General features: G+C 70.2%; 58 protein-coding genes (1 of these 58 cut by a window edge). 30 read left to right on the forward strand and 28 right to left on the reverse strand.

From position 1 onward, the window contains the following. Positions 1–374: 374 nt before the first annotated feature. From P2F65_RS17890 to P2F65_RS17905, 4 genes are all read right to left on the reverse strand, one after another. Positions 375–749, reverse strand: coding sequence for a hypothetical protein (locus tag P2F65_RS17890; RefSeq protein ID WP_275811068.1), 375 nt, complete (start codon positions 747–749; stop codon positions 375–377). 371 nt (positions 750–1,120) lie between these two features. Further along, the gene (locus P2F65_RS17895) at positions 1,121–1,621 is read right to left on the reverse strand and encodes a hypothetical protein (RefSeq protein WP_275811071.1); all 501 of its coding nucleotides are present in this window, start codon (positions 1,619–1,621) and stop codon (positions 1,121–1,123) included. Between the two features lie 146 nt (positions 1,622–1,767). Then, positions 1,768–2,196 (reverse strand): hypothetical protein, encoded by a 429-nt coding sequence (locus P2F65_RS17900; protein ID WP_275811074.1) that lies wholly within the window; start codon positions 2,194–2,196, stop codon positions 1,768–1,770. Between the two features lie 118 nt (positions 2,197–2,314). Next, on the reverse strand, positions 2,315–2,716 hold the full coding sequence (locus P2F65_RS17905) for a hypothetical protein (protein WP_275811076.1): 402 nt from the start codon (positions 2,714–2,716) through the stop codon (positions 2,315–2,317). A gap of 174 nt (positions 2,717–2,890) precedes the next feature. On the opposite strand from P2F65_RS17905, the gene P2F65_RS17910 reads away from it, so the two are divergent. Next, positions 2,891–3,523, forward strand: coding sequence for a hypothetical protein (locus P2F65_RS17910; protein ID WP_275811078.1), 633 nt, complete (start codon positions 2,891–2,893; stop codon positions 3,521–3,523). Between the two features lie 47 nt (positions 3,524–3,570). Here P2F65_RS17910 and P2F65_RS17915 read toward each other — a convergent pair whose 3' ends face one another. The 5 genes from P2F65_RS17915 to P2F65_RS17935 form a co-directional block, all read right to left on the reverse strand. Further along, the gene (locus P2F65_RS17915; RefSeq protein ID WP_275811080.1) at positions 3,571–3,840 is read right to left on the reverse strand and encodes a hypothetical protein; all 270 of its coding nucleotides are present in this window, start codon (positions 3,838–3,840) and stop codon (positions 3,571–3,573) included. Between the two features lie 62 nt (positions 3,841–3,902). After that, positions 3,903–4,565, reverse strand: a complete 663-nt coding sequence (locus tag P2F65_RS17920; protein WP_275811083.1) for a tyrosine-type recombinase/integrase — start codon at positions 4,563–4,565, stop codon at positions 3,903–3,905. Positions 4,566–4,610: 45 nt separating this feature from the next. Continuing rightward, a complete protein-coding gene (locus P2F65_RS17925; RefSeq protein ID WP_275811086.1) occupies positions 4,611–4,826 on the reverse strand; it encodes a hypothetical protein in 216 nt (71 codons plus the stop codon). Between the two features lie 531 nt (positions 4,827–5,357). Next, a complete protein-coding gene (locus P2F65_RS17930; protein ID WP_275811088.1) occupies positions 5,358–5,564 on the reverse strand; it encodes a hypothetical protein in 207 nt (68 codons plus the stop codon). A gap of 60 nt (positions 5,565–5,624) precedes the next feature. Continuing rightward, positions 5,625–6,014, reverse strand: coding sequence for a DUF1990 domain-containing protein (locus P2F65_RS17935; protein ID WP_345803719.1), 390 nt, complete (start codon positions 6,012–6,014; stop codon positions 5,625–5,627). Between P2F65_RS17935 and P2F65_RS17940 the strand changes: the two genes are divergently transcribed. Beyond that, positions 5,978–6,532, forward strand: a complete 555-nt coding sequence (locus tag P2F65_RS17940) for a hypothetical protein (RefSeq protein ID WP_275811094.1) — start codon at positions 5,978–5,980, stop codon at positions 6,530–6,532. The genes P2F65_RS17935 and P2F65_RS17940 overlap by 37 nt on opposite strands. Positions 6,533–6,655: 123 nt before the next feature. Here the strand turns inward: P2F65_RS17940 and P2F65_RS17945 are convergent, their stop codons facing one another. The 3 genes from P2F65_RS17945 to P2F65_RS17955 all read right to left on the reverse strand — a co-directional run bounded on the left by P2F65_RS17945 (position 6,656) and on the right by P2F65_RS17955 (position 7,685). Beyond that, positions 6,656–6,925 (reverse strand): hypothetical protein, encoded by a 270-nt coding sequence (locus P2F65_RS17945; protein WP_275811097.1) that lies wholly within the window; start codon positions 6,923–6,925, stop codon positions 6,656–6,658. A gap of 76 nt (positions 6,926–7,001) precedes the next feature. Continuing rightward, a complete protein-coding gene (locus P2F65_RS17950; RefSeq protein ID WP_275811099.1) occupies positions 7,002–7,469 on the reverse strand; it encodes an MOSC domain-containing protein in 468 nt (155 codons plus the stop codon). 108 nt (positions 7,470–7,577) lie between these two features. Continuing rightward, complete coding sequence (locus tag P2F65_RS17955; RefSeq protein ID WP_275811102.1) at positions 7,578–7,685, reverse strand: MOSC N-terminal beta barrel domain-containing protein; 108 nt, start codon at positions 7,683–7,685, stop codon at positions 7,578–7,580. A gap of 660 nt (positions 7,686–8,345) precedes the next feature. Here P2F65_RS17955 and P2F65_RS17960 point away from each other — a divergent pair. The 3 genes from P2F65_RS17960 to P2F65_RS17970 all read left to right on the forward strand — a co-directional run bounded on the left by P2F65_RS17960 (position 8,346) and on the right by P2F65_RS17970 (position 10,430). Beyond that, positions 8,346–8,798: a hypothetical protein gene (locus P2F65_RS17960; protein ID WP_275811105.1), complete on the forward strand. Its 453-nt coding sequence runs from the start codon at positions 8,346–8,348 to the stop codon at positions 8,796–8,798. A gap of 161 nt (positions 8,799–8,959) precedes the next feature. Continuing rightward, positions 8,960–9,715, forward strand: a complete 756-nt coding sequence (locus P2F65_RS17965) for a class I SAM-dependent methyltransferase (protein ID WP_275811108.1) — start codon at positions 8,960–8,962, stop codon at positions 9,713–9,715. Positions 9,716–9,950: 235 nt separating this feature from the next. Then, positions 9,951–10,430 carry an SRPBCC family protein gene (locus P2F65_RS17970; protein WP_275811112.1) on the forward strand — a complete coding sequence of 160 codons (480 nt, stop codon included), beginning with the start codon at positions 9,951–9,953 and terminating at the stop codon, positions 10,428–10,430. A 418-nt stretch (positions 10,431–10,848) separates the two neighbouring features. On the opposite strand, the gene P2F65_RS17975 is transcribed toward P2F65_RS17970, so the two are convergent. The 4 genes from P2F65_RS17975 to P2F65_RS17990 form a co-directional block, all read right to left on the reverse strand. Beyond that, on the reverse strand, positions 10,849–11,172 hold the full coding sequence (locus P2F65_RS17975) for a hypothetical protein (protein ID WP_275811115.1): 324 nt from the start codon (positions 11,170–11,172) through the stop codon (positions 10,849–10,851). Positions 11,173–11,539: 367 nt separating this feature from the next. Next, the gene (locus P2F65_RS17980) at positions 11,540–12,271 is read right to left on the reverse strand and encodes a class I SAM-dependent methyltransferase (RefSeq protein WP_275811118.1); all 732 of its coding nucleotides are present in this window, start codon (positions 12,269–12,271) and stop codon (positions 11,540–11,542) included. Between the two features lie 90 nt (positions 12,272–12,361). Then, on the reverse strand, positions 12,362–12,847 hold the full coding sequence (locus P2F65_RS17985) for a DUF664 domain-containing protein (protein ID WP_275811121.1): 486 nt from the start codon (positions 12,845–12,847) through the stop codon (positions 12,362–12,364). A 75-nt stretch (positions 12,848–12,922) separates the two neighbouring features. Continuing rightward, positions 12,923–13,651, reverse strand: a complete 729-nt coding sequence (locus P2F65_RS17990; protein WP_275811124.1) for a hypothetical protein — start codon at positions 13,649–13,651, stop codon at positions 12,923–12,925. Positions 13,652–13,853: 202 nt separating this feature from the next. Here P2F65_RS17990 and P2F65_RS17995 point away from each other — a divergent pair, with 202 nt between their 5' ends. From P2F65_RS17995 to P2F65_RS18005, 3 genes are all read left to right on the forward strand, one after another. After that, positions 13,854–14,306 (forward strand): hypothetical protein, encoded by a 453-nt coding sequence (locus P2F65_RS17995; RefSeq protein ID WP_275811127.1) that lies wholly within the window; start codon positions 13,854–13,856, stop codon positions 14,304–14,306. Between the two features lie 312 nt (positions 14,307–14,618). Continuing rightward, the gene (locus P2F65_RS18000) at positions 14,619–15,296 is read left to right on the forward strand and encodes a M23 family metallopeptidase (protein ID WP_275811130.1); all 678 of its coding nucleotides are present in this window, start codon (positions 14,619–14,621) and stop codon (positions 15,294–15,296) included. Positions 15,297–15,387: 91 nt separating this feature from the next. Then, positions 15,388–16,251 (forward strand): hypothetical protein, encoded by an 864-nt coding sequence (locus P2F65_RS18005; protein ID WP_275811133.1) that lies wholly within the window; start codon positions 15,388–15,390, stop codon positions 16,249–16,251. Between the two features lie 163 nt (positions 16,252–16,414). Here P2F65_RS18005 and P2F65_RS18010 read toward each other — a convergent pair whose 3' ends face one another. Beyond that, positions 16,415–16,888: a hypothetical protein gene (locus P2F65_RS18010; protein WP_275811136.1), complete on the reverse strand. Its 474-nt coding sequence runs from the start codon at positions 16,886–16,888 to the stop codon at positions 16,415–16,417. Positions 16,889–17,177: 289 nt separating this feature from the next. On the opposite strand from P2F65_RS18010, the gene glmU reads away from it, so the two are divergent. Then, positions 17,178–18,650, forward strand: coding sequence for a bifunctional UDP-N-acetylglucosamine diphosphorylase/glucosamine-1-phosphate N-acetyltransferase GlmU (gene glmU, locus P2F65_RS18015; protein WP_275811139.1), 1,473 nt, complete (start codon positions 17,178–17,180; stop codon positions 18,648–18,650). Next, positions 18,647–19,627, forward strand: a complete 981-nt coding sequence (locus P2F65_RS18020; RefSeq protein ID WP_275811142.1) for a ribose-phosphate diphosphokinase — start codon at positions 18,647–18,649, stop codon at positions 19,625–19,627. The genes glmU and P2F65_RS18020 overlap by 4 nt, the downstream gene beginning before the upstream one ends. 80 nt (positions 19,628–19,707) lie before the next feature. On the opposite strand, the gene P2F65_RS18025 is transcribed toward P2F65_RS18020, so the two are convergent. Beyond that, positions 19,708–20,259 (reverse strand): CGNR zinc finger domain-containing protein, encoded by a 552-nt coding sequence (locus P2F65_RS18025; RefSeq protein ID WP_275811145.1) that lies wholly within the window; start codon positions 20,257–20,259, stop codon positions 19,708–19,710. Positions 20,260–20,336: 77 nt separating this feature from the next. On the opposite strand from P2F65_RS18025, the gene P2F65_RS18030 reads away from it, so the two are divergent. The 9 genes from P2F65_RS18030 (at position 20,337) to P2F65_RS18070 (ending at position 31,228) form a co-directional block, all read left to right on the forward strand. Continuing rightward, complete coding sequence (locus tag P2F65_RS18030; protein ID WP_275811148.1) at positions 20,337–21,317, forward strand: DMT family transporter; 981 nt, start codon at positions 20,337–20,339, stop codon at positions 21,315–21,317. Between the two features lie 141 nt (positions 21,318–21,458). Continuing rightward, positions 21,459–22,148, forward strand: coding sequence for a 50S ribosomal protein L25/general stress protein Ctc (locus P2F65_RS18035; protein ID WP_275811151.1), 690 nt, complete (start codon positions 21,459–21,461; stop codon positions 22,146–22,148). Between the two features lie 67 nt (positions 22,149–22,215). After that, positions 22,216–22,812 (forward strand): aminoacyl-tRNA hydrolase, encoded by a 597-nt coding sequence (gene pth, locus P2F65_RS18040; RefSeq protein WP_275811154.1) that lies wholly within the window; start codon positions 22,216–22,218, stop codon positions 22,810–22,812. 269 nt (positions 22,813–23,081) lie between these two features. Beyond that, positions 23,082–24,659, forward strand: a complete 1,578-nt coding sequence (locus tag P2F65_RS18045; RefSeq protein ID WP_275811157.1) for a sugar transferase — start codon at positions 23,082–23,084, stop codon at positions 24,657–24,659. An 11-nt stretch (positions 24,660–24,670) separates the two neighbouring features. Further along, positions 24,671–25,435, forward strand: a complete 765-nt coding sequence (locus P2F65_RS18050) for a 3'(2'),5'-bisphosphate nucleotidase CysQ (RefSeq protein ID WP_275811160.1) — start codon at positions 24,671–24,673, stop codon at positions 25,433–25,435. Beyond that, positions 25,435–26,352, forward strand: coding sequence for a sulfate adenylyltransferase subunit CysD (gene cysD / locus P2F65_RS18055; protein WP_275811163.1), 918 nt, complete (start codon positions 25,435–25,437; stop codon positions 26,350–26,352). The genes P2F65_RS18050 and cysD overlap by 1 nt, the downstream gene beginning before the upstream one ends. Further along, a complete protein-coding gene (locus P2F65_RS18060) occupies positions 26,353–27,606 on the forward strand; it encodes a GTP-binding protein (protein WP_275811166.1) in 1,254 nt (417 codons plus the stop codon). 8 nt (positions 27,607–27,614) lie between these two features. Continuing rightward, complete coding sequence (locus P2F65_RS18065; RefSeq protein WP_275811169.1) at positions 27,615–28,850, forward strand: glycosyltransferase family 4 protein; 1,236 nt, start codon at positions 27,615–27,617, stop codon at positions 28,848–28,850. A gap of 32 nt (positions 28,851–28,882) precedes the next feature. After that, on the forward strand, positions 28,883–31,228 hold the full coding sequence (locus tag P2F65_RS18070; RefSeq protein WP_275811172.1) for a hypothetical protein: 2,346 nt from the start codon (positions 28,883–28,885) through the stop codon (positions 31,226–31,228). A 74-nt stretch (positions 31,229–31,302) separates the two neighbouring features. Here P2F65_RS18070 and P2F65_RS18075 read toward each other — a convergent pair whose 3' ends face one another. Both P2F65_RS18075 and P2F65_RS18080 read right to left on the reverse strand, forming a co-directional pair. After that, complete coding sequence (locus P2F65_RS18075; protein WP_275811175.1) at positions 31,303–32,256, reverse strand: sulfotransferase; 954 nt, start codon at positions 32,254–32,256, stop codon at positions 31,303–31,305. After that, the gene (locus tag P2F65_RS18080; protein ID WP_275811178.1) at positions 32,253–33,518 is read right to left on the reverse strand and encodes a glycosyltransferase; all 1,266 of its coding nucleotides are present in this window, start codon (positions 33,516–33,518) and stop codon (positions 32,253–32,255) included. Before P2F65_RS18080 ends, P2F65_RS18075 begins: the two co-directional genes overlap by 4 nt. A gap of 283 nt (positions 33,519–33,801) precedes the next feature. Here P2F65_RS18080 and P2F65_RS18085 point away from each other — a divergent pair, with 283 nt between their 5' ends. Genes P2F65_RS18085 through P2F65_RS18100 form a run of 4 tightly spaced genes read left to right on the forward strand, consistent with a single transcriptional unit; the run spans position 33,802 to position 37,809 of the window. Continuing rightward, positions 33,802–34,494, forward strand: coding sequence for a hypothetical protein (locus P2F65_RS18085; RefSeq protein ID WP_275811181.1), 693 nt, complete (start codon positions 33,802–33,804; stop codon positions 34,492–34,494). After that, positions 34,494–35,447: a hypothetical protein gene (locus P2F65_RS18090; RefSeq protein WP_275811184.1), complete on the forward strand. Its 954-nt coding sequence runs from the start codon at positions 34,494–34,496 to the stop codon at positions 35,445–35,447. The genes P2F65_RS18085 and P2F65_RS18090 overlap by 1 nt, the downstream gene beginning before the upstream one ends. After that, positions 35,444–36,985: a hypothetical protein gene (locus P2F65_RS18095; RefSeq protein ID WP_275811186.1), complete on the forward strand. Its 1,542-nt coding sequence runs from the start codon at positions 35,444–35,446 to the stop codon at positions 36,983–36,985. The genes P2F65_RS18090 and P2F65_RS18095 overlap by 4 nt, the downstream gene beginning before the upstream one ends. Continuing rightward, entirely contained in the window at positions 36,985–37,809 is an 825-nt protein-coding gene (locus tag P2F65_RS18100; RefSeq protein ID WP_275811188.1) for a sulfotransferase, read from the forward strand. Before P2F65_RS18095 ends, P2F65_RS18100 begins: the two co-directional genes overlap by 1 nt. A 28-nt stretch (positions 37,810–37,837) precedes the next feature. Here P2F65_RS18100 and P2F65_RS18105 read toward each other — a convergent pair whose 3' ends face one another. The 3 genes from P2F65_RS18105 to P2F65_RS18115 are packed head-to-tail and all read right to left on the reverse strand — an operon-like array spanning position 37,838 to position 40,531. Then, positions 37,838–38,647 (reverse strand): sulfotransferase, encoded by an 810-nt coding sequence (locus P2F65_RS18105; RefSeq protein ID WP_275811191.1) that lies wholly within the window; start codon positions 38,645–38,647, stop codon positions 37,838–37,840. Between the two features lie 20 nt (positions 38,648–38,667). Then, the gene (locus P2F65_RS18110; protein WP_275811193.1) at positions 38,668–39,756 is read right to left on the reverse strand and encodes a Wzz/FepE/Etk N-terminal domain-containing protein; all 1,089 of its coding nucleotides are present in this window, start codon (positions 39,754–39,756) and stop codon (positions 38,668–38,670) included. Beyond that, positions 39,743–40,531: a sulfotransferase gene (locus P2F65_RS18115; RefSeq protein WP_275811195.1), complete on the reverse strand. Its 789-nt coding sequence runs from the start codon at positions 40,529–40,531 to the stop codon at positions 39,743–39,745. The genes P2F65_RS18110 and P2F65_RS18115 overlap by 14 nt, the downstream gene beginning before the upstream one ends. 430 nt (positions 40,532–40,961) lie before the next feature. On the opposite strand from P2F65_RS18115, the gene P2F65_RS18120 reads away from it, so the two are divergent. Continuing rightward, positions 40,962–41,561 carry a hypothetical protein gene (locus P2F65_RS18120; protein WP_275811197.1) on the forward strand — a complete coding sequence of 200 codons (600 nt, stop codon included), beginning with the start codon at positions 40,962–40,964 and terminating at the stop codon, positions 41,559–41,561. Positions 41,562–41,586: 25 nt separating this feature from the next. On the opposite strand, the gene P2F65_RS18125 is transcribed toward P2F65_RS18120, so the two are convergent. From P2F65_RS18125 to cysC, 4 genes are read right to left on the reverse strand one after another with little or no spacing between them, the layout of a single operon-like run. Continuing rightward, a complete protein-coding gene (locus P2F65_RS18125; protein WP_275811198.1) occupies positions 41,587–43,119 on the reverse strand; it encodes a flippase in 1,533 nt (510 codons plus the stop codon). After that, positions 43,116–44,582: an O-antigen ligase family protein gene (locus P2F65_RS18130; protein WP_275811201.1), complete on the reverse strand. Its 1,467-nt coding sequence runs from the start codon at positions 44,580–44,582 to the stop codon at positions 43,116–43,118. Before P2F65_RS18130 ends, P2F65_RS18125 begins: the two co-directional genes overlap by 4 nt. Beyond that, entirely contained in the window at positions 44,579–45,529 is a 951-nt protein-coding gene (locus P2F65_RS18135) for a sulfite exporter TauE/SafE family protein (RefSeq protein ID WP_275811204.1), read from the reverse strand. The genes P2F65_RS18130 and P2F65_RS18135 overlap by 4 nt, the downstream gene beginning before the upstream one ends. Beyond that, entirely contained in the window at positions 45,526–46,935 is a 1,410-nt protein-coding gene (gene cysC / locus P2F65_RS18140) for an adenylyl-sulfate kinase (RefSeq protein ID WP_275811207.1), read from the reverse strand. The genes P2F65_RS18135 and cysC overlap by 4 nt, the downstream gene beginning before the upstream one ends. 293 nt (positions 46,936–47,228) lie before the next feature. Between cysC and mfd the strand changes: the two genes are divergently transcribed. From mfd to P2F65_RS18155, 3 genes are read left to right on the forward strand one after another with little or no spacing between them, the layout of a single operon-like run. Further along, complete coding sequence (mfd, locus tag P2F65_RS18145) at positions 47,229–50,849, forward strand: transcription-repair coupling factor (RefSeq protein ID WP_275811211.1); 3,621 nt, start codon at positions 47,229–47,231, stop codon at positions 50,847–50,849. 18 nt (positions 50,850–50,867) lie between these two features. Beyond that, positions 50,868–51,368, forward strand: a complete 501-nt coding sequence (locus P2F65_RS18150; protein WP_275811213.1) for a hypothetical protein — start codon at positions 50,868–50,870, stop codon at positions 51,366–51,368. Between the two features lie 29 nt (positions 51,369–51,397). Continuing rightward, positions 51,398–52,414: a MazG family protein gene (locus tag P2F65_RS18155; RefSeq protein ID WP_275811216.1), complete on the forward strand. Its 1,017-nt coding sequence runs from the start codon at positions 51,398–51,400 to the stop codon at positions 52,412–52,414. Positions 52,415–52,423: 9 nt separating this feature from the next. On the opposite strand, the gene P2F65_RS18160 is transcribed toward P2F65_RS18155, so the two are convergent. Then, complete coding sequence (locus tag P2F65_RS18160) at positions 52,424–52,948, reverse strand: 2'-5' RNA ligase family protein (protein WP_275811219.1); 525 nt, start codon at positions 52,946–52,948, stop codon at positions 52,424–52,426. Between the two features lie 9 nt (positions 52,949–52,957). Between P2F65_RS18160 and P2F65_RS18165 the strand changes: the two genes are divergently transcribed. From P2F65_RS18165 to eno, 3 genes are all read left to right on the forward strand, one after another. After that, positions 52,958–54,166, forward strand: a complete 1,209-nt coding sequence (locus tag P2F65_RS18165; protein WP_275811222.1) for a carbohydrate kinase family protein — start codon at positions 52,958–52,960, stop codon at positions 54,164–54,166. Next, positions 54,163–55,101: a pseudouridine-5'-phosphate glycosidase gene (locus P2F65_RS18170; RefSeq protein WP_275811225.1), complete on the forward strand. Its 939-nt coding sequence runs from the start codon at positions 54,163–54,165 to the stop codon at positions 55,099–55,101. Before P2F65_RS18165 ends, P2F65_RS18170 begins: the two co-directional genes overlap by 4 nt. Before the next feature lie 94 nt (positions 55,102–55,195). After that, positions 55,196–56,248 carry the 5' portion of a phosphopyruvate hydratase gene (gene eno / locus P2F65_RS18175; protein ID WP_275811228.1) on the forward strand. Its footprint extends 240 nt past the window's final position, so 1,053 of the gene's 1,293 nt are visible here — the first part of the coding sequence; the start codon lies at positions 55,196–55,198; its stop codon lies off the right edge, out of view.

The following is a 56,248-nucleotide window of genomic DNA, read 5'->3' on the forward strand; positions in this document are numbered from 1 at the left end:
TCTGACTCCAGCGCGACCGGCTCACAGCCCAACACCGGCTCTTCGGACAAGCCACTTCCCGGACCCGCCACCAGCAAGCCTAGAACCCTCGTCCCCGCGGTGTCTTGACCTAAAGGGGTGCCATGAGAGTGCGTTTCGCGCCAACGGATACGGCACAGGGCTACGTGCGACGGCCGCCGCTTGTCACGGGAATGAATCCTTGGCGTGTCCTACTTGCTCAGACCGACAGGGTCAGAAGGGGGGTTCGGCGGATCCCAGGGGTCGCGGTCCTCGGGCAACGCGGGCAAGGGTCTGACAGCTTCCTCGCTGCCGTCGTCCCACCCCTCTAGGTGAAGCTCGAAGGGGGTGACGGCGACGGAGGTCACGCCCGGAGCCTAGGACTCGGGACCCGAGTCGAAGAACATCGTGAGCCGCTGGATGCGTCCGTCGCCAGCGAACTCCACGAAGTCGGCTCCCGAGAGCGTCAGAACGCCGCTCTCATACTGGGCCCACCTTCCCCGCAGACGATCCCCGAGCAGCTCCGGCTCGGCGGTCTCACTGACCACCATGCCAGGTGAAGCCTCGTGCTGCTCTTGGATGTACGCACCGAGCGCGACGCGCCCGATGAGCCCGTCGGGAGTGTCTGGGTCAAAGAGCTCTCCGTCCTCGGCCCACGCTTGGGAGAGAAGTTCTGCTCGCGCAGCCGCGTCGAGTTTGCCATCCCATGCCTGGGAATAGAGGCTGAATGCGGTCTTCGGATCGATGCTCATCCATCACCCTCCTCGATCGCGCTCGACTCATGAACCCGAGCAGTCTTACGTGCAGCCTAAGTCCTTGAGCCGAGGACCCCGACGCAGACAGTCGGCCAAACGCAGCAGCGATGCGTTACTGGTCGCGGAACAACCCCGCCACGGGCTCATCCCGCCTCGTGTCCTCGGACCGTCGAGCTCCTTGGCAGCCGGACGTTCTCAAGATCCATGTCCCATAGCAGCAACTGCGCCGAAAAAGGCTGAAACATCCCAAGCCGGAAAAACTTCCCGACACCCAACCCAGAGTTTACGAGTTCCGATCTCAACCAGCGACACGACGCCCGCTCATCGACAGTTTGGCGCTTGCACCCTCTGCGGCAGATGCGAGTGTTCTAGGCGCCCCAGGGATCCGCGTATGCAAGGAGACGTTGTGCGATGTCCTGCAGGTCTCTATGGATTGAATCAGTAGTAGCGGCGATGTACTCGAGTTCATCAAGCATGTCATCGGTGACCACAAGGTCTTGAAGGATGGATGGGCCGTCATGACCGATCACACCGTGTGCCCACGCAGCCAATTGGCGGTCGGTCAGCTCCCCGGCTAGCCACCGCCGGAGTTGTGATTGAGAAGCTCTAATCGCGGTTTGGTCCTGGTCGAGCTGGCTCATGCCCAGCTCCTCGCGCGCTTCGAGAACCAGAGCGTCCATCTCGAACGGACTCGTCACGGGTGTGACCACCGCGCTGGCCAGAGCGACGACCGCCGGGCCCTCCACGCCACTCACGAGCAGATCCGTGGCGGCGTGCACCAGGGATTTGGAGTCCAGGGCTCGAAGGTCGTAGAGGGCTAGATCGTCGCCGAAGCGCCGTCTGGCAGCCTCATCAGCCCGCATGATCACTCCGAGATCGTAGGGGCCCGACCCACCACTACGCCGCTCCCTCGAAATTCGCTACGAGCTTGACTCCCCGGTGAAGCTGGCACCACGCTGCCCGCGACACGGTTGGGCGGGCGCACCCGCTCTCAAAGCGGCAGTTCCGGATGGGGTCAGCGGCGTCGGGTGCCGTCGTTGTACGGGTCCGGAGCACCCGCAGGGATGCGGTCAGCCAAGGGCACACCCACCGCCTCACGACGACGTGCAAGCATGCGGTCGAGCGTCTCTGCTTCTTCAGCATGGATTGGATTGGTGTTGCCGTCCATGCCAACCAGCCAGACTAAGCCTCGGCCGGATCCTGGACTGATCTGCTCTCCTGCCCGGTCGTCGACCAGGGCCACCGCGTATGTGAGCGAATCGCCGGCCTGCCGCTGTGCCCAGTCGATGACCTGGAGAACGTCAGCCCCGGTCACGTCGTAGGTGTCAGTCCATCCATGCGTGGACGTTTGGCCACTGCCGTGCAGATAGACCCTGAATCGGGGACGAGAGTTCTCCCACCCGGAATCGCGTTCATCGACCTGCACGATCTGAAGCTCGCCCATACCCGGCAGTCTTACAGGCGGCGACAGCAATCATCCGCTCATCGGCACTCCCGGACTGCGGCATGACCGGACGTTCGGGTGCCACCCCCGAAAGCCCCGCTCTCTGCTCGGCTGATGCCTACCTCGACGGTTGCACGACGCCCTGGCTGCTACCCGCCTTGGGGGACACGATCAGGAACTCCGCCACGACGTCGTCCAACTGGCAGCGGAACACAGAGCCGTCACCGTCCGCATCTCCAGGCGTGCAACCGGAGTGATCGGTGAATTCGGTGAGGGCACTGTCGACGGACCGGATGCGGAACGTGACGTACTGCTGGCCACCGCTGTCGCAGTCATCGAGGACTTCCGGCTGACTCACGCTGTGGAAGTCCGTGCTGAGGATTGTGGCAAGCCGCTCTGCGTCGCGGGACCCCTTGGTGCTGCAGCTGTACGGCTGCGCCGAGCAGGCACCCGTAAGCCCTGCCGCCGCCAATATTGCTACGGCGGCCAACGCGGCAGCTCGCATGGCACCGAAACGCATGCGCGCACCGTACATGGGGGTCAGCCGTCAGCCGGTGATCCTCCTTCGACACCCGCACGAGGCATTTCGAGCGGTCCGCGTCGTGCCCTCGCCTGCGTGTCCGCTCACGGGCACGCCCGCACGGACGGCGGCAGATCCGGTCGTTCGGTAGGCGCATGCGAAAGACTCTGAGGCGTGTCTGCGCTGGAGGAGTACCTCATCGAGGGGGATGACCTACCCCCAGAACAGCGGGATCAGATGGGGCAGGCGGTGCTGCGTGCGATGCAAGCGGACGCCATCCGGTTCCCGACAGACATCCCCCAGCTGAAGCCGACCGACCCCCCGACTGTTCACGCTGCCCCCGACGTGCTGCGGTCGGCAGCGGGCAAGACGTCCGGGGAGGACCTGAAGTACGCCACCACGGGCTGGCTGGACGCGAACGACGCAGAGCTGTGGGACGCCTACGTCACGTTCATGCCCTGGTCGATCGCCGGCGATGTGTGGGACCAAGAAGCACGTCAGATCGTGTCGGTGGATGACGGGGTCGTCAGCGTGGTCGCTATCGCTCACAACCGCGTGCCGGAGATCGGCCGCATCGTGGGAACGGAACGACTGACACCCTTGCTAGAGGTGCAGGCGGAACGACGAGCCGAGCGTCGCCGGTGGATGATCCGGCACCCCGACAGCTTGATCGGGGCCATTGCGGTGGTCCTCGGACTGCTGCTCATTCCGCTCCCGGGACCAGGCTGGCCCGTACTGGCAGCCGGTGCCTTGGTGCTGGTCGCCGGTGCGGCGGTACGAGGCATCCTGCGCGGACACCAGACGTAGGAGCGGGATGTTCGGTCGGCCCGATCTGAATGCGGCAGTAGCGTGCGTCAGCCTCGGACGGAGTCAGCCCCCAGGCGCAGGTCCCTGTAGTCGTCGATGGCCAGACATGCCGCTCGAACGAACTCAGTCACGCTTCCGTTTACCACAACGAAGAGGTCGTCAAGGACGCCGTCGGGTGGGGAGACCTCGCTGTGGCAGTCGTGCCACGCGAACTCGGTGAGTGCGAGCACGTCGAGAACCGCGTCAGCGTCAGGACCGAACTCGGCTTGAGCCCTGGGTCTCCGTGCTTCACGCCTGTCTGCCCTGCTGATAGCCATGGACGGCACTCTGTCACCACCCCGTCGGCAACAACCGCACATCGGCACGACCGGGTCACCAGTCAGGTCCCAGAGGCCATGTAGGCGGCAAGAATGTAGTTCGGGTGTCGGTCCAGGTTCTTGCGGGCTCGGTCGTAGCGCATGGTGGTGCGCGGGTCGGCATGGCGGGCGGCGATCTGGACGTCGCGTAGGTCGACACCAGCGTCGAGCATCGTGGTGACGAAGGTGTGCCGGAGCATGTGGGGATGCATGCGCGGCAGTTTGACGCCGGCTTGCTCGGCGAGTCTCCTCAAGCGTCGGGTGGCGCAGTGACGGTCCATGCGGGTGCCGCGAGAGGTCAGCAGGATGGGGCCGGTGGTCCGGTCGTCGACGGCGCGCTCGATGGCACGACCCACCGCGGGTGGCAGTGGGACGAGGACGACCTTGTCGCCCTTGCCGGTCACTCGCAGCACGCGGTGGCCGTGCTCCTCGCCGCGGTCCTCAATGTCGCTGTCGGTGGCTTCGAAGATGCGTAGGCCGAGCAGGCCGAGCATGGTCACGAGCGCGAAGTCGCAGCGGTTCGTCGAGTGCCTGGCGGCACTCAGGAGCGCCTCGAACTGGAGGTGGGTCAGTCCCAGCGTCGGGGACTCAGCGGGCACGTTCGGCCGCCGGACATATTCGGCCGGGGAGTGCTCGAGGACGCCGTCGATGACGCAGGTCCGGTAGAAGCCGGCGACCACGGACATGCGGCGCGACACCGTGGAGGCTCGGTACCGGCGCGCTTCTTGCAGTCAGCGGATGTAGAGCTCGATGTGTGGTCGGGTGGCGGCGAGCGGATCCAGGTCTCGGAACTGACACCAGTTCAGGTAGCTGCGCAGGTCAGACTCGGTGTGGAGCCGTGACTGACCCTTGAAGCGCGCTAGGTAGGCGGCCGCGGCCAGCCGCTCGACATGGGAGGTGGTGACGATGACAACGGAGGCGGCCGGGCCCGGTTGGGAGTTCTGCATCGCCTCAGTGCCCCGCCGCCGCAACCGCCAGTCAACTTGGTCTTGGCCTCACCATGTGCGGCGTGAGCAGACGTCTTGCGCTTCTCGCTCCGCACTACCAACGGATGAAGTCAGAGGTGGCGGCTCGGCCATCGAGCACCACCGGTAGTTCATGCAATCCCGGGCGACCTACCACTGGGAAGTTCGGACACGGGTGCATCTCCCCTGCGGAGACTGGTTCCGAGCAGATGTGCGGTTCGACGGACGCGTGCAAGAACACGTCGTCGGACTCCGAGCAGTGAGCGCGCGCTAGAACGTCAGCCCAAGCCGCTGCCCTGCTCGCGGATTCGGCGAGCACGATGAACACGGAGCACCACTCGTGATCTTCGTCGTCGGCCGGTAGTCGAGGATCCTCCAACCAGGCGACGTAGTCGAAGGCTTCTGTCACGCGCTGACCCTTGCGAACGCCTCGCCTGCCGGGGGGTGCGCCAACAGTTCCATCGGCACCGTCGCCCGGATCGCGGCATGTGCGGTCGTGGAAGGACGCCGAAGTCACTGGCGGTCGAGGCGGTGAACAATTTGTTCGCTGATGGTCGTCACCTTTGCTGCCGCATAGACGCACCCGCCTATGAGGGCAAGCAGGAGGGCCCTTTCCAGTAGCCCCGTACTGGATGTTCCGATGCCGATAACGAACGAGATGGCCATGAGGGCCAGCACGACGATGAGTAGCACCCGCGCAACTCGGACGACATTAACCACTCCACAACGGTACGCCGGGGAGCAGCGACTTGGGAACGCTCCTTCGCCCGCTCTTCGGCACTACCGGACTGCGGCAGTTCCGGACGTTTCCTGCAGCCGATCCAAGGCGCGCAGGTAGCGCTGGGTCATGAAGGTTTGAGTGGCTCGGGTGACGGGGCCGCCGAGTTTGGCCAGTGTTGACGCGGGCCGAGAGAACGCCGTGATGGTGAACAGAATGCGGCCATCGTTGAGGTGTTCAAGGAGGAAGCCTTCTTCGCCGGCCTCTGGGTGACCGGGGAGGGTGCCATAGGTGAAGCCCCGGCGCTGCGGTTCCTCGACGACCCGAGCACGCGACAAGGGATCCTCAGCGACAAGGCACCCAGTCCCCACCGCATCAGCACAACGGTCCCCCTGCGTAGCGGAATCTCCGAGGCTTGCACCTGAAGCCCTGCCTTGGAGTGGACCCGCCATTCGAAGAGATCGCCCGCGGCGGCGTCGAAGTCGCGACGAGCCAGCGTGGCGGAGTGATTCAGTTGGCCGAAACCGGAGGGTGCCTCGCCTGGTCCGCCCTGCGGCGTATACGACAGAGGCGACGCGCGCAGTCCGGACGCCTGCTGCTCGTCAAGAAGGCGCACCTGCATGGTCACATCATCACCGATCTGGTTCACTGCGTGCGGCATGTGCGGGTCGATTCTGGCCGTGTCCGTGCGACCATCGCTCCCGTGCCTCGACTGCTCAGCGATCGCGAACGCGACATCCTCGACCTGCTCTTGTCGGTCGACTTCCCAGGTGCCGTGGAACTGCGGCAGCAGGGGGCGTCCGTGTACGCCGAGCGCGAGGGCATGATCATCGATCTGGTCGTAAGCGCGGAGAGTCCACGCGCCACCGTAGTCAACCGGACGCCGGTGCAGGCGGTGGTCGATGGCGATGGCTACGACGGCGGCGTGCTCCTGTTCGTGGACGATGGTCGGTTATCCGCCCTGGAGTAGTGGTGGGTGACCGAGGAGCGGCCGGACGTCATGCCACCACTCACGGCGATCGGCGCGCCCATCACATCCAAGTGACCGCTCCTCGGCACGACCGGACGGCGGCATGTCCGTGCGTTAGCGGCTCTAGAAGAAGTCGAGCACGAATCGCCAGGCGGGTTTGAGAGAGGGACCGAGCGATGCGAGGACTCCTCTACCCGTTGCGCGCGATCGCTGCCAGGCGGAGGCCACGACCGTCGTCATGCCTTCCAGCGCGATCAGCAACGCGATGTAGACGAGTACGCCCGGGTAGTCGACCAAGAAGGAGGTAGCGAGTACGAGGCCGGCGGCAAGCAGAGCCAACCAGGCGACCAGCACAACAGGGCCAGTTCCTTGCCGGAGCTTCTCGAGACTCATTCAGGGGATCGTCCCATGCGGAGTGCGGCCAATCGCGGGGGAGGGACGGATGGCGGCATGTCCGGATAACCACGGCCTAGAGCCTGACCTCGTCCCCCAGCGCAATGCGTGCCGGTTCCACGACGCCGGCGTACTTCGCCGGAAACCTGTCGCGTTCCGCGGCCAGCGGCTTCAGCCATCGCCCGTCCGCCTTCGCGCCGTCCTGGTCCGAGTCGATCATTCGGCACCTTGGAGCACGTTCGACTACATCGAGCTCGGCTTCCCCAATCGCGATCCGTGGTCCCTGCCACTCCTCCTCGGCAAACGGTTCCGTGGTCCCGACCACGACATTCACTCGCAATCGTCTTGGGTCCGCATTCAGGCCCCACCGGGAGGCACACCAGTCCAGCGTGGCAGTGCCGATCAGGGACACTGCACCCATGTCCTGATGTGGAACTTCTCGCTCTGGCAACACCTTGACCGGCGTCTTCATGTGCGCGGTCAATGTGGCGTCCAGATGCGGGTCACTCACCTGCCATTGGCCCTCTGGGCCGGCGACGACCACAGCGCCGTCGAGAGTGCGAGCGGAGTAATCGAAGACCGCGTCATACCGCCGGAATCGCCTGGTGTTCTTGCCGGATGCGAAGTGACCCTCGCCATCTTGAACGGCGTATCACCGGTCACCCGTGATGCCACGCGCATCGAGCGCGACACTGTCGAGCGCCTCGCCGCCCATCGACTTCACCGGGTATCGACGAATGCCGATGACGAGATTCCGCATGGCCCGGAGGCTAACAATGACTTCGCCCTCAAATCGGCCGGACCGCGCGCAGCGCGGCATGTCCGGACGATCTGGGCTACAGGTGCAGCTCGGGGCCTACCTGGGGGCGGCGTGCCGCTTTCAGCTGCTTGACTGCTCCCACGCAGAAGAGCGCAACGCCAACCGGCGGTAGGAAGAACACCAGCAGGAACCAGGTCGCGGGTCGGTGCCCCGCGAACGGTGACTTGAAGCTTCCAGACCACATCCGGGCGACCAACGCGATGGCCAAGGCAGTCGGAATGACCACGACAACGCCCCACCAGTTCACGTTAATGTCTACGTCGCAGATCAGCGTCGCGCACTGGCCATCCACCTAGCGGTCCACCTCCGCGTCGTCCTGCCTCGGTTGCGCAAGTACACCACGCCGAAGATCGACAGAGCGGCATGTGCGTACGACTTGAGTGGACCCTGGGTCAAGCATCTCGTCGGGTAGCCTTCCCCCGTGGGGGAGGGGAGGAAGTGGCGACCCGCGTCGGGACCTAGCCCGATGGAGCTCGCCCAAGCAGCGCGGACGGACGGTCGCGGCCGCATGTGTCTCCGAAACGACTCCAACCGGTTCTGGGGATATGTCAGTGCCTGGGACTGCTCGGCTTGGCGGCGGTTGCCAACAACAAGTGGGGGATGACGGGCATCGATGCCCTGACGCCGCGGGAAGCCCTCGGGGTTGCGGCAGCACTGTTCGCAACTTCGGTGCTGGCCCTGGTTGTGCTCGGCCGCGCTCACGTCACGGTTCGGTACGGGACATTGAGCGTTCGCAACCCGTTGCGAAAGTACGAACTAGCCCTGGCCGCAGTGCGATCGCTGGAGCGCGGCTTCTTGGGCTTCCCGTCGTTGCAGGTGCGGAATGGCCGGGCGATCCGGGTGATGGGATTGGGCGAGAGCACCAAGGACGCGATGGAGGGCGGCGCGGAGCACGTGCTGATTCTCAGGGCCGTGATTTGTGAAAGCCACGACGACAGTCGCACGGATTGCGACCCGCAGGTGAGGAAGACGTGGGCTGTTATGGACGGCAGCCTGGCGCTCCTCCTGATGGGCTGGCTTGCCTACGCACTGCCTACCTTCTTCTTTTCCTGAGCCACTGGGGAGCGGGCGGGGACTGCCTTCGCCGATATCGGCACGAGCGGATCGCGGCCTGAGCGGGCGGTTACTCCACGGGAAACCTGTGGTGACCGACCTGCCCCACTGATGTACTGGTGCGCTACCTGGGGTCTGCCGAGTTGACGGAGGTAGTCGTCGTGACGGGCTATGACGTGCTTGCCGAGGTGTATGAGTGGCTTATCTCGGACGCGAAGTTGACGCCCGCCGAGTTCGCCGCGGCGTTCGCTGACGTCACCTGTCTCCTTCCGTCGGAGGCTCAAGTGCTCGATTGCTCATGCGGTACCGGGCAACTGGCGGTTGGCCTCGCCGGTCTCGGCATGCAGGTTGTTGCGACCGACGCCAGTGCAGCGATGGTTCGTCGGACTGAGATCTTGGCTGAGGAAGCCGGTGCATCGTTCTTGACGGTGCGAGCCGACTGGGAGGAGTTGACCGACCATTTCGGGGACGCCACTTTCGACATGGTGTTCTGCGTTGGCAACTCGCTGCACCACGCCGAGGGGGCGAGAGGCAGGGTTGCTGCGCTGGAGTCGATGTCACGACTTCTGCGCCGTGGAGGGCGGTTGGTACTCACCTCCCGCAATTGGGAACTCGTGAGGGCCAGAGGCTCCCGGCTGGACATCAGTGACCGAATGGTCCGCCGGAATGGCCGCGATGGCCTCGTCATCTATCGCTGGGAGATCGCGCCGCAGTGGGAGCAGGAGCACCGCATTGAGATCGCTGTCGTGCAAGTCGAGGGGGATGGGTCGGTCTTGGTCCGCTCGGAACCGTTGTCGTGCTGGCCGTATCAATACGGCGAACTCGAATCCGAGTTGCACAGCGTGGGACTACGAGTCGAGAAGAGCACGTTCGACCCGGAGGCTGAGGGGTACGTGGTGGTGACGACGAAGGAGTAGGCACCGGATGCGTTCCTGACGCGGGGGGCGGTGTCACCACCACCGTTGCGCGCGCGCTTCGGCACGACCGCTCGGATCGCGGCAGGTGAGTGCGTCCGTCGGGGCTACGGCGGGTTCATGCCGCTAGGTCGAGGACCTCGACCCGCGGAGTACCCAGTCCATGCGCGAGAGCTCTCCTCAGCCTGGATGCTGCTGGAGCCTTGTTGCGCAACCGCCGCGCGAGGATGCTGGTCGCATGAAGCCCATCGAGTTCGAGCTCGAGCGCACGATCCGGGCACCGATCGACCAGGTATTTGCGCGGCTCGCCGACATCGAGGGGCACAACGACTGGATGGCCAACACGGGAAGCATGCTCAAGCACACCCAGCAGACGTCTCCCGGAGAACCCGCCGTTGGTACGACGTTCGTCGACGAGACGACTCAGGGCTCAATGCCCGGAGAGATCGCCGCGATGGAGGCCCCGCACACGATCGTCTACCACTGGTGGGAGAGGTCGAAGTCGGGCGAGCTCAAGTTCGAGGGTTGGCCGAGCTACCACCTGCAGCCCTCCGGTGACGGCGAGACGCTGGTGCGCCATCGCGGCAAGTTGGTGTCGTACGGCGTGTGGCGCCTGGGTACACCGATCTGGCGACGTTTCGCCGTCAAGGAGCGCACCATCACCGTCGACGCGCTCAAGGCGTCCTTCGAGCAGACGCCGAGTCCTGCCGCTGAGTGAGCGTCTCGGTCCGGTCAGATCGGGGTCGAACCATCGTGCGTGCCAGATTTCGGCCTCCCCCCGAGATCCGCCGTGGGCTGCCTCGACTGGAAGCCGGCGCGTGGTCTGATCATGGGCTGCCCACCCACACCCCAGACCTCCAACTGTGGCCAGGTGGCCACCTGCTTGGTCGTCAACCCGCCACGGGAGCGGCCGATCGCGTGGTCAGCGGGTTCATCTGCGAACTTCTTGTTGTTCGACCGTGCCCCCTGTGTCCCTGGGCAGGGTCGCGCCCTGGTGGGCCATCGCCTGGACCTGCTCGAGAACGCCCGCCCAGACCCCGGCCTTCGACCAGCGGTCGAAGCTCTTGGAGATCGTGTTCCGGTTCCCGAACGGTTCGGGCAGTCGTTGCCCGCGCGCACCACGAAGCGTCTACTGGTCAGACGGGATCGGTGAACGAGATCGGCTTGCCGGTGGCTTGGGCGTATGCGATCTCCCTGCTCGTGGACTCGCCGATATACCCGCCTGGGTTGACGACCAGAACCCGGTCAGCCAGGTCGATCTTGCGCAGGTGGAGGGCGTCCAGCGCGGTCTTCTGCTCGTTGGTGATCAACTTGTCTGCTTCATGATCCTCGGCTCGTAGGAAGATGCCTGGCGCGACGACGATGACGCCTGCGAAGGTCAGATCACGGTTCGCCGCGCTCATCTCGTCGACGAACCGGGTAGAGCCGCAGATGCAGACAATCTCAGGTCGGTCGGCCACAGCTCAGTCCTTCGGGTCGAACGGGAAACCGTCAGTGTGCCCGTAGACACCACAGACGGGCATACGAGCCAACAGATTACGCAGCTAAGTGGACGCCACGCGGCTGCACGACCCCGGAGGAAGTGGCTCTCGTACTGGCCGGATGGCCGGGGTTCGTCGCTGTCGCGGTGCTCATCGTTCCACGATCAGACCCGATGTTCTGGGTCACCGCGACCTTCTTCGGCTTCGGTTGCTTGCTCAGTCTGGTGAGGCTTGTCATCCCGTGGGATCTCCTCCGCCTGATGCCCCATGGCTACGAGGAGCACGTGCTCTCTCGCAGCTCACATGTCGCTTGGAAGGACATCGACCACTTCATGCGCGGCTCGGGTCAGGCCGGCTTGCGCCAGACCGAGACGTGGCTCTCGCTGTCGCTTGTGAAGGGACTGCCCTTCCAGTCGGCGACCCGCCCCTCGAGCCCCATCCCGGCGAGCTGGGCCATGAGGTCGCACTCGGCCGGCCAGATGTAGCGGAAGTTGCTGGCGCCGTATGTCACGGTGCCGTCTTCGTGCCGTCGGTAGTGGTGGGATGTGCCCTGCTGGGTGGTCATGTCGTACGTGTCGAAGCCAACGTGGTGCTGCCCGACGTGGAACGGCACAGCGGCCTGACCCGGCGGGAAACGCCGAATGCCGGGAACCCACAGCTCGATGACGAATCTCCCGCCTGGCGAGAGGTGGCGGGCTGCGTTGCGAAAGCAGGCGACCTGTTCGGCTTGAGTGCGAAGGTTTCCGATGCTGTTCCAGACGAGGTACACCAGTGAGAACTGCCCCGGCATCGTGCTGGTCGCCATGTCGCCCACCACAACTGGGATGTCAGCGCGCTTCTTGTGAAGCTGATCGACCATCGGTTGTGAAAGCTCGATACCGCTCACCGAGATCCCGCGCTCGACCAGGGGAATGGCCACCCGTCCGGTACCGATCGCGAGTTCGAGCGCGGGGCCATCCTGGGCCAGCCCGGCCAGGAACCGCACGGCAGGCTCCAGGACATCCGGTGCGAACATGAAGGCCGAAGTCTCGTCGTACCGCTCGGCTGTCTCTGCGTCCCAGAGGTCGCTGCTGGTCATGGAGCCAGCCTCGCCCATGTGCTGCGCTGCAGCCAGCCATTTGTCAATGCGGTGGGTTGCCTCGCCGAATGGCGGCACCCGGCCGGGCCCCTACCCGACCACGAGGTGTTGGCGCCCGTCGATCCGTTCCCGAGCGATGTCGAGATGGCCGGCATGGGTGGCCGTCTCCACCAGAAGCCTGTACACGCAGCCGCGTGCGTCAGCGAACGGTGGGAAGGGAAAGACCTCTTCCGGCGGCCACCAGCGGGGGGACTCGTCGAGATCCACCTCGGCGAGTACAGCGTCGCTGTGCCGCCCCCAGCGGCGGTACTCCGCCACCGCCTCCGCGCCGGAGGTGACGGGAACCTTCCAACCGTCTTGGATCAGACCAATGCTTTCCTCGTCGCCGCCGAGAACCGCGCCGCCCCAGAAGATCTCGTCGTCGTACGTGAGGTGGTTGAGCAGTTGCGCGATTGACCAGCCGGAAGGGGCGGCCGCGCGGGTCAGGTCCACCTCACTCAGCCCCTCGACTGCGGCCAGCACGTGCCGTCGTTCGGAGTCGAGGTGGGCGAGGAGCTCGGCACGTTCGCGCGTCATGTCGGCACCCTAGGTCCCCGCCGCCGGCTCCACTCGCCGTCTGACCTGCACTGCTTCACCGCGAGGGGCAGCCAGTCACTGCGGCAGTCTCTGCGTGCCGGTGGCGTCGAGTTCGATGACGGTATGTGGGCCGCGCGCCTTGGCCTTCAATGCCTCGACGCTGCGCGACTCGCGCAAGAGCTTCTCGGCCTCCGACGGCGCGAGTGCGGGCAGCGACAACCCTCCCATGACGTCGATCGGGGCAATGAGGCCACCATCGAGCACCACTGAGTAGAGGGTGGCGTCGTAACCGAAGACGGGGGAGCGGTCAAGGAACAATGCGACAGGGCCAAGGTCCAGAAGGTCCTTCCTGATCGGGTCGAGGTCCGACTGTGCCGGGAAGGCCAGGCCAACCGTGACCTCCTGGCCCGACACGCGGCCAGAGATGATCTGGTCGACGGCGAACTTGGCGTGCATGGTTCGCCACAGGGCGTCGGGACCATCGAAGCCGATCTCGGTTCCGTCGGGCGCGTCATCGCCCTCGACGGTGAAGGCACGGCCTGGGGCGAGGCCGAGGAATCGGCCCGTGACAACAGCGACTGTGGCCGGGTGAGGGGGCCGGCCTCCGACGGTGTACTGCGTGTTGTCCAGCAGTTCGGAGAGGTTCTCGTAGGGGTGAACGCGGGCCGCCGCGGCCCGGTGGCTCTGCGCAGCGGGGACGAAGCCTTGGGCGCCGTCCGACCCGGTCGAGCAGGACGACGTCAAGGCCGCCGCGAGAAGGACCGCCACCGCACCGATTCCGCTGATCCGCCCTAGTGCAGTCATGCAGACACACCCCTGTCACTCGACGGGGGTGTGACGCCTTGGACATGTCGGCGGTTCCCCCCGTGGCACCCGCGAGCCACTGACTCGAGGTGGCCCCGATTCCGATCAGGAATCGAGAAGCGTCACGGTGTCGCGCGGGCCTAGCCTTCGACCAGGGGCAGGCAGGAAGCCGAGCCCGATCGTCGAGGAAGGAAGCCCGGGAATGCCCACGAAGGATGCCAAGACCGAGTCGGACGGCTTCAGCGCCGAGGAGCGTGCGGCGATGAAGGAGCGCGCCGCCGAGCTGCGCGCCGAGGGCAAGAGGGGCGCCAAGAAGGCCGACGGGCTGCAGGCGGTCCTGGACCGGATCGCGGAGATGGCGCCGGAGGATCGCGCGCTGGCCGAGCGCGTGCACGTGGTGGTCACCGCGACCGCCCCCGAGCTGTTGCCGAAGACCTGGTACGGGATGCCCGCCTACACCAACGCGGACGGCAAGGTCGTCGTCTTCTTCCAGGACGCCGGGAAGTTCAACTACCGGTACTCCACCCTGGGGTTCCAGGACGCCGCCAATCTCGACGACGGCGACATGTGGCCGGTGTCCTACGCACTCCTCCAGTGGAGCCCGGTGGTGGAGGAGAAGGTCGTCGAACTGGTGAAGGCCGCTGTCCGTCAGTAGGTCTCAGCAGGGCGACGTCCTCGCGTTCGGTCGCTGTGCCAGGTCGGGGACCGGGGGAGGGGACCCCCGGTTCAGTGCCGTGGTCTCGCAGGCCCTCTCCAACGCCGAGCAGGGCGTGACCAGACCGACCTCGCTGGGGCGGCAACGGACCGGGCAGCCCCTACACGGTTGACCGCCCGCTCCTCCTCAGCGAGGACGAGGTGCGCACGGTGCACATTTGCGTACGATCCGCAGGGCTGACGCCGGAGCCGCCACGAGCAGGTCGGCGCTCCCGGGAGTCGTTGCCAGGTCTGTGGAGACGAGGGGGTGGTGGTGGACCCAGGACCGGTCGTGCTCGACCTACCGTTCCGCGGCCTCTGGCTGGCACGCCGGAGCCCGGCTCGGCGGGTGCCCAGCCACGGGACCCACGCGTTCGGCGTCACCTACGCCATCGACTTCGTCGCGGTCGACCGTGACGGCCTGCCGGCCCCACGAACCTGGCGGTCCGCCTTCGCCGTCGAGCCACCGGAGGCGTTCCGCGGCTTCGGTGCACCGATCCTGGCGCCGGCCGGCGGGACGGTGGTGGCCGCCCATGACGGCGCGCCAGACCACTCGGCCCGCCGGTCCCAGCTGACGCTCGTGCCGTACATGCTGGGCCAGGCGCGGCGGGCGAGGGCGGGCGCGACCGAGATCGCCGGCAACCACGTAATGATCGCGCTGGCGGACCCCGGTCCATTCGTCCTCCTGGCGCACCTGCGCCGCGGGACGGTGCGAGTCGCCCCGGGTGACGTTGTCGCGATCGGTGACCAGGTCGGCGAGTGTGGGAACTCGGGGAACAGCACCCAGCCGCACGTGCACGTCCAGGTGACCGACTCGACCGACTGGCCGACCGCACGCGGCATACCGATGCTCTTCCGTCCGAGGCGGGCCGGTGACGGCGCGCCCGTCCCCCCATGGATGCCGGGGGAGGACGAGATCGTCGATGCCGGGGCGCCTCGGGCCGGCAGGTGAGGCGCAGGGCTGGCTAGCATGACGTCGTCGCGACCTCGGCAGATGGGCTGTTCGGGCTGCAACGTCGACCGCACCCGACGAGGAGACCCGCATGCACCCGACGTTGAGACGACTGGACGAACTGGCGGCCGGCCTCGCGGCTGACCCCGCGGTGCTGGCCGTCCTCGGGCTGGGGTCCGCCGGCGCGGAACACGGCCGCTTCGACAGCCACTCCGACATCGACTTCTGGCTCGTCGTGTCCGACGGCGCGTCCAAGCGGCGCTACCTCGAGCAGATCGAGTGGCTGAGCGGGTTCGGCGGTCGGCTCGCCTACAGCTTCGCCAACGACCCGAACGGCCGGAAGGCACTCCTCGACGACGGCCTCTTCCTCGAGTACGCGGTCTTCACCCCACCGGAAGTGCGCCGTCTGCCGTTCAGCGGGGCGCGTGTGGTGTGGCAGCGTCCCGGTGCACCGTTCGACCCGGACGACCACCCCGGCCCGCCTGCGCCGACAGCCTTGGACAGCGTCGAGTTCCACGTCAACGAGGCGCTGACCAACCTGTTCGTTGGGCTCCACCGCGAGCTGCGCGGCGAGCGTCTCACCGCCTTCCGCTTCATCCAGGTCTACGCGGTCGACCGTGTGCTGGCCCTGCTGCGCCTGGACCCGGGTCGTCCGTGGGTTCAGCGGGACCCGTTCGAGTCCACCCGGCGCGTCGAGACCTCCTTCGATGACGTGCCCTTGGGCCGCATGGTCCCCGGCTACGCACGGAACACGGCGGCTGCCGGCGCGACGCTGGAGTGGCTCACGAACCACTTCGAGACTGACCCCGTCATGGTCGGCGCCGTACGGGAGCTCCTGGGCGCACCGAGTGACGGTCCGTCCCCAGACAGACCTACCCGGCGGCCACATGAAGGGCAGCGGCCCTCACACGAAGAGATCGGCATCGGGGACAGCGGCACGTGGTCAGGTCCATGAGCCCGCTAGGTGCTTCCCGCAGCCGTCCCTCCATCGACGGTCTCGTACCAGGTGTGCGCGTCGGCGTCGCGGAGTGAGGACAGCGAGGGGATGACCGCCGCGAACAGCGGGGCCCGCACCGTGGGTGCGGACCCCGCCGAGGTGTGCCGAGCGGAGCCGGGCGTCAGACCGTGGTGGACATGGTGGACGTGGTCGTGTTGCCGGAAGGGCTGGTCGAGGGCGTCTGCTGCTCACCCGGGCCGTGCTGGCCGTGCATGCGACCCGGGCCGCCGGTGCGGGTCTCGATGGTCTTGAGGTCCTTGCTGACCTCGAGCATGACCGGGGTGCCGTCCTTGGTGCCGAGGACGTCGTAGGAGCCGTCGGGGTCCTTCCGCGCGCTCTGGACCGTGACGGCTGAGTCCTTGGCCTTGACCGCGGCGGTGACCTTGGCGAGCTCGTCGCCGGTGACGGCGGTGTGGGCATGGCCGCCCCGGCCTGTGCCCTCGGCCGACGCCTCGGCCGACGCCTCGGCCGAGTACCAGGTCTGGGCGACTTGGCTCGTGGTGGAGGCGTTGGACACCGCCGTCACGCCTCCCACCAGCACCCCGGCGGCCGCCACAGCGGCGGCCGTGATCGCGAGATCTTTTCTGACAGACATGTGTGTGCACCTTTCTCGTGACATCCCTCGGGCATCTGCCCGGTGTTGTGTCCACGGTTGTGCGGCTGCCTGTCGGGACCCGTGCCCCCGGATGTGAAGAGCCTGTGAGGGAGGGTGTGCTCGACAGGCTCGGCCGGACCCCGGGCTGTGGGCGGCCTTTCGACCAGGTGCCGCGCTGAGCCGGGTGTCGTCGCAGGCCGGGCCCTCCCGTGACCGCTGGGTGACCGCCCTCTGGCCGGCCGGTAGCATGACGGCGTCCTGAGGCACCCGAGCACTGGAGCCCTCACGCGTGAACACCCCCAGCGGCACCGTCCGCCCCGCCGCCGTCATCGTCCTCGCTGCAGGTGAGGGCACCCGGATGAAGTCCGCAACCCCCAAGGTCCTCCACCGCATCGGAGGCCGCACGCTCGTGGGCCACGCGATCGCCGCGGCCCGGGCCACCAGCCCCGAGCACCTGGCCGTCGTCGTCCGGCACGAGCGCGACCTCGTCGCGGCTCACGTGGCCGAGGTCGACCCGAAGGCGATCATCGCCGACCAGGACGAGGTCAAGGGCACCGGCCGGGCGGCCGAGTGCGCCCTCGAGGTGCTCCCCGAGCACCTCGAGGGCACGGTCCTCGTCACCTACGGCGACGTCCCGCTCCTCGCCGGCGAGACGCTCCACCAGCTGGTCGAGCACCACGCGGCCAGCGGCAGCGCCGTCACGGTGATCACCGCCAACCTCGCGGACCCCACCGGTTACGGCCGCATCATCCGAGGCGCCGACGACGCGGTCGAGGGCATCGTCGAACACAAGGACGCCACCGCCGACCAGCTGGCCATCACCGAGATCAACTCGGGGATCTATGCCTTCGACGCCGAGGTGCTGCGGGACGCGCTGGCCGAGGTGACCACCGACAACGCACAGGGCGAGAAGTACCTCACCGACGTCCTGGCGATCGCCCGTGCCGCCGGGCGCCGCGTGAGCGCGCACCTCATCGACGACCTGTGGCAGACCGAGGGCGTCAACGACCGCGTGCAGCTCGCGCGCATGGGCAGGGAGCTCAACCGCCGCACCACCGAGAAGTGGATGCGTGAGGGCGTCACCATCGTCGACCCCGACACCACCTGGATCGACGCCGACGTGACCATCGGCCGTGACGCGACCCTCCTCCCGGGCACGCAGCTGGTCGGCGCCACGAGCATCGGCGCCGACGCCGTCGTCGGCCCCGAGGTCACCCTGGTCGACACCGAGGTCGGCGCCCGTGCCGAGGTGAGGCGAGCAGAGGCCCACGGCGCGGTCATCGGGGAGGGTGCAACGGTCGGCCCGTACTCCTACCTTCGTCCGGGAACGGTGCTCGGCGCCAAGGGCAAGATCGGCGGCTTCGTCGAGACCAAGAACGCACGCATCGGTGACGGCGCCAAGGTGCCCCACCTGACCTACTGCGGCGACGCCACCATCGGCGAGGGCGCCAACATCGGAGCCGGCACGATCGTGGCCAACTACGACGGTGTCGCCAAGCACCACACCACGGTGGGGGCCCACTCGTTCGTCGGCTCCGACTCCGTGCTCATCGCCCCCGTGAACATCGCCGACGGCGCCTACGTGGCTGCGGGGTCGGCGGTCACCAGCGACGTCGGGCCGGGCCAGATGGCGGTTGCCCGGGGCATGCAGCGCAACATCGCCGGTTGGGTGGCCCGTCGCCGCGCCGGCACCAAGACGGCGGCCGCCGCGGAGGCGGCCGCACGGCATACCCCTGACGCAGGAGAGGCGGACCAGCCGTGACCGGCATCGTCAAGACCACCGAGAAGAACCTCATGGTCTTCTCGGGTCGCGCGAACCCCGAGCTGGCCGAGGAGGTCGCCTCGCTGCTCGGCACCCAGCTCGTGCCGACCACGGCCTACGACTTCGCCAACGGCGAGATCTACGTGCGCTACCAGGAGTCCGTGCGCGGCTCGGACGCCTTCGTCATCCAGAGCCACGCCACGCCGATCAACCAGGCGATCATGGAGCAGCTGCTCATGATCGACGCGCTCAAGCGCGCCTCGGCCAAGCGGATCACCGTCGTGCTGCCGTTCTACGGCTACGCCCGCCAGGACAAGAAGCACCGCGGCCGCGAGCCGATCTCCGCGCGACTCGTCGCCGACCTGCTCAAGACCGCCGGCGCCGACCGCCTGATGGCCGTCGACCTGCACACCGCGCAGATCCAGGGCTTCTTCGACGGACCGGTCGACCACCTGATGGCGCTGCCGATCCTCACCGACTACGTCCGTGAAAAGTACGGCCACGAGGCGCTCGCGGTGGTCTCGCCCGACGCCGGGCGGATCAAGGTCGCCGAGCAGTGGTCGGAGCGGCTCGGGGGAGCGCCGCTGGCGTTCATCCACAAGACCCGTGACATCGACCGGCCCAACGAGATGGTGGCCAACCGCGTCGTCGGTGAGGTCGAGGGCCGCGTCTGCGTGCTCGTCGACGACATGATCGACACCGCCGGCACCATCACCAAGGCGGCCGACGCCCTGATGGCCGACGGCGCCGCCGGCGTGATCATCGCCGCGACGCACGCGATCCTCTCCGGTCCCGCAGTCGACCGCCTCAAGGCGTGCAGCGCCCTCGAGGTGATCGTCACCAACACCCTGCCCATCGGTGACGACCGCCAGTTCGACAAGCTGACGACCCTGTCGATCGCGCCCCTGATCAGCCGCGCGGTGCGCGAGGTCTTCGAGGACGGCTCCGTCACCAGCCTGTTCGACGGCCGCGCCTGAGCTCCTCGCCCCGGGCGTTTATCGGGTGACCCGATAAACAGCCAGTCACCCCCTGGTGGCACCTCGGGTGAAGTGCACCTTTATCGGGTGACCCGAGAAAGGTGCGCGCGGCGGGCGCGGTAGGCGGCGACGTGGGCGCGGTTGCCGCAGCCCTTCTCGCAGTAGCGCCGTGAGCGGTTCTTCGACAGGTCGATGACCACGTCGTCGCAGTCGTCGGCGGCGCACACGCCGAGCCTGCTGGTCTCGCCGCTGCGCACCACGTCGACGAGGGCCATCGCGGCCTCGACCGCCATGCGTGTCGCGAGAGGCGCCTCCGCGGGTGTCGCGTGCAGGTGCCAGTCCCACGCGTCGTGCCGCACCAGCTGGGGGAGGGCGTGGTGCTCGGCGAGCAGCGCGTTGACGCCGGCGACCGCCTCATCGGTGTCGGCGAGCCAGATCTCACGCAGCCGGGGGCGCAGGGCCCGCACGGCCTCGAGCTCGGCGGCGTCGCGGGTGCGCGAGCCGGTCCAGCCGTAGCGGTCGAGGAAGAGGTCGAGGTCGGCCGGGGTGCGCAGCGAGTCGCCGTCGGTGGCCGTGTTGACCAGGGCGGCCGCCGCGACGAGGGCCACCTCGGTGTCATGGGCAAAAAGCACCTTGACTCCTGTCCTGGGAGGTCCGTAACGTCATCACCATAATCGTTTTTGCCCCTGACGCCCTGAGAAGAGGTCCCATGGCCCCGCCGACCTTCACCGCATCCCGGTCGCGCGCTGGGCTGGGCCTCGGGCTCGCCCTGGCGTCGGCCGCCACCTTCGGCAGCTCCGGTGCCTTCGCCAAGCCGCTGCTGGGCGCCGGGTGGAGTCCCGGCGCGGTCGTCACGGCCCGCATCGCCGGCGCCGCACTCGTCCTCCTGCCGGCCGTGGTCGTGGTGCTGCGCGGCCGGTGGCACCTGCTGCGCCGCAACGCTCGCTTCGCCGCGGCCTACGGCGTGGTCGCCGTCGCGCTGTGCCAGTTCGCCTACTTCAACGCCGTCGAGCGGCTCTCGGTGGCCGTGGCCCTGCTGCTGGAGTACCTGGCGCCGGTGCTCATCGTCGGCTACCTGTGGGCCCGCGGGAAGCGACCCGGGCGGCTGACCGTCGCCGGCGTCGTCCTGGCCATGGGTGGCCTGCTCCTGGTGCTCGACGTCCTCGGGGGGGTGCGGCTCAGCCTCTCCGGTGTCGCGTGGGGCCTGCTCGCCGCCACCGGGCTGGTGGGCTACTTCCTGCTCTCCGAGCACGAGCACGAGGAGTCGCTGCCGCCCCTGGCCCTGGCCTGGGCCGGCCTGGTCGTGGGGTCGCTCGTGCTCGGCATCGCCGGCCTGCTGCGGCTGCTGCCGATGACGGCGTCCGCTGCGGACGTGGTCGTCGGGGGCGTGCAGGTGGCGTGGTGGGTGCCCATCGCCGAGCTCGCCGTCGTCGCGGCGGCCTTCGCGTATGCCGCGGGCATCGGTGCGGTGCGTCACCTCGGGGCCACGATGGCGTCCTTCCTCATGCTCACCGAGGTGCTCTTCGCGATCGCGCTGGCGTGGCTCCTGCTGGGCGAGCTGCCCCGCGTCGTGCAGCTCGTGGGTGGCCTGCTCATCGTCGCGGGCGTCGTCGCCGTGCGGGTGGAGGAGCTGCGGGTGGCGCGGGCCCTGCAGCCGGCGGATTTCGCTGTGCCGACACCTGTCCCCTAAACTTCTCGGGTTGTTGCCTCGGCGAGGGACACTGCACGGCCTCCGGTCGTGCCCGTCCGTGATCGACGCGGTGGAGTCTCCGTGCTGCGCCCCGCGTCGAGGCCTACCGCGTCATTGATCCCCACGTTTCAGGAGAGACCTGTGTCCGAGACCAAGCTCGTCGCCGAGATCCGCACCCAGTTCGGCAAGGGTGCCGCCCGCAAGATCCGCCGCGACCACAAGATCCCCGCCGTCATGTACGGCCACGGCTCCGAGCCGGTGCACATCACGCTTCCCGGTCACGAGACCATGCTGGCCCTCAAGGTCGCCAACGCCCTGCTGTCCATCGAGCTCGACGGCAAGGAGCAGCTCGCCCTGGCCAAGGACGTCCAGCGTGACGCCATCAAGCCGGTCATCGAGCACGTCGACCTCGTCGTCGTGAAGCGCGGCGAGAAGGTCACCGTCGACGTGCCGGTGCACGTCGAGGGCGAGGCTGCTGCCGAGACCGTCGTCACCGTCGACACCCAGGCGCTGCAGCTCGAGGTCGAGGCCACCCACATCCCGGAGAACGTCACCGTCTCCGTGGAGGGTCTCGAGGCCGGCACGCAGGTCCACGCCAAGGACGTGACCCTGCCGCGCGGCGCCGAGCTCCTCACCGACCCCGAGGCCCTGGTCGTCAACGTCACGCAGCAGATCTCCGCCGAGGCCCTCGAGGCAGAGCTCGCCGAGGCCGAGGCCGAGGCCGGCATCGAGCACGAGGAGGCCGCTCCCGCCGAGGGTGAGGCCGAGGCCGCCGCTCCCGCCGAGGGGGAGGGCGAGCAGGCCGCTCCTGCCGAGGGCGAGCAGGCCTGAGCCTCACTGTCCTTCCCCGAAGGGCCCGGTCCGATACGGACCGGGCCCTTCGGCATACTTGCCCCCCATGGACACCTGGCTCGTGGTCGGACTCGGCAACCCGGGGCCCCGGTATGCCGGCAACCGCCACAACGTGGGAGCCATGGTGGTCGACGACCTCGCCTCGCGGCACGGGAGCGCCCGGCTGAAGACGCACAAGTCCAGGGCCTCGATCGCCGAGGTGCGCCTCGGGGTGCTGCCCGGCGGTGCGCCCGGTCCGAAGGCGGTGCTCGCCGTCCCTTCGTCGTACATGAACGAGTCCGGCGGGCCGGTCAAGGCCCTGATGCAGTTCTTCAGCATCGACACCGATCACCTCGTCGTGATCCACGACGAGCTGGACATCCCCGCCGGCGAGGTACGCCTGAAGAAGGGTGGGGGAGAGGGCGGGCACAACGGGCTGCGGTCGATCAGCTCGTCTCTGGACACCAGGGACTACCTGCGCGTGCGCGTCGGCATCGGGCGCCCTCCCGGCCGGATGGAGCCCGCCGACTACGTGCTCCGCGACTTCTCCGTGACCGAGCGCAAGGACCTGCCGTTCCTCATCGGTGACGCCGCGGACGCCACCGAGCAGCTCGTGGCCGAGGGACTGCTGACGGCGCAGCAGCGCTGGCACAGCCCCCGCTGACCTCGTCCATCTGACCCGGACCGCCTCGCCCAAACCCTCGTCCACGATACGCCGTGCGCCCCCGTGGGGTAACGGGGAGAAGGGTCGAGTCCCTTACGCCGGTTGACGTAGCACGCGTGGTGGAGCTCGATCTCGCACTCGGTGGGGAGCCGTCGTGCCTTTTGCTGACTTAGCGTTCCGGCAGGGCAGCAGGCCAGGTCCGCAGGGCAAGGTCGGGTGTAGTCACCCCCGGCTGTCCTGCCCCATCGAGCACGACACAAGGGGGACCGATGGCGACGGCACCGGACTCGACACCGCACGAGGGCCGCTCGGCGCTGGCCCGGGGGAGGGGCTCGCTCTCGTCCTGGTTCGACAGGTCCAACACCGTCCTGCCCCGGCCGGGGTTCGAGCCGGGCCCGGAGGCAAGCCTGGACCCCCAGTCCACCCAGCTGGAACCGGGGCCACGGGGTGCCTGGTTCAGGCGCTACCGCTCACGGGCCATCGCCCTGGACGTGGCTGCGGCGCTCGGTACAGGTCTCATCCTGGTCCTGGTGCCCGTCGGCGCCGCAGGAACGCAGGTGCGTCTCCTGGTGGCTGCCGTGCTGCCGGCGCTCTGGCTCTCGATGCTCTTCCTCAGCCGGGCCTACGCCCGCCGGTTCGTCGGCTCGACGACGGAGGAGTACCGCAGCATCACGCGTGCCGTCGGGTTCCTCGCCATGCTCACCGCAGCGGCGTCCTACGGCACCAAGTACGAGCTGGCCCGAGGGATCGTCGTCACGGTCATTCCCTCGCTGCTCGTCCTGGCACTGCTCGGTCGCAGGACGTTGCGCAGCTGGCTCTACCGCCAGCGGTTGGCCGGGCGGGAGATGCAGCGCACCGTGGTCATCGGTGACGTGCGCGCGGTGGGCCGGATGGTGCGCCAGATCCGGCGGGCCCACAACGAGGGCCTCAGCGTGGTGGCCGCCTGCGTCTCCGGCCTCGAGTCACCGGACGACGTGCCCAACATGGTGGAGGGCGTGCCGGTCTTCGGCTACCCGGCGGAGGCCATGCACGCCATCGACCTCTTCGACGCCGAGGTGGTGGCAGTCTCGAGCGACCCGGACCTCTCCGGCCCCGAGCTGCGCCGGCTCGCCTGGCGGCTCGAGGAGAGAGACGTCGACCTCGTCGTGGCCGCCGGGCTGTTCGAGGTGGCAGGCCCCCGCCTGTCCATCCGCCCCGCAGCGGGCATGCCGATGCTCTACGTGGAGCGCCCGGTGGTGTCCGGGTTCCGCAGGCTCGTCAAGGCAGTGGCCGACAAGGCGCTGACCTTCGCTGCCATCGTCGTCGCCGCCCCGCTGCTACTGCTCGTCGCGGTCGCCATCTGGATGGACACCGGGGGGCCGATCCTCTTCCGACAGAAGCGGATCGGCGCGAGCGGAACCGAGTTCGAGATGTACAAGTTCCGCACCATGGTGGTCGACGCCGAGGCACGGCTCGCCCAGGTGCAGCGAGCGGCGGACGCCGGCAACACGGTGCTCTTCAAGATGCGCAGCGACCCACGAGTCACGCGGGTCGGCCGCGTCCTGCGTCGCTTCTCGCTCGACGAGCTGCCGCAGCTCATCAACGTGATGCGGGGAGAGATGTCCCTGATCGGCCCGCGCCCGCCCCTGCCGGCCGAGGTCGAGCAGTACGAGGACGACGCCGTGCGGCGCCTGCGGGTGAAGCCGGGTCTCACGGGGCTGTGGCAGGTGAGCGGTCGCAGCGACCTCTCCTGGGAGGAGTCAGTGCGGTTGGACCTCTGGTACGTCGACAACTGGTCGCTCGTGCTGGACATGCAGATTCTCGGCCGGACCGCAGCTGCAGTGCTGCGCGGCCGCGGCGCCTACTAAGGGGGAAACAGGTGTTGCGAAGTGACCACGCTCTGGCCGAGCGGCTGGCCGGCGAGGCAGGAGCGCTGCTCCTGTCGCTGCGCAGCCGCGCGGCAGACGACGACGCGGGTGCGCTGCGGCGTGAGGGCGACCGCGTGTCGCACGAGTTCCTCACGGAGCAGCTCGCAGTCCTGCGGCCCCACGATGCCGTCCTCAGTGAGGAGGGGGTGGACGACCCCGTGCGCCTGGACGCGGACCGGGTCTGGATCATCGACCCGCTCGACGGGACCCGCGAGTTCGGCGAGGTGCCCCGCGAGGACTGGGCGGTGCACGTGGCCCTGTGGGAGCGCGGCAGCCTCGTCGCGGGTGCCGTGGCCCGACCGGCCATGGGATCGACGCTCTGCACCGGTGTCGTCCCCCTTGTGCCCCCGCGGCAGGACGGGCCGATCCGCCTCGCCGTGAGCCGGTCCCGCCCGCCCGAGTTCGTCACCCAGCTCGCGGCCGACCTCGGCGCCGTCCCCGTGCCGATGGGCTCGGCGGGCATCAAGGCCTGCTCGGTCATCGACGGCACCACCGACGCCTATGTGCACGCCGGCGGGCAGTACGAGTGGGACTCGGCGGCACCAGCGGCCGTCGCCCGGGCCGCGGGCCTGCACACCAGCCGCATCGACGGGAGCCCGCTGGTCTACAACCGGCGCGACCCGCTGCTGCCGGACCTGCTCATCTGCCGACCCGAGCTCGCCGACTCGCTCCTGTCCGCCCTGGCCGCGCTGGCCGCCTACGAGGAAGCAGTGTGATGAACGCCTTCGCCAACCCGAACTACCAGATGAGCCAGCTCGACATCCTCGAGTCGGAGGCAATCTTCATCCTCCGTGAGGTGATCGCGGAGTTCGAGCGCCCGGTGCTGCTGTTCTCCGGGGGCAAGGACTCCATCGTCATGCTGCGCCTTGCCGAGAAGGCCTTCCACCCGGCGCGGATCCCGTTCCCGGTGATGCACGTCGACACGGGCCACAACTTCCCGGAGGTCCTGCAGTTCCGCGACCATCGGGTCAACCAGCTCGGCGTCCAGCTCATCGTGGCGAGCGTCCAGGAGGCGATCGACAACGGCAGCGTCGTGGAGCCGCCCGACGGGACCCGGAACAGGATCCAGACGCCCGTGCTCCTCTCGGCCCTGGAGAAGTACCGCTTCACCGCGATCTTCGGTGGTGCACGCAGGGACGAGGACAAGGCGCGGGCCAAGGAGCGGATCTTCTCCTTCCGCGACGACTTCGGGCAGTGGGACCCCAAGAACCAGCGCCCCGAGCTCTGGAGCCTCTACAACGGCCGCATCCACCCGGGCGAGAGCATCCGGGTCTTCCCGCTGTCGAACTGGACCGAGCTCGACATCTGGCACTACATCGCCCGTGAGGCGATCGAGCTGCCCTCGATCTACTACGCGCACGACCGGGACGTCGTGGAGCGCGACGGGATGCTCTACGCCGTCAACGAGTTCATCCGTCCCCGCGCAGGTGAGCAGGTCACCACCCGGCGCGTGCGCTACCGCACGGTGGGCGACGCCAGCCTCACTGCCGCGGTCTGCTCCGACGCCGACACCGTGGAGAAGGTCATCGACGAGGTCGCCACGACCCGCGTCACCGAGCGCGGTGCGACCAGGGGCGACGACAAGTTCAGCGAAGCCGCAATGGAAGACCGCAAGCGCGAGGGGTATTTCTAAATGGACATTCTCAGGTTCGCCACGGCCGGCTCGGTCGACGACGGCAAGAGCACACTGATCGGGCGGCTTCTCTACGACACCAAGACGGTCTTCGCCGACCAGATCGAGGCGGTCGAGCGCACGAGCATGGAGCGGGGGGAGGGGCACGTCAACCTCGCGCTGCTCACCGACGGCCTGCGGGCCGAGCGGGAGCAGGGCATCACCATCGACGTGGCCTACCGCTACTTCGCCACACCGCGGCGGAAGTTCATCATCGCCGACACGCCCGGCCACACCCAGTACACGCGCAACATGGTCACCGGCGCCTCGACCGCCGACCTGGCGATCGTGCTGGTGGACGCGCGAAAGGGAATCCAGGAGCAGAGCCGGCGCCACGCGTTCCTCACGACGCTGCTCCAGGTGCCCCACCTCGTGCTGTGCGTCAACAAGATGGACCTGGTCGGCTACTCCCAGGACGTGTTCGAGGAGATCAGGGCGGAGTTCACCGCCTTCGCCAGCAAGCTGCGCGTGCCGGACCTGACCGCAGTGCCGATCTCGGCCCTCAAGGGCGACAACGTCGTGACGCGCTCCCCGGCCATGTCGTGGTACGAGGGGCCCAGCCTGCTGCACCACCTCGAGAACGTGCACATCGCCAGCGACCGCAACCTCATCGACGTGCGGTTCCCGGTGCAGTACGTGATCCGGCCCCAGTCCGACGCCTGGCACGACTACCGGGGCTACGCGGGCCAGGTCGCCGGAGGAGTGCTCCGCAAGGGCGACGAGGTGATGGTCCTGCCCTCCGGCTACACCACCACGATCGCGGCCGTGGAGACCGCGGACGGCGAGGTCGAGGAGGCCTACCCGCCGATGTCAGTGACGGTGCGGCTGACCGACAACATCGACGTCTCGCGAGGTGACCTCCTGTGCCGTCCCACGAACCAACCGCAGGTGAGCCAGGACATCGACGCGATGATCTGCTGGATGGACGAGGCGTCACACCTCCAGGTCGGCGGCAGGTACGCCATCAAGCACACGACCAGGACGGCTCGCACGATCGTGAAGGGCCTGAACTACAAGATCGACGTCAACACCCTGCACCGCGACGAGAGCGCAGCAGGTCTGGCGCTCAACGAGATCGGTCGGGTGCGGCTGCGCACCACGGTGCCGCTGATGTGCGACGACTACGGGCGCAACCGCACCACGGGCGGTTTCGTGCTGGTGGACGAGGCGTCCAACAAGACCGTGGCCGCGGGCATGATCAGCGAGCCGGCGTAGGGGACACGGTGGCTGGGGAGGGGATGGCCGCCAGCCCGTTGCGGCGGCCGCTGCACATCGCGATGGTCGGCCAGAAGGGCCTGCCCGCGACGTTCGGCGGCATCGAGCACCACGTCGAGCACCTGAGCCGGCGGCTGGTCCGGCGCGGCCACCGGGTGACGGTGTACTGCCGCAGCAGCTACGGGGAGATTCCGGCGCGCAGCTACCACGGCATCGAACTGGTGCCTGCGGCCACCGTGGGGACCAAGCACCTCGACGCCATCGTCCACAGCGCCACGTCGACGGCCAAGGCCCTGCTGTCCTCGGCCGACGTGGTCCACTACCACGGCATCGGCCCCGGCCTGGTGGCCCCGCTGCCGCGGTACGCCTCGCGGGCCAAGGTGGTCATGACCATCCACGGCCTGGACCACCAGCGGTCCAAGTGGGGACGCGGCGCCCAGGCAGCGCTGGGGGCGGCGCACTGGATGAGCGGCCACGTGCCCGACGAGGTCGTCGTCGTGTCGAGGGCGCTCGAGCAGCACTACTGGGAACACTTCGACCGCCGCGCCCACCTGATCCAGAACGGTGTCGTGGAGGCGGCCCAGGCGCCGCCCTCGGCCCTGCCGGCGGGCCACGGCCTGGAACCCGGGAAGTACGCCCTCTTCGTCGGGCGGCTGGTGCCGGAGAAGCGACCGGACCTGCTCATCGAGGCCTTTCGCCGGGTGCCGGGCGACCACCGCCTCGCGATCGTGGGCGACTCCTCCTACACCAGCGACTTCACCCGCCGCCTGCACCAGCTCGCGGCCTCGGACCCCCGCGTGGTCTTCACCGGGTTCATGTTCGGTGAGCAGCTCGCGGCGCTCTACCAGCACGCTGGCGTCTTCGTGCAGCCATCGGCACTCGAGGGACTGCCACTGACCCTGCTCGAGGCCGTCGCGAACGACGCGCCCGTGCTGGTGTCCGACATCTCGCCCCACCTGGAGGTGGTCGGCGAGGGGTCGGCCCGCCACCAGGTGGTGCCGGTGGACAGCGTCGACTCGCTCGCGGGGGCGGTGAGCCTGATGCTCCAGCACCCGCGCCCGCGTGACGCGGCGTCGCGGTGCCTGCGTGAGGCCATCCTGGCCCGCCACTCCTGGGACGCGTCCGTCGACGCCCTGGAGGCGCTGTACCTGCGCACGGTGGACGGCAGGTCCGCGGAGGACCCACCGAACGCACCACCGGGACCGCGACGGCGCGTCCCACACCAACGGGCGGCGTCTGCCTGACGACGGCCGCTCGACATCCTGAGGGGGATCTGATGAGTCGAACGAGGGCGTTCAGCGCTGCCCTGGCACTGGCCACGGCAGCGGCGCTGGCAGTCCCTGCCACCACCGGCGCGCAGAGCGCGGCAGCGGCGTTGGTCAACCCTGGGCCACCCGCCCTGTCCTACGTCCCCTCACCCTCGTGGTGGGGTGCCAACGGTCGAGTGGTGGACATCAAGGTGGTCGGCAGCCGGGTCTACCTCGGCGGGGGCTTCGACTACATCGGGCCGACGACGGGCTACGGCGTCAAGGTCGACCCCGGCAGCGGCGCCCGGGCTGCCGGGCCGCTGGTCGACGGTGTGGTCCGGGCGGCCATACCAGACGGCCAGGGCGGCTGGTTCATCGGCGGCGACTTCCGAAAGGTCGGCGGCAAGGGGCGGGTGACCCTGGCGCAGATCACCTCGACCGGCTCCCTCAGCACGTGGAACCCGAAGACTGACGGCGTCGTGAACGCGCTGGCGCTGACGCCGAACGGACTCGTCGTCGGAGGTGCCTTCACCACGGTGAACGGCCTCGCGGCACCCAACCTCGCTCTCGTCAGCACCTCGACCGGTGCCCTCGCCCCGGGCTGGAAGCCCACGCCCAACCTGGCCGTCCGCGCGTTGGCGTCCGACGGCGGCAGCGTCTACGTCGGCGGCGACTTCACGAGCATCAACGGGGCGAGCCGGTCGCGGCTGGTGCGTCTGGCTGCAGCCACGGGGGCGACCGAGACGGCCTTCACCGGTTCGGCCTCGGGCAGCGTGCGAGCACTCGCGGTCAGCCGGGCATCCGGTGTGCTGTACGCCGGCGGGGACTTCACCACCGCCTCGGGGGCCGGCAGCAGCAGCGCCCGTTCCCGGATCGCGGCGTACTCGACCTCGACCGGCGCGGTGACGTCGTTCGCCCCGGCGGCCAACGCGTCCGTGCAGGCCCTGGCCGTGGACAGCAGCGGGCGCGTCTACGCCGGGGGTCAGTTCACCACGGTCAGCGGGACCGCTCGCGGCTACCTCGCCCAGCTGCTGCCCACCGGCGCGCTGGGGTCCCTGAACGCCGCCCTGAGCGGCTGCCACGTCCGGCACGACACGAAGTACGCCCACGGGCTGCCGCCCTGCACTCCCGAGGTGTCGGCCCTCAGCGTGACCGGCACCACCCTGTACGTCGGTGGCCGGTTCGGGGCCAGCGGGTCGGCAGAGCGGCACGACGCCGCGGCCTTCGCCCTGGCCGACGGTTCCCTCACCGCGTGGAACCCCGTGCCCGGCGACCGTCCCCTGGCCCTCGCCAGCACCGCCCAGGCGGTGTTCGTGGGCGGGGACTTCACCAGCGTGGGGGGCCTGGTGCGTCGGGGGCTGGCGGCACTCGACGCGGGGACGGGTGTCGGCGTCCCGTCGTTCCGGGCCGACGCCAACGAGTACGTGGAGGCGATGGTCCCCTCCCCCGACGGCGGACGCCTCTTCATCGCGGGCAACTTCACCATGGTGCAGGGGCAGGCCCGGTCGTTCTTCGCCGCCATCGACACCGCCACCGGGCTCGTCGTGCCCACGGTGAAGCCGACGTTCAACCGCAGCATCCTGACCTTGGCCTACAGCTCCGGTGCGGTCTGGGCGGGCGGGCAGTTCACCAAGGTCAACGGGGTCACCCGGGGCCATGCCGCCAAGATCAACGCGGCCACCGGCGCGCTCGACACCGCGTGGGTCGCCAACACGACCGGCCCGTCCGGCGCGCTGCGCCAGAACGGAATGGTCATGGGTATCGAGGCGACTCCCGACGGCTCGAAGGTCTTCCTCGGCGGACCCTTCACCACCGTGAACGGCACCAGCGTCGCCGGGGGCCTGGCCGTCGTCAGCGGCACGACGGGACAGCTCGGGCCACGGCAGCTCGGCGGCGTGCGGGGCTGCGGCGGGGGAGTCGGCCCGTGGGTCAACCGGCTCTACCTCAGCGACGACGGGGAGCGGCTCTACGGCGGGGACGTGTGCCCCGACGACGTCTACCAGTGGGATGCCGTGAACCTGTCCACGTCCACGAACCCGACCGGCCTGCGGTGGCGGACCTCGTGCAACGGCGGCATGCAGGGACGGCTCGAGGTGAACGGCCACTTCTACTACGGCACCCACGGCGGTGACCAGGGACAGGGAGGGCACTGCCTCGACCGGCCCGGCGGCACGTGGGTCGAGCAGCAGCGCTACTACGTCTTCAACGGCGTCAACGGCTACCTCTACCCGGATGCCCCGGACTTCAACACCCCCATGGGCGTGTGGTCCTTCGCGGCGACCAGCGGGGGGCTGCTCGTCGGAGGCGACTTCTCGTTCGCGGGCACCGCGCGCAACGTGCAGCAGGGACTGGCCTTCTTCCCGGGTACGCCGTAGCCACCGTGGGATGCGCGGGTGCCCGACCACGGGCACCCGCGCATCCCACGGACCGGGCCCTGCCCGGGCGAGGGTCAGCGGGTGTGCCGCCGCGGCAGGAGCGGGTAGCCCAGGACCGCCAGGCCGGGCGCGGTGACCAGTGACACCAGCAGGCGGTCGCGCAGCGGCATCGCACGAGTCCACTCGTCGTCGGGACGCACCCGCACCACGCCGCTGTCGTGCCGGTTGGGGTTGCCCGCGACGGAGTGGTTGGGAGCGAGCCGGACGCTGTCCTCGGTGACGAACGGCAGGTCCTCGGGGTCCGCGCCGAGCAGCCGGGCCACAGGCGCCAGCGCTGCCCGCGGGGAGCGCGCGAAGTCCTCGTAGTGCACACGGCACACGCGAGGGTCGCCCGCGCGCCAGAGAGCCGCGGTGAGCACGTTCCAGACCAGCCACAGCGCGGAGCTCTTCCAGCTCTCCTGCCGGTGCATCAGGCCCGAGCCGTCACGGCTGTCCTTGTGGCGCTGCCACGACCAGGCCGTGGCCCGGGGGTCGCGCACGACGTGGAGGACGAGCACCTCGACGCAGGCCAGCTGCGAAAGCAGCAGGGCGTAGGGCGGCAGCTTCGAGCTGTCGACGACGACGGATGCGCCGGTCTCCTCGGCGATGGCGTGGTAGAGCCTGCCGATGTGCGCGTCGTCGGCGTGGAAGGGCACCGCCGGGCGCCCCAGCGCCCGCCGGGCGAGGAACACGGGGACACGCCGGATCCGCAGGCGCCGCAACAGCCTCCGGCCGATCGCGGGTTCGTCGACCGCCGTCGCCTCGTCGCGAACCCGCTTCATGACCGAGGTCCAGACGGGGCACTCGCTGAACGGTCTGCCGCAGCCGCAGAGGTGGTCGTGCTCGACTCCCCGCTCCCACAGGTAGCGCAGCTCGCCCGCGGCGAAGGCGCCCGGGAGCTGGCCGAGCACCGTGGTCATGAGCGTGCTGCCACTGCGGCCGCTGCCCGCGACGTAGAGCACCCGCACCGGTGCCGCGCTGCTGCTCATGCCGGCGCCACCTCGGACACTCCGGTGACCGGACCGGCCGGAACCTGCTCGCCGCGGTAGACCGCCTCGAGCCGCCGCAGGTGCAGGTCGGGGTCGAACTCGCGGGAGAGCCGGTCACGGCCGAGGCGCCCCATCTCCGCTGCGCGACCGGGTGCCGCCGCCAGCGAGAGCAGGGCAGCTGCGAGGGCGTCGGGGTCCTCCATCGGCACCACGACGCCGTCGACGCCGTCGAGCACCAGCTCCGGCATGCCCCCGAGGCCGGTCACGACGGTCGGCACGCCCGCGGCATACGACTCGAGGATGGTCAGGGGCTGGTTCTCGTTCCACCGCGAGGGCACCACCGACGCCACGCACGACGACACCAGGGCCCGCAGTGAGGCCTTGTCGAGTCTGCCGTGGAAGCGCACCCGCCCGGGGGCGACGTCGGCAGCCAGCGCCTCCAGAGCAGCGCGCTCCGGGCCCTCTCCCGCGACGTGGAGCACGGTCTCGGGCGGCATCGCCGCCACGGCCCGCACGAGGGTGTCGACCCCCTTCTCGTGCGACAGCCGTCCCGCGAAGACGAAGCCGTCCCGGGCGGTGCCCGACCCCGCGGGCCCGGCCATCTCGACGAAGTGGTTGACCACGGTGAGCCGCTCGGGCGGGATCCCGTCCCGGAGCATGATGTCGGCCAGGAAGCGGCTCGGGCTGATGAAGACGTCCACGGGGTCGTAGGCGCCGATCCGCTGGTGGATCGAGGACTCGACCGCCAGCAGCGCGCTCGCCGCCAGCGAGCCCGACTTGCACCGGTGCCTCGCCGCGTTGAGTCTGCTGTGGCCCACGCACGCGTCGCAGAGCCGCCCGTGGTCGAGCATCTGGTAGCTGGGGCAGGCCAGCTTGTAGTCGTGCAGCGTCATGACGCAGCGGACCCCCGCGCGCCGGACCGGACCGAGCACCGAGGGGGAGAGCTGGTGGTAGATGTTGTGGCAGTGCACCACGTCGGGCTGGAACCGCTCGAGGGCCCGGGTCATGCCCCGCGCGCTCGACACGGACCACACCATGCGGGCACCGGCAGCCAGGCCGGCCAGGCCGCGCGGTGGCGGCTCCAGCTCCACCTCCGGCGGGAAGGTGTCGCGAAGCGACAGGCCGTCGAGGGTGTCGGGGTGGTCCATGCCGAAGAGCTCGACCTCGTGGCCCGCGGCACGCTGCAGGGCGGCGACGTCCAGCATGTACCCCTCCGCGCCCCCGCGGCGGTACACGAACTTGTTGACATGCAGGATGCGCACGCGCCAGCTCCCCTCGTGACCGGCACCCCTTCTTCCTGTGAGTGCACCACATCGGGGTCTTCCGTGGGGTCCGAACACCGATATCGCAGCCGTGCTTTTCACTGCCGCACAGGACATTTCGCCCGTCCGAGCGGACATTTCGACGTTCCGCGGACGATCTCTGCGCCGTCGTGGTCGACTAGGTGCGAGGGCGCCGCCGATGGGGGTCGGTGGCGAGGCCAGATGGGTGGAACCTGTGAGACGACGTGCTAGTGCGACTGTTGCCAGGAGCCTGCGACGGGCGGTGACGTGGAAGCCCAAGCGGACGGGCGACAGGGCCATCGACATCAGCGAGCTCATCAGCCCCCTGCGCTACGACGTGCTGGTCCGGGCACAGTTCTTCGACTTCCTCTCGTCGCGGCCCTACGGGGAGACCGACGCCGCGCTGGTGCGGGCAGCCCAGGACGAGCCGTATGCCGTGTGGTTCCGTGAGGTCGCCATGGCGCGGTTCCGACCGTGGGTCCTGCGTGACCCCGGGGTGATGGCCGACAACTTCGCCGAACGCGTGCTCTCCGCCCGGGCCCTGCTCCGCTCGTTCCACGCGCGGGGCTTCGACACCTCCAAGCCTGTGACGCTGCGCCTGACCCGGTGGGTCACGCCGAGCGACACCGGGGCGCCGATGAGCCGCACCGTCCACGTGGGTGACGGCGGGCACCGGCTGGCGATGCTCCTGCAGGCGGGGCTGGCGCTCGAGCCCTCGATGTACCGGCTCGACCCGCGCCCGATGCCCCTGATCGACAACACCGCGGTGCTGCACAGGGCGCTGGGGCTGACGGACGAGCAGTACCTGGCCTTCGTGGCCCGCGGCTACACCCCTGACCCCGTTCCCGACCTGGCCGGGCTGCGTGCGGTCGTGGGGGCGCGGGGCCCCGAGGCCGCCGCAGAGCTCGAGGGTGTCCTGACGGCCCACGGGCGAGACCTGAGCACGGTGGGCTGATGGCCGCCACCCCCGCCTCTCAGCAGGGCGCCCTGGGCTACTACGCCGGCAAGGTGGCCCGCCACGTCCGCTGGGCCCGCAGCGAGGGCATCGGCCGCCTCATCGAGGAGGACCGGCTCGACCCGCGCGAACGGGTGGCCACGGCATACCGCAAGGCCCGCTGGCGGCGCCGGTCCGGGGTGACGCCGGGCACGGCCCGGCCCGTCTACGTCGTGGGGCTGCAGCGCTCGGGCACCAACATGCTCATGCGCGGCATCGACCTCGCGCCCGAGGTGGAGGTGCGCAACGAGAACGACCGCACCGTCTTCCACCGCTTCCAGCTGCGCTCGGACGACGTGCTCAGGCAGACCATCACGTCGAGCCGCCACGCCATCGTGCTCGTCAAGCCGCTGTGCGAGTCGCACCGCGTCGACCAGCTGCTCGACCTGCCGGGCACCCCGCCGGGCCGTGCGCTCTGGGTCTTCCGCGAGCCGATGGCGCGGGCCCGCTCGGAGGTCTCCAAGTTCCGGGACGCCAACCTGCGCGCCCTGCGTGCCATCGCTGCGGGCGAGGGCGACTCCATCTGGCAGGGGCAGCGGCTGCCCCAAGAGTCCGTCGCGCTCGTGCGCTCGTTCGACACCGAGTTGATGTCACCCGAGTCGGCCGCTGTCCTCTTCTGGGTCGTGCGCAACCAGCTGTACTTCGACCTCGGCCTCGACCAGCGACCGGACGTGCTGCCCGTGGGCTACGACGCCTTCGTGGCAGACCCTGCCGGGCAGATGAGCCGGCTGTGCGCCTTCATCGGGCTGCCCAACAGACCTGCCCTCTTCGAGCACGTCGTGGCGCGGGAGAGCCACGGCACGCGGCCGTTGCCGGTCGAGGGGCGCGTGGCGGAGCTCGCCGCCCGCCTCCACGAGCGGCTGCAGGCGGTGGCCGTGCGCGACCCCGCGCAGAGCCGGGGAGGCGCCTCGTGAGCCGTCCTGGTGGCGACGGGGCACGGCACGCGGCGCGCGGTCGCGCAGTCGCCGTGGTGGCGGCGATCGCCGCGCTGGTGGGCGTGGCCGGGTGCCAGGGCGGGAGCGACGGGGTGGCCGATGGCCGCTCGGCCACCCCGGTCCCCATCCCCAGCTCCGGCAGCGACACGACCGCCCCGGGCAGCACGACCTGGACCCCTGGGCCGAGCGAGAGTTCGGGGACGTCGGCAGGCCCGTCGGGAGCGCCTGCTGCCCTCGGCGCGAAGTGGGACTGGGGCCGGTACACCGAGTTCCAGCCGTACCTGCGCACGCTCGCCGGCGGCCGCACCTACTACGAGGTCGTGTGGTGTGACGTCGAGCGCGACCGGGGGCGCCCCGACTGGTCCTCGCTCGACCGCATCGCCGAGCGGAGCCGGGTCGTGGGGGTCACGCTCATGCTCAAGCTCCGGGTGGGCACCTGTTGGGCGACCGGCGGCAATGCGCAGTACGAGCGGGGCAGCAAGGGCAAGACCGAGTCGCTGATGCCCACCGACATGGCGGCCTACCGCGCCTGGGTGCGCTCGGCGGTGACGCGCTACTCCGCCAAGGGCGTGAACTCGTACGCGATCGAGAACGAGATCAACTCCAAGAGCTTCTGGGGCGGGACGCCCGAGGAGTTCACGACCCTCGCCGAGACGGCCGCGGCCGAGATCCGGGCGGCCGACCCGGACGCCGAGGTCGTCGACGCAGGCCTGAGCAGCACCACCTACGGCTACGGCATCGCCGACGCGCTGCTCCGACAGGGGCGTGAGGCCGACGCCGTCGCGGCCTACAACCGCTACTACCAGCGCCGGTTCGGCACCCGCGGCGACAAGATCGTCGAAGTGCGCGACCGCGCCGGCCTGGAGAAGGCGCTCGCCTCGGAGCAGGGTGCTCGCAACCTGACCTACCTCCGGCTGATGTCGGACCTCGCGCGCCGCGAGGTGGTCGACGTCCGGCAGATCCACTTCTACGAGAGCTACGCGTCGGTGCCGGACCTCTTCGCCTACCTGCGCGCGAGCACCCCTGCCGGTGTGCCCATCGAGGCATGGGAGGTGGGCAGGTTCGACCGCGACAGCGGGGAGGACGGCACCGAGACCGTGGAGATGCTCAAGACCGTGAGCCTGGTCGTGGGGGAGGGCGCCCGCGCAGCGCTGTGGCTTCCCCTCGCCTTCGACCCCGGCGGCCGCAACTCGGACGAGCCGCGGTTCGGCCTCCTCGAGCCCGACGGCTCCGTGCGTGAGGCGGGGCGGGTCTTCCAGGAGCTGTTGGCCGCCTCGCGTGGAGCCAAGGCGGTCAGGATCAGCTCTGGGGGCATGACCGGCATCGGGTTCGAGCGCGGTGGCCGCACCACCGCCTACGTGTGGGCCGGCCAGCCCGTCTCCGTCGACCTCGGCAAGGGGGAGACCGCGCAGTCTCCCGGCGCCACGGCCACGCGGACGGGGCGCGTCACCGTCGACGGGACGCCCGTTCGGCTGGTGCTCGACGGAACCGTCAAGGACTTCATGGAGGAGCAGTGATGGCGATCCCCTCGTCCCGGCTGGTGTTCGTCGGAGGCCTGCACCGCAGCGGCACCACGCCGCTCGCCCGGGCCCTGGCGACCCACCCCGACGTCAGCGGCCTGTCCGGGACCGGCGTGCGCGAGGACGAGGGCCAGCACCTCCAGCACGTCTACCCCAAGGCCAAGGTCTACGGCGGCTCGGGCCGGTTCGCCTTCGACCACCGCGCACACCTCACCGAGCAGTCGCCGCTCGTCACGCCCGAGAACGCCCGGGCCCTGCTGGCGGCGTGGGAGCCCTTCTGGGACGAGGACGCCCGGCTGTTCGTGGAGAAGTCGCCCCCCAACCTCGTCATGGGCCGGTTCCTCCAGGCGCTCTTCCCCGGTTCGGCGATGGTCGTGGTGGTCCGGCACCCCGTCGTCGTGGCCCTGTCCAACAAGAAGTGGCGCCGGCTTCTCTCGTCCGACCCCCGGCGCTTCCAGACGATCAGCTCGCTGGTCGAGCACTGGGTGACGGCCCACCGCATCCTGGTGCAGGACATGCCACACCTCCAGCGGCTGCACATCGTGCACTACGAGGACCTCGTGTCGAGGCCCGAGGCCGAGCTGGCGAAGATCGCCGACTTCCTGGGCCTGGACAGCCCCATCCCGGCCGACAGCCTCAAGGCCAGCGCCAGCCGTCAGTACGAGCAGTGGTGGGACGAGTGGGCCCGCTGGTGGCGCCCGGGGCACTGGCAGCGGCGTGCCGTCACGGCGCGGTTCGGTGACGACATCGCGGCCTTCGGCTACGACGTGGACGACCTCTCGCGGCACGGAGCGTGGCGCGAGGGCCTGGTGCGCAGGTAGCAGGCGGGCGCCGGGTCAGGCGGGCAGGTCAGGCGTAGCCGAGGCTCTTCAGCTCGCGGCCGGCCGTGAGCCTGAACAGCAGGCGCATGGCCGGGTCGAGCTCCTTGCGGTAGGTCCCCACACGCGAGGTGTAGACGGCGGCACTGGTGCCCTCGTCGGCACGGCGTGACGAGGCCTGCGCGTGGTAGCGGTCAGGGACGTCGTGGCTCTTCTTGTCGAACTCGAGCACCGCCGGGTCCCACTCCTCGCCGAGGAAGTCGAGGAGGCGCCGCAGGGTTCCCTCCTGGTCGGAGACCAGCTCCTCGTAGCGCAGCTCGTGGTACTGCCCCGGTGGCAGCCGGCGGCCGTGCTCGGTCGCCTCGGCGATGTAGCGCGGCCACTTCACCGCGGACTTCACGCACGACCAGTAGCCGAACCGCTTGCGGTGCGACACGGCGACGTCCCGACCGTCGCGGATGACGTGGACGACCTGCGCGTCGGGGAACAGCTCCATGATGAACGGCAGCTTCATCGCGTAGCGGGGGCTCTTGTCCGCCCAGCGGGACTTCCCGCGCGAGCGGGCGTAGTCGCCCTGGATGCCGTCGAAGAAGCCCGCGATGCGGCCCAGCCACTCCTCACGCGGAAACCCATACTGCGACAACCGCTTCCAGTCCGCCCCGACGATGCGCTCCATGTCCTCCAGGAAGCGGGTCTCGGGCCCGCAGCTGATCCGTGGGTGGGAGTCCAGAATGAGCCGCAGCATCGTGGTCCCTGAGCGCTGGCAGCCGACGATGAAGATGGGCGAGCGGGGGCCGGCGGCGTGCCTCTCCGGCGCCGGCCCCGTCCCGCTGTTCTCCATCGCTGTTCCTCCGCCCGCGCTCAGTGGTGCTTGGCCCGAGCCGGGATGCCGTGGCTAGGGGTGCCGGAGTTCGCCGCCGCTGCAGAGCCCTTGGGCGCCATCCGCCCGGTGGGTGCCGCGTGGGGGAAGGCTTCGCCCGGCGCCGCCTCACCCGACCCGGGCTCGGCCACCGGGCGCTCACGTCGGCCGCGGGCGATCACCTCGAGCATCGCGACGATGAGCAGTGCGAGGAAGAACGCCGCCACGCCCACCGCGATGACCGTGCGGGTCATGGTCTCCGTGCTGTCGACGAACCGGGCGCCGGAGATGAAGACCGTCTTCGTCGGGTCGGCGGCGTCGAACTGCGACTTCGCGTTGGCGAGCTGCACCTGGGCGGCGGTGACGGCGGACGCAGCCGCCGACCGGTTCTCCACGAGGGTGTTGTACTCGGTCAGGATCGGGCCGAACTTGTCGAGCCCCGCGGCGGCCGAGGCGATAGGCGCCGACAGGGCGGCCGCCCCCACGGCGTTGCCGGCAGCCCGCATGGTGGCCTGCTGCTGGGCCAGCGTGTTCACGCGGTTCAGCTGGGCCTCGTACGCCTTCTGGGGGTCTGCCATGCGGTTCTTGGCCGTGAACGCGCCCACGGCCTCGCTCGCCGACTTCAGCGTCGCCTCCGCGTCGTCCAGCCGAGACTGGGCCGTCGTCACCTGCGAGGAGAACATGGCACGCAGCGTCTCGGTGCTCGTCGCCTCGACGACCTTCTCGACCTCAGCCTTCACCGGGGAGGTGTAGGTCACGGCGACACTGGCGCTGCCACCCCGCTGGGTGACCAGGAGGTTCTCGAGGAGCTTCGTGGGGTCCACCCCGGTCTGGTCGGACACCTTCTGGCGCACGACCGGCCCAGTGGCGGTCGCCTGGAAGGCAGCCACGAACTGGATCACGCCCTGGGAGCCGGTGTACTGCGACGTGGGGCTGCCCACGAGAGCGGGCGGGTCCACGGTCGCAGTGGAGATGTAGTCGGGCTTCTGCAGGAACAGCAGCGCCGCTGCACTCCCCGCCGCGACGAGCGGGATGAGGATGATCAGCGCGATGCGGCGCCGTGCGGCCCTGAGGTAGTCAACGATCTCCATGCCAGGTCCTCTGTGTCGGTTGGTCGTTCCAGGTGAAGTCGGCCCCGAGCAGCTGCTGGAGCTTCTCGTTCCAGGGGCGGTAGTGGTCCGTGAGTCGCTCGTGCAGGTCCCTGGGGATCTCGAGCGGTACGTGGGTGGCCTTGTAGCGGTCGAGCCCCTCGAGGCGGACGGGTTCGAGCCCAAGGTGCTTCCAGACCCGCGCGAGCTCCGTCTGCGGGTCCGAGAACATCGACTCGCTGCGCACCACCAGCACCTGCTCCGGCGCGAAGTGCGCGTAGAGCCGTTCCAGCTGTTCGGCGTAGTGCCCGCGCTGGAGGTAGGTGTGGTGTCGGTGCGCATAGCTCTCGTACCGGGGGTCGGCCCGGATGCGCTCCTCCTCACCGCGCACGCGCTCGTCCTCGAGCTCGATGGCCTGGGCGAAGGGCCGGTCCTCGAACCCCTGCTGGGTCTCGTACTGGTGGTGGGACCAGGCCCGCGCCACCGGCTCGCGCAGGCTGACGATCAGGCGCACGTCCGGCAGTGCCTTGGCGATTCGCTCGACCGCGAGCGGGTGGAACATGTAGTAGGGGCTGGCCTCACCCGTGATGCGTATGCCGTCGCGTGGCGGCTCGAACGCCGAGAGGTACCACTTCCAGCCCCGCTGGTAGTTCACGTCGAAGTAGTGGGTGCCCTTGGTGAACCGGCAGGCCGCGACCTGCGGGTGCTTGGAGAGCCAGTGCGCGATCGACGTCGAGCCACCCCGTTTGGTGCCCACGACGAGGTATCCCGGTGTCATTCCCGGACCTCCCTGGATGCGACTGCGCACCGGGGCCAGCAGGTGCCCCACACGCCTGCGTGTGCTCAACTCCCCTCACCCCCTCTGACTGGAGTTGAACGCCCACACACGAGGTGCGGACAGATCGAGAGTAGAGGCGTGTGAAGGGGCCGTGGGCACTTTCCGAACATCTGGCTGAGACGCGAATCCTTATGTCCTGTATGCCGATTAAGCGCCTAGACCCCTCTGCGTCAAATGACGCATGAAGGGTCCAGGTTGCGGGCAAACACCCTCAGGGTGCTCACCCTCCGGTGTGAGACTGGGTACACGCAAGGCGAGGGGAGCCGTGGTGAGAAGAGCCGTGGGGGTGTTGGCTGCAGCGGCCGTCGCTGCGTCGGTCGGAGCGTGCTCGGGAGAGGGGAACGACGCGGGCCAACCACTGGTGAGGCCGGTGGCCAACACCTCCACGGCGCCGCCGTCGCCCACGTCGTCGGCGTCACCGAGCTCCACCACGACGCCGCCGCCGGCAGCGGCCGCGCCGGTGCAGAACGTCGCACTCGCCAACGCGCTCAACGGTCTTGCGGCGCGAAGTCGCGCGCTCAAGACCAGCACGACGCTGGCGGGGGTGCGGACCACGGTCGCCTCCGGCCTCGCGACGGGCCGCAAGGGGCTGCAGACCACGCGCACGGCGGCATACCAGGTCTCGGTCCGCAACTGCGGAGCCGTGGCCTCCGGCGTGCGCACGACCCGCGCTGGTGCCGCCACCGTGGCCAAGGGGGCTGCCGCCCTCACCGCCGCAGGCGCCACGCGCCAGAAGCAGCTGACCGCCCTGCAGGCCTCGATCACGTTGGTGCGCAGCATCGCTGGCAAGTCCAGCACGAACGCGGCACCGACCCCGGCGGAGGCGGCGGCAGCCGTCAAGGCGGCCCAGGCCCAGCTGACCACCGAGGCCGCGGCCCTCGCCGCGGTGCGGGCGTCGACCGCCGAGGGCCTCGTCCGCGCCCGGTCGATGGAGAGCTCGGCAGCGGGCATCTACGCCAAGGCCTGCTGACACGTCCGGCCGCGGCCGGTCAGGGTCAGGCAGCGCCGGCGCGGGTCACCCGTGCCCTGCGCCGCGCCAGCGAGGCCACCAGGGCGCGGTCCTCGGGCTGGACGCCCAGGGCGACCAGCACTCCGAAGAAGACCACCGCCACCAGCGGCGCCGCGATGAGCACCACACCGGTCCAGTGGTGCACCCACTGGGTCAGCAGGGCCGCCGTCCCGGCCGCCGGCACGGCGGCCAGCAGGATCCGGCCCAGGCGCGCGCCGGCGGCGGGCACGCCCACGACGTAACGGGCCTGGACCACCTTGGCCGAGTTGGCCGCTACGAGCGAGGCACTCCACGCGACAGCGGCGCCCACGATGCCGTAGGAGGGGATGAGGACAAGGTTGAGCACGACTCCGAGTGCCAGCGCGCCGATGTTGTCGAGCATCGACAGGCGCACCCGTCCAGACATGTTGAGCACGGTGCCGCACGGACCGGCAGCGGCACTCACGAGCTGCCCGAAGGCGAGGATCACCGTGACGGCCGCAGCGGTGGTGTAGACCTCGCCGAAGTAGCCGAGCAGCTGGGTGGGGAAGGCGATGAGCACGATGAACGCCGGCATCGACAGTGTCAGGATCCAGCGCGTCGCACTGCCGTAGGCCCGGGCCGACTCCTCCACCTGCCCGGTGTGGAACAGGTGCGCCATGTGCGGCGTGAAGGCCGCGTTGATCGGGGCCATCACGAAGACGGCCAGCATGACCAGCCGGGTGGCGACGTTGAAGGAGCCGACCTCGGCCTGGCCCTCCATCGCGCCCAGCAGAAGGGTGCCCACCCAGATCAGGCCCGTCGCCGCCAGGGCCGCGAGCCAGCTCACCATCGAGAAGCTGAAGATCTCGCGGATCTCGTAGACCGCGTCTGCCCCCGGCGTGCCGCGCAGCTGTGCCTTCAGCGCGAGTCCGGCCAGGGCGGCCGCTGCCCACGCCGCCGCCACGATCGACCACATCGCACCCTCGAAGGCGAGGCCTGCCGCGAGCGCGCCTGCGGTGAGCGCGAACTTCAGCCCGGGCTCGAAGATCCGGCCGATCAGCGTGAAGGGCCGCTGGGTCCGCCAGCCCTGGGTGGCCGCGAGCGCGGCATCGGAGAAGGTGACCGCCGGCAGGCTGAGGGCCACGAGCCGAACGCCCGCCGCCATGGCGGGGTCGTCGGTCATGGCGGGGCCGCTGAGGGTGCGGGCGACCCACGGAGCGAGCGCCGCCAGCAGGCCACCGATCACCAGGGACGCCAGCACCGTCAGGCCGAGCCCCATCCGAAGGGTGCCCCGCAGCCGGCTGGCGTCGCCGTCGGCGACGTGCATGGCCACGAACCGGGTCATGGCGGAACGGAACCCGGCCAGCGACAGAAGTCCCAGCAACGAGAGCAGGGCGTAGCACGAGGCGTAGCGTCCGACGTCGTCCTCACCCAGCTGGGCTGCCAGCAGCGAGATGATCCCGAAGAGGGCGACCTGGTTCCAGACGGCGCCGACGAGGTTGAGGCCACCGCCGCGCCCCATGCGGTTGATGTCGCGCGACGCCGTCGAGCTGCTCACTGCGGGAGGTTCCACCGGCCGCCGGGGCCGGGGGCGTTGGTGCGCGCGACGTAGGCGCCGGCGGCCGAGAACGCCACGAGGTACCAGAGGCTGACCACGTTGGACATCATGTTGGAGCCGAGGCTGGCGACGAGGAAGCACACGGCGACGCCCAGTGCGCCCGCGGCCACACCGTGCTCGAGGGTGCCGCGGGCCGTCCGCTGCACCGCGAGGATGGCGTTGCGCAGCAGCAGGAAGTGCATCGCGACGTAGGCGAGCAGGCCGAACAGCCCCGTCTCGACGTAGGCCCGGATGAAGTCGCTGTGCGGCTGCTTCTTGGCCGAGGTCTGGTACTGCGTCATGTTGAGCCCGATCCCCGTCACCGGGTTCTCGTTGGCCAGCGGGATGACCTTGGTCCAGTAGTCGTACCGCCACTGCAGGCTGTTGCCGGTCTCGGGTCGCCCGACGACCTGTTCCTCGGCGGTGAGGGTCGCAAAGCGCGCCGTGAGCCCGGGCACCAGCGCGGCGGCCAGGAGTGCGCTCGCGGCGAACCCGACCAGCAGCGAGGTGCGCCGCTGGACGAGGGCGATGATGACGACGGCCAGCACCGCGGCGATGATCGCCGACCGGGTCAGGGTGAGCAGCAGGAAAGCCGTCGACAGCCCGAGGATGGGCAGCATCACCAGCTTCTGCTTCTTGCGCAGGACCGGGAAGACCGCGACGCCGAAGACGATGAGGAAGGCCAGGTAACGGGCGAAGGTGTTGGACTGCGCGAACGGCCCGGTGAGCCTGGTGAAGCTGCCCTTCGCCTCGGAGGCCGGGTCACCGATGGCCAGGCCGAACAGGGTGTACGCCAAGGGGAACAGCACGCTGGCATAGGCAGCGTAGAGGACCTTCATCATCGTCTCGCGGTTCGTGATGAGCTGCTCGAGCACCACGAACATCATGACGACGGAGAGGATGCGGGCCACCTCGAGGAACGCGGCCTCCCACGGGTTGGCTCCGATGACGCTGACCGCGCCGGCGACGACGAAGACGATGAAGGCGGTGCGCAGCGGGGAGCCGCGCAGCTGTCGCCCGCTGGAGTACTGCGCGAGCAGCCAGAACACCGACGCGACGATGAACAGCATCGACAGCATCGACGCCGGGTCCAGGCCGCGGGCGGTCGCGGTGTTGGTGTCGGTGTTGCCGGCGGAGACGCCGCTCAGCTTGACCAGGTCGAGGCTGGCACGGACGGCCAGCAGCATGAGGACGAAGGCGGCGTAGCGCGTGAAGGCCAGTGCCGCCAGCGCGACCCCGATCGCGGCGGCGAGCGGGATGACGACCATGCGCTTGTCACCGCTGCCGCCGAACGCGAGGCCGGAGATGACCGCGGCGGCACAGGCGGCCGCCCCGACCACCGCCAGGGCTAGCCACGTCCGGACCGGGCGGGGCCTCGCGTGCCTGGGCGCGTGCGGTGCTTGGGGTGTCAGGACCGAGGTCATCGCGTCACCTGTTCGACGAGGGCGGGCCGGCGCACGCGGCGGGCGGCGAGGGCGGGGAAGCCGTGGCGGCGCCGGACGACCATCCAGGCCACCGGTGCGGCGAGGGCCATGACGGCCAGCACGACGCCGGTGGGCACGGTCGGCAGGCCCAGCAGCTTGAGGGCGGACGCCAGCAGCACGAACGCCAGCACCCGTCGCACGATCCCGCCGGGAGCGCGCGAGGACAGCCGTGCACCGAGCCACGCGCCCGGGACGCTGCCGATGATGAGCGAGAGCGTGAGGTCGAGCCTGAAGTCGCCGAAGAGGATGTGGCCCAGCGCGGCCGACGCGACGAGGGGCACCGCCTGCACGAGATCGGTCCCGACCAGCGAGCTGGCCTTGAGCAGCGGGTAGAGCGCCATCAGCGAGATGATCACGAGCGAGCCGGAGCCCACCGACGTCATGCCGACGACCAGGCCCCCGATGACACCCACGACCACCGTCGGCAGCACCCGTACGGTGACCTCGGGCCGGCCCTGGGGCAGGGGGTCGGCGCTGCCGTCGCGGCGGCGGGCCCGCTCGAGCAGCCGCATGTAGGCCCGCACCGCCAGACCCGTGGCGGCGATGAGCAGCGCCATCCCCAGGGAGACCTGGACCACGTCCTGGATCCGCTGCCCGTCGCCGAGGGCGCGCATCAGCAGCACGCCGCCGAACGCGGCCGGGACGGAGCCGATGCACAGCCACTTGACCAGGCCCAGGTTGACGGTGCCGCGGCGCAGGTGCACGGCGCCGCCGACCGGCTTCATGACGGCGGCGGCGACCAGGTCGCTCGAGACGGCTGTGAGCGGCGGGATGTTGAAGAACAGCACGAGGACCGGCGTCATCAGGGCCCCGCCGCCCATCCCGGTCAGCCCGACGACGATGCCGATGCCGAAGCAGGCGGCGACCAGGCCCGGGTCGAGGTTCACGGTGCCTTCCCCTCCACCCAGCCGCCGCGGGTGAGGTGGTCGATGACCTGCTGGGCGGCCTCCTCGCGTCCGAGGGCCGAGGTGTCCACCCGCAGGTCGGCGTCCACCGGGACGTCGTAGGGCGAGGAGATGCCGGTGAAGTCGGGGATCTGCCCCTGTCGCGCCTTGGCGTAGAGCCCCTTGAGGTCGCGCCGCTCGCACTCCTCGAGGGGGGTGCTCACGTGCACGAGGACGAAGTCGCCGGCCTGCTCGACCATGTGCCGCACCTCGGCCCGGGTGTGGGCGAACGGGGCGATCGGCGAGCAGATCGCGATGCCGCCGTGGCGGGCGATCTCTGCCGCGACGTAGCCGATCCGGCGCACGTTGAGCTCTCGCGAGGCCTGGTCGAAGCCGAGCCCCGCCGACAGCATCTGCCGCACCCGGTCGCCGTCGAGCAGGGTGACGGTGCGCGACGTCGTGGCGCCCAGCCAGGCGGCCACGTCACGCGCGAGCGTCGACTTCCCGGAGCCGGACAGGCCGGAGAACATCAGCGCGACCCCGCGCTCGTCGCGCCGGGGGAGCCAGGAGCGCAGCGTCCGCTCGGTGGCGGGGTCCAGGCCGGGCAGGGGACCGGCCCCGCGCCCGTCGACCAGTGCCGCGTGGGCCTGCGCCCAGACGCCCGCGGTGCCCCCCGGCTCGGTGTCGCTGAGGCTGCGGACCGCCGTTGCCCCGAGGCGCGCGGCGATGCGGTCGACCAGTGCCGAGTCGCTGCGCGGGTCGTGCGGCTCGAGCGGCACGGTGCGCACCGTCGCGTCCGTCGCCCCGATGGCCGTCACGAGGTCGTCGGCCAGGCGGAGCAGCAGCCGGGTGGGCACCCATGCCCGCCCGTCGCTGTGCTCCGGGACCAGCACCACGGGAGCCGCGTCGGAGGACGAGGCCCAGGCCCGCAGCAGCGGCAGGTCCGCCTCCAGGGCAGGGCGCTCGAGCAGCAGGAGCGGCCGTCCCCGCAGCGACGGGTCGTCGAAGTCCACCGTGGTCCGTGCCCCCACGCCCGACTCCCGGGCCCGCAGGCGCCGGGGTATGCCGTGCACGAGCCGGGGCTGCCCCGGCGCCACCCGCGCCTGTTCCAGGGCCGCTAGCGGCGTGTGCTCCTCGTCGCGGAGCACGAGGCCGCCGGCCACGAGCGCGGCCCGGGCCGCCTCCACCGTGGGCAGCGCCACGCCGATCTCGGGGCCGACCCCGAGGTCCTCCACGACCTCCTGCACGGCCGCACCGAGCACCTGGCCCGGTGGCAGCACGCCCGCGAGGGCCAGCATGAGGTCGGCCGTGGCCAGGGGGCTGAGGGTCAGGTCCGGAAGGGCGTGGTCCAGCACCAGCTCCGGCGGTGCCGACCCCAGCCGCACCGGTCCGTCCTCCACCAGGCTCATCCGCCCACCCCGGGTCGAACCCGCGCAACTCTCATCGTCCTCGTCCCCTCTGCACTGTGCGGTCGGCACCGTCGCGTCGTGCTCCGGCCGCCTCCCCGTCGAGTCTGTCGGCCGGTCTGGTCCGTCAGTAGGCACGTTTGCTCTAGAACATTGGACGTAGGCCACGTGGCCGAACACCTGAGTGGCGGCACACCGTGGTGTCCGCCGCGAGGGGGCTTAGGCTTGGTGGCGACCCCCGCTGCCCGCCGCAGCGGGGCGCTCGTGCTGTCTACCCCCCGCCAGGAGCCGTCTCCATGACCCTCAGCCCGCTGCTGGACGTCCTCCACGGCGACCCCGGCATCGCCGCTGCCCTGGGCGTGGCGAGGCGCGACGAGGCCACCGCCGAGGTGTCCGTCGCCGCCGGAGCCCGGCCCGCCCTGCTCGCGAGCCTGGTGTGCCGTGGCGCCGCCACGGAGGGGCGTCGTCGCCCGCTGCTCGCCATCACCGCGACCACCCGGGAGGCCGAGGACCTCGCAGCCGCCCTGCGCTGCTTCCTCGACCCCGACACCGTCGCCGAGTTCCCCGCGTGGGAGACCCTCCCGCACGAGCGGCTGAGCCCGCGCAGCGACACGGTCGGCAAGCGTCTGGCCGTGCTGCGGCGCCTCGCGCACCCGGACCCCACCGACCCGGCATACGGGCCGTTGGACGTCGTGGTGGCCCCGGTGCGCGCCGTGCTGCAGCCGGTGGTCAAGGGCCTCGGCGAGCTCACTCCGGTGGCGCTCAAGGCCGGCGACGAGGCGCCGCTCGAGCAGGTGGTCGAGGACCTCGCCGCTGCGGCCTACACGCGCACCGACCTCGTCGAGCGGCGCGGCGAGTTCGCCGTGCGCGGCGGCATCCTCGACGTCTTCCCGCCGACCGAGGACCACCCGGTGCGCGTGGAGTTCTGGGGCGACACGGTGGAGGAGATCCGCTGGTTCAAGGTCGCCGACCAGCGCAGCCTCGAGGTCGCCGAGCACGGCCTGTGGGCGCCGCCCTGCCGCGAGGTGCTCCTCACCGACTCGGTCCGCGAACGCGCCAACAACCTCATCGACCAGCTGCCCGGCGCCGTCGACCTGCTCGGCAAGCTCGCCGAGGGCATCGCGGTCGAGGGCATGGAGTCCCTCGCCCCCGCTCTCGTCGACGGCATGGAGAGCGTGCTCGACACCCTCCGCGACGACACGATGGTCGTGCTGTGCGACCCGGAGCGCGTGCGCACCCGCGCCCACGACCTCGTCGCGACCTCCCAGGAGTTCCTCGACGCCGGCTGGGCCAACGCGGCCGCCGGCAACACCGTGCCCATCGACCTTCAGGGCATCCTCGGCACCGCGTCGTTCTGGAGCCTCGCCGACCTGCGCGCACACGCCCGCGAGGCCGGCCTGTCGTGGTGGGACCTCAACCCGTTCACCGCCGACGAGGAGCTCGCCGAGGAGGTCGACGGCGACGCGGCCGTCGTCAACACCGGGCTCACCGAGACCCCCCGCTACCGGGGCAGCACCCCCGAGGCGGTCGGCGACCTGCGCCAGTGGACCGGGGACGGCTGGCGCGTGCTCGTCGTCACCGAGGGCCACGGTCTCGCCAAGCGGGTCCACGAGGTCCTCGGGGGCGAGGAGGTGCCCAGCAGGCTCGACGCCGACCTCGGCGACCTGGCGCCCGGGATGGTGCACCTCACCACCGGTTCCCTGGGCAGCGGCTTCCTCGCGCCGGCCAGCCGGCTGGCGGTGGTCACCGAGACCGACCTGACGGGCACCCCCGGCCAGGGGGGCTCCACCAAGGACATGCGCCGTATGCCGTCGCGGCGCCGCAACCAGGTCGACCCGCTCCAGCTCCAGCCGGGCGACTTCGTCGTCCACGAGCAGCACGGTGTGGGCAGGTTCGTCGAGATGGTCCAGCGCACGGTCGGCGGCGCCACCCGCGAGTACCTCGTGCTCGAGTACGCCGCCTCCAAGCGGGGCCAGCCGGGCGACCGGCTCTACGTGCCGACCGACCAGCTCGACCAGGTCACCCGCTACGTCGGCGGCGAGCAGCCCACGCTCAACAAGATGGGCGGCTCCGACTGGCACAGGACCAAGACCAAGGCCCGCCGCTACGTCAAGCAGATCGCGAGCGAGCTGATCCAGCTCTACAGCGCGCGCATGGCGACCTCGGGGCACGCGTTCGGCCCCGACACCCCGTGGCAGCGCGAGCTCGAGGACGCCTTCGCCTACGTCGAGACCCCCGACCAGCTGAGCTCCATCGACGAGGTCAAGGCCGACATGGAGCGCTCGGTGCCGATGGACCGGCTCATCTGCGGCGACGTCGGCTACGGCAAGACCGAGATCGCGGTGCGCGCGGCGTTCAAGGCGATCCAGGACGGCAAGCAGGTCGCCGTGCTCGTGCCGACCACCCTGCTGGTCCAGCAGCACCTGCAGACCTTCACCGAGCGCTACGCCCAGTTCCCGGTCGTGGTGAAGGCGCTGTCGCGCTTCCAGAGCGACAAGGAGGCGCGCGAGGTCGTCGCCGGCCTCGCGGACGGCAGCGTCGACCTCGTGATCGGCACCCACCGCCTGTTGTCCAAGGACATCCGCTACAAGGACCTCGGCCTCGTGATCGTCGACGAGGAGCAGCGGTTCGGCGTCGAGCACAAGGAACAGCTCAAGACCCTGCGCACCGCCGTCGACGTGCTCGCCATGTCGGCGACCCCGATCCCACGCACCCTCGAGATGGCGGTCACCGGAATCCGAGAGATGTCGACGCTCGCGACGCCGCCGGAGGAGCGGCACCCGGTGCTCACCTATGTCGGCGCCTACGACGAGAAGCAGATCACCGCGGCCATCCGTCGCGAGCTGCTCCGCGAGGGCCAGGTCTTCCTCGTGCACAACAAGGTCAGCACCATCGAGCGCGCCGCGTCCCGCGTCCGCGAGCTCGTGCCCGAGGCCCGCGTGGCGACCGCGCACGGCCAGATGGGCGAGCACAAGCTCGAGCAGGTGGTGCTCGACTTCTGGGACAAGAAGTTCGACGTGCTCGTCTGCACCACCATCGTCGAGACCGGCCTGGACATCTCGAACGCCAACACCCTCATCGTCGAGCGGGCCGACGTGCTCGGCCTGAGCCAGCTCCACCAGCTGCGAGGACGGGTCGGCCGCGGGCGCGAGCGGGCCTACTGCTACTTCCTCTACCCGCCCGAGAAGCCGATGACCGAGACGGCCCACGACCGGCTGCAGACCATGGCCAGCCACACCGACCTCGGCGCCGGCATCCAGATCGCCATGAAGGACCTCGAGATCCGCGGCGCCGGCAACCTGCTCGGCGGTGAGCAGTCCGGTCACATCGCCGGCGTCGGCTTCGACCTCTACGTCCGCCTCGTCGGGGAGGCCGTGGCCAGCTTCCGCGGCGAGGGCGAGACCGCCCCCGTCGAGATCAAGATCGACCTCCCGGTCGACGCGCACCTGCCCCACGACTACGTGCCGGGCGAGCGGCTGCGGCTCGAGGCCTACAAGAAGCTCGCCAGCGTCGTCGACGAGGCGCAGCTCAGCGAGATCGAGGCGGAGCTCGTCGACCGCTACGGGGCCCCGCCGGAGCCCGTCCGCAACCTCATCGAGGTGGCGCGGCTGCGCACGGTCGCGCGCCAGGCCGGGATCTCCGACATCAGCGTGCAGGGCAACCACGTCCGATTCGGGCCCGTCGAGCTGCCGGAGTCGGCGCAGCTGCGGCTGCAGAGGTTGTACCCGAAGTCGCTCGTCAAGGACGCGGTCCGTACGATTCTCGTGCCCAAGCCGATGACGGCCAGGGTGGGTGGCAGGCCGCTGCGGGACACCGCGGTGCTCCAGTGGGCCAGCGACCTCATCCGGGCTGTCATGCTCGACGGCATCGGGGACGCCGCCCGCGTCGCCGCGCAGTCAGGGGCCGGGGCCCGTTAAGCAACGAGAGGATTGTCAGTGAAGGCACTTCGGACCCTGCGTGGGCCGCTCGCCGCGGCGGCACTCGCCGCCGCCCTGTCCGTGTCCGCCTGCGGCACCGCCGACACCGCTGCCGTCGTCAACGGCGACGTGATCAGCGAGAGCGAGGCCCAGCTGGCCGCGCAGCAGATCAACGAGGCCTTCGCGCCGGAGACGCCGTTCACCACCCCGATGGCGGTCAGCCAGCTGATCACAGCGCAGAGCATCAACGACGTCGCCAAGAGCGTGGGCAAGGGCGAGTCCGACTCCTCTGCACGCACCGCGATGGCCAACGTCTCGGAGCCCTCTCAGGCGACCCTCGACCTGGTGAAGGCCAACTTCGCCCTGCAGAAGCTGAGCGACGCCGAGAAGCAGATGGTGCTCGAGCAGCTGGCGGAGGCCGAGATCACCGTCAACCCGCGCTACGGGGTCTTCGACCGCGACGGAGCCCAGCTCGAGGCGGCGCGCAGCAACTGGCTCAAGGTCACGGAAGAGGGCTGACGACGGCCGTGCCCGGCCGCCTCGCCCTGGTGACCGGCAGCCCCCGCATCGCCGCGGGGCTGCTGACGCGGGCTGCCTGGCAGGCCCTCGAGGGCGCAGGGGCGGTGCTCGCGAGAGACGCCGACGAGCCCCTCGCCGAGGCCGTGCGGGAGGCCGGTGTGCCGGTGCGGCACATCGGCGTCGTCGCGGCGCCGGAGCTGGCCCGGACCCTCGTAGCCGAGGCGAGCGCTGCCGGGGACCGGGGAGTCGCGTGGGTGGTCTCGGCCGACGGCGACCCGGGCCTCACCGACGCCATCGCCTCCGAGGTCTCCCGGCTTCCCGACCCACCCGAGGTCGAGGTCGTCGTGGGGTCCTGGGACGTGCCGGGCGCCCGGCTGCTCGACCTCGTCGCGGTGATGGACCGGCTGCGCTCGCCGGGCGGCTGCCCGTGGGACGCCGAGCAGACCCACGAGTCGCTGGTGAAGTACCTCATCGAGGAGGCCCACGAGGCGGCTGAGGCCATCCGCTCCGGCGACCGGGACCACATGGTCGAGGAGCTCGGCGACGTCCTGCTGCAGGTCGCCTTCCAGTCCCGGGTGGGGGAGGAGGACCCCGAGCGGCCCTTCGACATCGACGAGGTCGCGGGCGGGATCGTCGAGAAGCTGCTGCGCCGCCACCCGCACGTCTTCGCGGACGGGGACGCCACGACCCCCGAGGAGGTCGAGCGCGCCTGGGAGGTCATCAAGGCCGAGGAGAAGGCCGCGAAGGCCGCGAGGGACGCGCAGGCAGGGCATGCCGGCGGCGAGGCAGGGCACACCGGCCTGCTGCACGGCATACCGGCCTCCCTCCCGACGCTGCTCGCCGCAGAGAAGGCCTTGGCGAGGTGGGAGCGCACCGGGGGCGACCTGGCTGCGCTGCGAGACGACGAGGGAGACCTCGGGGCGAGCCTGCTCGCCCTCGTCGCGCGGGCCCGTGAGCAGGGACGGTCGGCCGACGACCTCCTGCGCGAGGCCCTCCAGCGCTTCGCCGGGCAGGCGTCACCCGGGGCGTCGCAGACCGACGGCTGACGCCGTCGCTCACGGTATGCCGCCGAGCGGCCAGCGCTCGCCGGTGCTGCTGTCGATGAGCGCGGCCCGCTCGGCGACCGCCTCCAGTGGCAGGGTCCCGTAGACCTCGACCGCCAGGGCGGCGAGGAACTCCCGACGCACCCGGGGCGCCACGCTGCAGTGCGGCACCCAGTATCCCGGCCGGTAGTGCCGGTGGAGATCGGCGCCCGTGCCGAGGGCGGCGGCGACCACCCGCTCCTGGCGGGCGTGGACGTCGGCGCCGATGCCCGGGATGAGCCAGGCCCGCCCGCGCCGGAAGAGACCCAGGCCGTCGAAGTGGAGCCGGACCGGCCCGCCGTCGGGCAGCGCGCCCACCGCGGCGGCCACGGCGTCGACGTCGTACGTGCGCAGCACGGCATACGACAGGTGGGGCACGTGGTGGCCGTGGGTGTGCGAGAGGAGCGTGGCGACGCCCGCGGCCTCGAGCCGTTGCCACAGCTGTCGCAGGGCATGGTCGGTGCGCTCGTCGAAGAGCAGGCAGACGGCCAGGGCCACCACCTCACGATGGCAGACCGGCACCACGACGCGCAGCCGAAGGAGTTGCTTAAGATAATTAAGGGCCTTTATTGTTTCAAGGTGACCCTGACCCAGCGTGAGCGCGAGATCGTCGACCTGCTCCGCCTCGACCCGCTGCTCGACGCGGCCGCCCTGGCCGACCGGCTCGGCACGACGAAGGCGTCGGTGGCCGTGCACCTCTCGAACCTGGCGAAGAAGGGGGTCATCCTCGGCCGGGGCTACGTGCTGCGACCGGACCGCCGGTCCGTCGTGGTGGTGGGTGGCGCCAACATGGACATCAAGGCGCACTCTCGCGAGCCGGTGGTGCTGCGGACCTCCAACCCCGGCGCAGCGGTGACCACCCCCGGTGGGGTCGGTCGCAACATCGCCGAGAACCTGGCGCGTCTCGGCTCGCCCACCCACCTGGTCGCCCCGGTCGGGCGTGACGCGTTCGGCGAGGATCTCGTCGCCGCAACGCGGGCGGCCGGCGTCGTGGTCGACCACATGGTCACCAGCGACCAGCCCACCGGCACCTACCTCGCCGTGATGGATGCCGAGGGCGAGCTGCTCGTCGCGGTCTCCAACATGTCCTGCACCGACAGCCTCACCGTCCGGCAGCTCTCCGGGGCCCGCGACCTCGTCGCTCACTGTGACCTGCTCGTGGTGGAGGGCAACATCCCCCCGGCGCCGGCCGTCTGGCTGCTCGACTACGCGGCTGCGTGCCGGGTGCCTGTCGTCGTCGACCCGGTCAGCGTCGCCAAGGCGGCGGCGCTGGCGCCTGCCCTGAGCCCCGAGCGGCCGCTGCTGGCGCTGACCCCCAACAAGGACGAGCTCGCCGCCATCGTCGGCCGCGCCGTTCCCCACACCGCCGCGAGCGTGGCGAAGGCGGCGCGTGAGGTGCACGACCTCGGCGTCCGCCACGTGTGGGTGCGGCGGGGCCTCGCCGGCAGCACGCTCAGCTCCCTCGACGACGACGGCCGCGTCCACGTCATCCACCTGCCGGCACCGCGCACGCAGGCCGTCGACGTCACCGGCGCGGGCGACTCCATGACCGCGGCGTTCGTCCACGCCCTGCTGCGCGGCGACTCCGCCGCCGACGCCGCCGCCTTCGGCCAGATGGCGGCGGCCCTCACCGTCGCAAGCCCCGACACCGTCCGCCCCGACATCAGCGCGCGCCTCGTCGACGCCGAGCTGCGCGCCGCGAAGGAGAACGCATGACCGCCCCCGCTGCCACCGCCACCCCCCACCCGATGCTGGCCCTCTCCGACGAGGTGGCCGCCGCCGTGCGCGACGGTGCACCCATCGTGGCGCTGGAGTCGACGATCATCAGCCACGGCATGCCCTACCCCCGCAACGTCGAGATGGCCGTGGAGGTGGAGGGCATCGTCCGCGACGGTGGCGCCGTGCCGGCCACCATCGCGATCCTCGACGGCGTCCCCCGCGTCGGCCTGTCCCGCGACGAGCTCGAGGTGCTGGCCAGCCACGGCGACGTCGCCAAGGTGAGCCTGCGCGACCTGCCCTACGTCATCGCCACGCGCGCCCACGGGGCCACCACGGTGGCCTCCACCATGCGCCTCGCGGCCCTGGCCGGCATACGCGTCTTCGTCACAGGCGGCCTCGGCGGGGTGCACCGCGGGGCCGAGACCAGCTTCGACGTCTCCGCCGACCTGACCGAGCTCGGCCAGACCGACGTCGCCGTCGTCAGCGCCGGCGTGAAGTCGATCCTCGACATCGGCCTGACCCTGGAGTCGCTCGAGACCCTCGGCGTGCCGGTCGTCGGCTTCGGCACCGACGAGTTCCCCTCGTTCTACTCGCGCACCTCGGGTCACCGCGCACCCATGCGGGTCGACTCGGTCGAGCAGCTCGCGGCGATGATGCGCGCCAAGTGGGCCCTCGGTCTCTCCGGCGGGATCGCGGTGGCCAACCCGGTGCCGGCCGACGAGGAGATGCCCGCCGAGGAGATGGGCGCGCTCATCGAGCAGGCCCTGGGCGAGTGCGCGGAGCGGGGGATCCACGGCAAGGACATCACGCCGTTCCTGCTCGGCCGGATCGTCGAGCTCTCCGGCGGCCGCAGCCTCGAGACCAACATCGCGCTCGTGCGCAGCAACGCCCGGCTCGGCGCCGCCCTCGCCGTCGCCTGGCAGCAGGCCTGACCACACGCGGGTCGGTCGCCTCGAGGTGCGGGGCCAGCGGCTAGGCTCGTGCCGTACGACTTTGCACCCCGTCCGGCACCGCGCAGGAGATGTTGTGGCCACGATTGAGGCAGTAGGCGCCCGCGAGATCCTCGACTCCCGAGGCAACCCCACCGTCGAGGTCGAGGTCGCTCTCGACGACGGCACCATCGCCCGGGCGGCGGTTCCCTCGGGAGCCTCCACCGGCGCGTTCGAGGCGGTCGAGCGCCGCGACGGCGACAAGGGCCGCTACCTCGGCAAGGGCGTGGAGAAGGCGGTCGACGCCGTGCTCGACGAGGTCGGCCCCAAGCTCCTCGGCTTCGAGGCCAGCGAGCAGCGGCTCGTCGACGCCGAGATGCTCGCCCTCGACGGCACCGCCAACAAGGGCAAGCTCGGCGCCAACGCCATCCTCGGGGTCTCCCTCGCGGTCGCCCGCGCCGCCGCGGACTCCTCGGGCCTGCCGCTGTTCCGCTACGTCGGCGGCCCCAACGCGCACGTGCTGCCCGTACCGATGATGAACATCCTCAACGGCGGCAGCCACGCCGACTCCAACGTCGACATCCAGGAGTTCATGATCGCGCCGATCGGCGCCGACTCCTTCCGCGAGGCGCTGCGCTGGGGCGCCGAGGTCTACCACGAGCTCAAGTCCGTGCTGAAGGAGAAGGGCCTGGCCACCGGCCTCGGCGACGAGGGTGGCTTCGCGCCGAACCTCGGCTCCAACCGCGAGGCGCTCGACCTCATCCTCGAGGCGATCACCCGCGCCGGCTACGAGCCCGGCACCCAGATCGCCCTGGCCCTCGACGTGGCCGCGAGCGAGTTCCACGGCGACGGCGCCTACACCTTCGAGGGCGTCTCCAAGACGGCCGAGCAGATGGTCGACTACTACGCCGACCTCGTCGACTCCTACCCGCTCGTCTCGATCGAGGACCCCCTGAACGAGGACGACTGGGACGGCTGGAAGACCATGACCGACCGCCTGGGCGACCGGGTCCAGATCGTGGGTGACGACCTGTTCGTCACCAACCCCGAGCGCCTCCAGCGCGGCATCGACAGCCGCACCGCCAACGCGCTGCTGGTCAAGGTCAACCAGATCGGCTCGCTCACCGAGACCATGGACGCCGTCGAGCTG

It is taken from the genome of Knoellia sp. p5-6-4, from assembly GCF_029222705.1.
Classification (GTDB): Bacteria; Actinomycetota; Actinomycetes; order Actinomycetales; family Dermatophilaceae; genus Pedococcus_A.

Coding starts and splice junctions, on each gene's coding strand:
- P2F65_RS17890 (WP_275811068.1), bottom strand. CDS start 749: ATGAGCATCGATCCGAAGACCGCATTCAGCCTCTATTCCCAGGCATGG.
- P2F65_RS17900 (WP_275811074.1), bottom strand. CDS start 2,196: ATGGGCGAGCTTCAGATCGTGCAGGTCGATGAACGCGATTCCGGGTGG.
- P2F65_RS17905 (WP_275811076.1), bottom strand. CDS start 2,716: ATGCGTTTCGGTGCCATGCGAGCTGCCGCGTTGGCCGCCGTAGCAATA.
- P2F65_RS17915 (WP_275811080.1), bottom strand. CDS start 3,840: ATGGCTATCAGCAGGGCAGACAGGCGTGAAGCACGGAGACCCAGGGCT.
- P2F65_RS17920 (WP_275811083.1), bottom strand. CDS start 4,565: ATGTCCGTGGTCGCCGGCTTCTACCGGACCTGCGTCATCGACGGCGTC.
- P2F65_RS17925 (WP_275811086.1), bottom strand. CDS start 4,826: ATGCAGAACTCCCAACCGGGCCCGGCCGCCTCCGTTGTCATCGTCACC.
- P2F65_RS17935 (WP_345803719.1), bottom strand. CDS start 6,014: ATGGCGGGTCCACTCCAAGGCAGGGCTTCAGGTGCAAGCCTCGGAGAT.
- P2F65_RS17945 (WP_275811097.1), bottom strand. CDS start 6,925: ATGAGTCTCGAGAAGCTCCGGCAAGGAACTGGCCCTGTTGTGCTGGTC.
- P2F65_RS17955 (WP_275811102.1), bottom strand. CDS start 7,685: ATGCGGAATCTCGTCATCGGCATTCGTCGATACCCGGTGAAGTCGATG.
- P2F65_RS17960 (WP_275811105.1), top strand. CDS start 8,346: ATGACGGGCATCGATGCCCTGACGCCGCGGGAAGCCCTCGGGGTTGCG.
- P2F65_RS17970 (WP_275811112.1), top strand. CDS start 9,951: ATGAAGCCCATCGAGTTCGAGCTCGAGCGCACGATCCGGGCACCGATC.
- P2F65_RS17980 (WP_275811118.1), bottom strand. CDS start 12,271: ATGACCAGCAGCGACCTCTGGGACGCAGAGACAGCCGAGCGGTACGAC.
- P2F65_RS17985 (WP_275811121.1), bottom strand. CDS start 12,847: ATGACGCGCGAACGTGCCGAGCTCCTCGCCCACCTCGACTCCGAACGA.
- P2F65_RS17990 (WP_275811124.1), bottom strand. CDS start 13,651: ATGACTGCACTAGGGCGGATCAGCGGAATCGGTGCGGTGGCGGTCCTT.
- P2F65_RS17995 (WP_275811127.1), top strand. CDS start 13,854: ATGCCCACGAAGGATGCCAAGACCGAGTCGGACGGCTTCAGCGCCGAG.
- P2F65_RS18005 (WP_275811133.1), top strand. CDS start 15,388: ATGCACCCGACGTTGAGACGACTGGACGAACTGGCGGCCGGCCTCGCG.
- P2F65_RS18010 (WP_275811136.1), bottom strand. CDS start 16,888: ATGTCTGTCAGAAAAGATCTCGCGATCACGGCCGCCGCTGTGGCGGCC.
- P2F65_RS18030 (WP_275811148.1), top strand. CDS start 20,337: ATGGCCCCGCCGACCTTCACCGCATCCCGGTCGCGCGCTGGGCTGGGC.
- pth (WP_275811154.1), top strand. CDS start 22,216: ATGGACACCTGGCTCGTGGTCGGACTCGGCAACCCGGGGCCCCGGTAT.
- P2F65_RS18045 (WP_275811157.1), top strand. CDS start 23,082: ATGGCGACGGCACCGGACTCGACACCGCACGAGGGCCGCTCGGCGCTG.
- cysD (WP_275811163.1), top strand. CDS start 25,435: ATGAACGCCTTCGCCAACCCGAACTACCAGATGAGCCAGCTCGACATC.
- P2F65_RS18060 (WP_275811166.1), top strand. CDS start 26,353: ATGGACATTCTCAGGTTCGCCACGGCCGGCTCGGTCGACGACGGCAAG.
- P2F65_RS18070 (WP_275811172.1), top strand. CDS start 28,883: ATGAGTCGAACGAGGGCGTTCAGCGCTGCCCTGGCACTGGCCACGGCA.
- P2F65_RS18075 (WP_275811175.1), bottom strand. CDS start 32,256: ATGAGCAGCAGCGCGGCACCGGTGCGGGTGCTCTACGTCGCGGGCAGC.
- P2F65_RS18090 (WP_275811184.1), top strand. CDS start 34,494: ATGGCCGCCACCCCCGCCTCTCAGCAGGGCGCCCTGGGCTACTACGCC.
- P2F65_RS18100 (WP_275811188.1), top strand. CDS start 36,985: ATGGCGATCCCCTCGTCCCGGCTGGTGTTCGTCGGAGGCCTGCACCGC.
- P2F65_RS18105 (WP_275811191.1), bottom strand. CDS start 38,647: ATGGAGAACAGCGGGACGGGGCCGGCGCCGGAGAGGCACGCCGCCGGC.
- P2F65_RS18110 (WP_275811193.1), bottom strand. CDS start 39,756: ATGGAGATCGTTGACTACCTCAGGGCCGCACGGCGCCGCATCGCGCTG.
- P2F65_RS18115 (WP_275811195.1), bottom strand. CDS start 40,531: ATGACACCGGGATACCTCGTCGTGGGCACCAAACGGGGTGGCTCGACG.
- P2F65_RS18130 (WP_275811201.1), bottom strand. CDS start 44,582: ATGACCTCGGTCCTGACACCCCAAGCACCGCACGCGCCCAGGCACGCG.
- cysC (WP_275811207.1), bottom strand. CDS start 46,935: ATGAGCCTGGTGGAGGACGGACCGGTGCGGCTGGGGTCGGCACCGCCG.
- mfd (WP_275811211.1), top strand. CDS start 47,229: ATGACCCTCAGCCCGCTGCTGGACGTCCTCCACGGCGACCCCGGCATC.
- P2F65_RS18165 (WP_275811222.1), top strand. CDS start 52,958: ATGGCAGACCGGCACCACGACGCGCAGCCGAAGGAGTTGCTTAAGATA.
- P2F65_RS18170 (WP_275811225.1), top strand. CDS start 54,163: ATGACCGCCCCCGCTGCCACCGCCACCCCCCACCCGATGCTGGCCCTC.